General features: G+C 65.3%; 54 protein-coding genes. 32 read left to right on the top strand and 22 right to left on the bottom strand.

Going from position 1 to position 57275, the window contains the following annotated elements:
* From AZG88_RS00635 to AZG88_RS00685, 11 genes are all read left to right on the top strand, one after another.
* The coding region (locus AZG88_RS00635) for a TauD/TfdA family dioxygenase (RefSeq protein ID WP_197487754.1) at positions 1 to 490 on the top strand (490 nt) is incomplete at its 5' end.
* Positions 487 to 1497 carry an AurF N-oxygenase family protein gene (locus AZG88_RS00640; protein ID WP_005250473.1) on the top strand — a complete coding sequence of 337 codons (1011 nt, stop codon included), beginning with the start codon at positions 487 to 489 and terminating at the stop codon, positions 1495 to 1497. The genes AZG88_RS00635 and AZG88_RS00640, both read left to right, overlap by 4 nt.
* Positions 1494 to 2816 (top strand): KamA family radical SAM protein, encoded by a 1323-nt coding sequence (locus tag AZG88_RS00645; RefSeq protein ID WP_025433405.1) that lies wholly within the window; start codon positions 1494 to 1496, stop codon positions 2814 to 2816. The genes AZG88_RS00640 and AZG88_RS00645 overlap by 4 nt, the downstream gene beginning before the upstream one ends.
* Positions 2813 to 4303, top strand: a complete 1491-nt coding sequence (locus AZG88_RS00650) for a GNAT family N-acetyltransferase (RefSeq protein ID WP_061042108.1) — start codon at positions 2813 to 2815, stop codon at positions 4301 to 4303. Before AZG88_RS00645 ends, AZG88_RS00650 begins: the two co-directional genes overlap by 4 nt.
* Positions 4300 to 5376 carry an Ldh family oxidoreductase gene (locus tag AZG88_RS00655; protein ID WP_061042107.1) on the top strand — a complete coding sequence of 359 codons (1077 nt, stop codon included), beginning with the start codon at positions 4300 to 4302 and terminating at the stop codon, positions 5374 to 5376. Before AZG88_RS00650 ends, AZG88_RS00655 begins: the two co-directional genes overlap by 4 nt.
* Positions 5373 to 6599, top strand: coding sequence for an ATP-grasp domain-containing protein (locus AZG88_RS00660; protein WP_061042106.1), 1227 nt, complete (start codon positions 5373 to 5375; stop codon positions 6597 to 6599). Before AZG88_RS00655 ends, AZG88_RS00660 begins: the two co-directional genes overlap by 4 nt.
* A complete protein-coding gene (locus AZG88_RS00665) occupies positions 6596 to 7861 on the top strand; it encodes a GNAT family N-acetyltransferase (protein ID WP_061042105.1) in 1266 nt (421 codons plus the stop codon). Before AZG88_RS00660 ends, AZG88_RS00665 begins: the two co-directional genes overlap by 4 nt.
* Positions 7852 to 8772: a branched-chain amino acid transaminase gene (locus AZG88_RS00670; protein WP_061042104.1), complete on the top strand. Its 921-nt coding sequence runs from the start codon at positions 7852 to 7854 to the stop codon at positions 8770 to 8772. Before AZG88_RS00665 ends, AZG88_RS00670 begins: the two co-directional genes overlap by 10 nt.
* Positions 8769 to 9518 carry a hypothetical protein gene (locus AZG88_RS00675; RefSeq protein WP_061042103.1) on the top strand — a complete coding sequence of 250 codons (750 nt, stop codon included), beginning with the start codon at positions 8769 to 8771 and terminating at the stop codon, positions 9516 to 9518. Before AZG88_RS00670 ends, AZG88_RS00675 begins: the two co-directional genes overlap by 4 nt.
* Positions 9515 to 10831 carry an MFS transporter gene (locus AZG88_RS00680; RefSeq protein ID WP_061042102.1) on the top strand — a complete coding sequence of 439 codons (1317 nt, stop codon included), beginning with the start codon at positions 9515 to 9517 and terminating at the stop codon, positions 10829 to 10831. The genes AZG88_RS00675 and AZG88_RS00680 overlap by 4 nt, the downstream gene beginning before the upstream one ends.
* Positions 10828 to 12084 (top strand): ATP-grasp domain-containing protein, encoded by a 1257-nt coding sequence (locus AZG88_RS00685; RefSeq protein WP_061042101.1) that lies wholly within the window; start codon positions 10828 to 10830, stop codon positions 12082 to 12084. Before AZG88_RS00680 ends, AZG88_RS00685 begins: the two co-directional genes overlap by 4 nt.
* Positions 12085 to 12106: 22 nt before the next feature.
* Here the strand turns inward: AZG88_RS00685 and AZG88_RS00690 are convergent, their stop codons facing one another.
* The 4 genes from AZG88_RS00690 to AZG88_RS00705 form a co-directional block, all read right to left on the bottom strand.
* Positions 12107 to 13510 (bottom strand): WS/DGAT/MGAT family O-acyltransferase, encoded by a 1404-nt coding sequence (locus AZG88_RS00690; RefSeq protein WP_061696790.1) that lies wholly within the window; start codon positions 13508 to 13510, stop codon positions 12107 to 12109.
* 219 nt (positions 13511 to 13729) lie between these two features.
* On the bottom strand, positions 13730 to 14101 hold the full coding sequence (locus AZG88_RS00695) for a hypothetical protein (protein ID WP_061042100.1): 372 nt from the start codon (positions 14099 to 14101) through the stop codon (positions 13730 to 13732).
* An 85-nt stretch (positions 14102 to 14186) separates the two neighbouring features.
* Entirely contained in the window at positions 14187 to 15392 is a 1206-nt protein-coding gene (locus AZG88_RS00700) for a PrsW family intramembrane metalloprotease (RefSeq protein ID WP_061696791.1), read from the bottom strand.
* Positions 15389 to 16072, bottom strand: a complete 684-nt coding sequence (locus tag AZG88_RS00705; RefSeq protein ID WP_061045609.1) for a hypothetical protein — start codon at positions 16070 to 16072, stop codon at positions 15389 to 15391. Before AZG88_RS00705 ends, AZG88_RS00700 begins: the two co-directional genes overlap by 4 nt.
* Positions 16073 to 16269: 197 nt before the next feature.
* On the opposite strand from AZG88_RS00705, the gene AZG88_RS00710 reads away from it, so the two are divergent.
* Positions 16270 to 16746 carry an SRPBCC family protein gene (locus AZG88_RS00710; protein ID WP_061045608.1) on the top strand — a complete coding sequence of 159 codons (477 nt, stop codon included), beginning with the start codon at positions 16270 to 16272 and terminating at the stop codon, positions 16744 to 16746.
* A gap of 24 nt (positions 16747 to 16770) precedes the next feature.
* Here AZG88_RS00710 and AZG88_RS00715 read toward each other — a convergent pair whose 3' ends face one another.
* Positions 16771 to 17313 carry a hypothetical protein gene (locus AZG88_RS00715; RefSeq protein WP_011595636.1) on the bottom strand — a complete coding sequence of 181 codons (543 nt, stop codon included), beginning with the start codon at positions 17311 to 17313 and terminating at the stop codon, positions 16771 to 16773.
* Positions 17314 to 18428: 1115 nt separating this feature from the next.
* Here AZG88_RS00715 and AZG88_RS00725 point away from each other — a divergent pair.
* The 10 genes from AZG88_RS00725 (at position 18429) to AZG88_RS00765 (ending at position 26815) form a co-directional block, all read left to right on the top strand.
* Entirely contained in the window at positions 18429 to 18758 is a 330-nt protein-coding gene (locus AZG88_RS00725) for a hypothetical protein (protein WP_226955580.1), read from the top strand.
* A gap of 158 nt (positions 18759 to 18916) precedes the next feature.
* Positions 18917 to 19534, top strand: coding sequence for a hypothetical protein (locus tag AZG88_RS00730; protein ID WP_061045606.1), 618 nt, complete (start codon positions 18917 to 18919; stop codon positions 19532 to 19534).
* A gap of 128 nt (positions 19535 to 19662) precedes the next feature.
* Complete coding sequence (locus AZG88_RS00735; protein WP_061045605.1) at positions 19663 to 20052, top strand: hypothetical protein; 390 nt, start codon at positions 19663 to 19665, stop codon at positions 20050 to 20052.
* A gap of 48 nt (positions 20053 to 20100) precedes the next feature.
* Entirely contained in the window at positions 20101 to 20805 is a 705-nt protein-coding gene (locus AZG88_RS00740) for a TetR/AcrR family transcriptional regulator (RefSeq protein WP_061045604.1), read from the top strand.
* 11 nt (positions 20806 to 20816) lie between these two features.
* Positions 20817 to 21746 (top strand): ABC transporter ATP-binding protein, encoded by a 930-nt coding sequence (locus AZG88_RS00745; RefSeq protein ID WP_061045603.1) that lies wholly within the window; start codon positions 20817 to 20819, stop codon positions 21744 to 21746.
* Positions 21743 to 23380, top strand: coding sequence for an ABC transporter permease (locus tag AZG88_RS00750; protein ID WP_061045602.1), 1638 nt, complete (start codon positions 21743 to 21745; stop codon positions 23378 to 23380). Before AZG88_RS00745 ends, AZG88_RS00750 begins: the two co-directional genes overlap by 4 nt.
* 27 nt (positions 23381 to 23407) lie before the next feature.
* On the top strand, positions 23408 to 24160 hold the full coding sequence (locus tag AZG88_RS00755; RefSeq protein WP_061045601.1) for an IclR family transcriptional regulator: 753 nt from the start codon (positions 23408 to 23410) through the stop codon (positions 24158 to 24160).
* A gap of 155 nt (positions 24161 to 24315) precedes the next feature.
* Positions 24316 to 24468 (top strand): hypothetical protein, encoded by a 153-nt coding sequence (locus tag AZG88_RS52420; RefSeq protein WP_005256569.1) that lies wholly within the window; start codon positions 24316 to 24318, stop codon positions 24466 to 24468.
* Positions 24469 to 24610: 142 nt separating this feature from the next.
* Complete coding sequence (locus AZG88_RS00760; protein ID WP_061045600.1) at positions 24611 to 25582, top strand: PDR/VanB family oxidoreductase; 972 nt, start codon at positions 24611 to 24613, stop codon at positions 25580 to 25582.
* A gap of 30 nt (positions 25583 to 25612) precedes the next feature.
* On the top strand, positions 25613 to 26815 hold the full coding sequence (locus tag AZG88_RS00765; protein WP_061045624.1) for a cytochrome P450: 1203 nt from the start codon (positions 25613 to 25615) through the stop codon (positions 26813 to 26815).
* A gap of 121 nt (positions 26816 to 26936) precedes the next feature.
* Here AZG88_RS00765 and AZG88_RS00770 read toward each other — a convergent pair whose 3' ends face one another.
* Together AZG88_RS00770 and AZG88_RS00775 are read right to left on the bottom strand one after the other, a co-directional pair.
* A complete protein-coding gene (locus AZG88_RS00770; protein ID WP_082764911.1) occupies positions 26937 to 27587 on the bottom strand; it encodes a GntR family transcriptional regulator in 651 nt (216 codons plus the stop codon).
* 151 nt (positions 27588 to 27738) lie between these two features.
* Positions 27739 to 29100: a dicarboxylate/amino acid:cation symporter gene (locus AZG88_RS00775; protein WP_061045598.1), complete on the bottom strand. Its 1362-nt coding sequence runs from the start codon at positions 29098 to 29100 to the stop codon at positions 27739 to 27741.
* Positions 29101 to 29217: 117 nt separating this feature from the next.
* On the opposite strand from AZG88_RS00775, the gene AZG88_RS00780 reads away from it, so the two are divergent.
* Entirely contained in the window at positions 29218 to 30666 is a 1449-nt protein-coding gene (locus AZG88_RS00780; RefSeq protein ID WP_061045623.1) for an aspartate ammonia-lyase, read from the top strand.
* Positions 30667 to 30753: 87 nt separating this feature from the next.
* Positions 30754 to 31593 carry an HpcH/HpaI aldolase/citrate lyase family protein gene (locus AZG88_RS00785; protein ID WP_061045597.1) on the top strand — a complete coding sequence of 280 codons (840 nt, stop codon included), beginning with the start codon at positions 30754 to 30756 and terminating at the stop codon, positions 31591 to 31593.
* 546 nt (positions 31594 to 32139) lie between these two features.
* On the opposite strand, the gene AZG88_RS00790 is transcribed toward AZG88_RS00785, so the two are convergent.
* On the bottom strand, positions 32140 to 32928 hold the full coding sequence (locus tag AZG88_RS00790) for an SDR family NAD(P)-dependent oxidoreductase (RefSeq protein WP_061045596.1): 789 nt from the start codon (positions 32926 to 32928) through the stop codon (positions 32140 to 32142).
* Positions 32929 to 33361: 433 nt separating this feature from the next.
* Positions 33362 to 33973, bottom strand: coding sequence for a TetR/AcrR family transcriptional regulator (locus AZG88_RS00795; protein ID WP_063819698.1), 612 nt, complete (start codon positions 33971 to 33973; stop codon positions 33362 to 33364).
* Between the two features lie 322 nt (positions 33974 to 34295).
* Here AZG88_RS00795 and AZG88_RS00800 point away from each other — a divergent pair, with 322 nt between their 5' ends.
* From AZG88_RS00800 to proC, 3 genes are all read left to right on the top strand, one after another.
* Positions 34296 to 35096 carry a class II aldolase/adducin family protein gene (locus tag AZG88_RS00800; RefSeq protein WP_061045595.1) on the top strand — a complete coding sequence of 267 codons (801 nt, stop codon included), beginning with the start codon at positions 34296 to 34298 and terminating at the stop codon, positions 35094 to 35096.
* Between the two features lie 108 nt (positions 35097 to 35204).
* Entirely contained in the window at positions 35205 to 36803 is a 1599-nt protein-coding gene (locus AZG88_RS00805) for a class I adenylate-forming enzyme family protein (RefSeq protein WP_061045594.1), read from the top strand.
* A 73-nt stretch (positions 36804 to 36876) separates the two neighbouring features.
* On the top strand, positions 36877 to 37722 hold the full coding sequence (proC, locus tag AZG88_RS00810; protein WP_231913739.1) for a pyrroline-5-carboxylate reductase: 846 nt from the start codon (positions 36877 to 36879) through the stop codon (positions 37720 to 37722).
* Between the two features lie 76 nt (positions 37723 to 37798).
* On the opposite strand, the gene AZG88_RS00815 is transcribed toward proC, so the two are convergent.
* Positions 37799 to 38473 carry a TetR/AcrR family transcriptional regulator gene (locus AZG88_RS00815; protein ID WP_061045593.1) on the bottom strand — a complete coding sequence of 225 codons (675 nt, stop codon included), beginning with the start codon at positions 38471 to 38473 and terminating at the stop codon, positions 37799 to 37801.
* 146 nt (positions 38474 to 38619) lie between these two features.
* Positions 38620 to 40065, bottom strand: a complete 1446-nt coding sequence (locus AZG88_RS00820) for an MFS transporter (RefSeq protein ID WP_061045592.1) — start codon at positions 40063 to 40065, stop codon at positions 38620 to 38622.
* Positions 40066 to 40525: 460 nt separating this feature from the next.
* Between AZG88_RS00820 and AZG88_RS49365 the strand changes: the two genes are divergently transcribed.
* Complete coding sequence (locus AZG88_RS49365; RefSeq protein WP_082764908.1) at positions 40526 to 41050, top strand: flavin reductase family protein; 525 nt, start codon at positions 40526 to 40528, stop codon at positions 41048 to 41050.
* A gap of 334 nt (positions 41051 to 41384) precedes the next feature.
* Here the strand turns inward: AZG88_RS49365 and AZG88_RS00825 are convergent, their stop codons facing one another.
* The 4 genes from AZG88_RS00825 to AZG88_RS00840 form a co-directional block, all read right to left on the bottom strand.
* A complete protein-coding gene (locus AZG88_RS00825; protein ID WP_061045591.1) occupies positions 41385 to 42596 on the bottom strand; it encodes a CaiB/BaiF CoA transferase family protein in 1212 nt (403 codons plus the stop codon).
* 152 nt (positions 42597 to 42748) lie between these two features.
* A complete protein-coding gene (locus AZG88_RS00830) occupies positions 42749 to 43972 on the bottom strand; it encodes a CoA transferase (RefSeq protein WP_061045590.1) in 1224 nt (407 codons plus the stop codon).
* Positions 43969 to 44970, bottom strand: a complete 1002-nt coding sequence (locus tag AZG88_RS00835; RefSeq protein ID WP_061045589.1) for a MaoC family dehydratase — start codon at positions 44968 to 44970, stop codon at positions 43969 to 43971. The genes AZG88_RS00830 and AZG88_RS00835 overlap by 4 nt, the downstream gene beginning before the upstream one ends.
* Positions 44971 to 45054: 84 nt before the next feature.
* On the bottom strand, positions 45055 to 45948 hold the full coding sequence (locus AZG88_RS00840; protein WP_061045588.1) for an HpcH/HpaI aldolase/citrate lyase family protein: 894 nt from the start codon (positions 45946 to 45948) through the stop codon (positions 45055 to 45057).
* Between the two features lie 360 nt (positions 45949 to 46308).
* On the opposite strand from AZG88_RS00840, the gene AZG88_RS00845 reads away from it, so the two are divergent.
* The 4 genes from AZG88_RS00845 to AZG88_RS00860 all read left to right on the top strand — a co-directional run bounded on the left by AZG88_RS00845 (position 46309) and on the right by AZG88_RS00860 (position 50757).
* Complete coding sequence (locus tag AZG88_RS00845) at positions 46309 to 47250, top strand: HpcH/HpaI aldolase/citrate lyase family protein (RefSeq protein WP_082764907.1); 942 nt, start codon at positions 46309 to 46311, stop codon at positions 47248 to 47250.
* Positions 47247 to 48593, top strand: coding sequence for an LLM class flavin-dependent oxidoreductase (locus AZG88_RS00850; RefSeq protein WP_197436372.1), 1347 nt, complete (start codon positions 47247 to 47249; stop codon positions 48591 to 48593). The genes AZG88_RS00845 and AZG88_RS00850 overlap by 4 nt, the downstream gene beginning before the upstream one ends.
* Positions 48594 to 48953: 360 nt before the next feature.
* Complete coding sequence (locus AZG88_RS00855) at positions 48954 to 49697, top strand: GntR family transcriptional regulator (RefSeq protein WP_082764906.1); 744 nt, start codon at positions 48954 to 48956, stop codon at positions 49695 to 49697.
* A 343-nt stretch (positions 49698 to 50040) separates the two neighbouring features.
* Complete coding sequence (locus AZG88_RS00860) at positions 50041 to 50757, top strand: GntR family transcriptional regulator (protein ID WP_082764917.1); 717 nt, start codon at positions 50041 to 50043, stop codon at positions 50755 to 50757.
* A 35-nt stretch (positions 50758 to 50792) separates the two neighbouring features.
* On the opposite strand, the gene AZG88_RS00865 is transcribed toward AZG88_RS00860, so the two are convergent.
* From AZG88_RS00865 to AZG88_RS00900, 7 genes are all read right to left on the bottom strand, one after another.
* Positions 50793 to 51092 carry a hypothetical protein gene (locus tag AZG88_RS00865; protein ID WP_061045585.1) on the bottom strand — a complete coding sequence of 100 codons (300 nt, stop codon included), beginning with the start codon at positions 51090 to 51092 and terminating at the stop codon, positions 50793 to 50795.
* Positions 51093 to 51261: 169 nt separating this feature from the next.
* Positions 51262 to 52137: an alpha/beta fold hydrolase gene (locus tag AZG88_RS00870; protein ID WP_231913740.1), complete on the bottom strand. Its 876-nt coding sequence runs from the start codon at positions 52135 to 52137 to the stop codon at positions 51262 to 51264.
* Positions 52134 to 52619 carry a cupin domain-containing protein gene (locus tag AZG88_RS00875; protein WP_061045584.1) on the bottom strand — a complete coding sequence of 162 codons (486 nt, stop codon included), beginning with the start codon at positions 52617 to 52619 and terminating at the stop codon, positions 52134 to 52136. Before AZG88_RS00875 ends, AZG88_RS00870 begins: the two co-directional genes overlap by 4 nt.
* A gap of 133 nt (positions 52620 to 52752) precedes the next feature.
* The gene (locus tag AZG88_RS00880) at positions 52753 to 54174 is read right to left on the bottom strand and encodes a FadR/GntR family transcriptional regulator (RefSeq protein ID WP_063819697.1); all 1422 of its coding nucleotides are present in this window, start codon (positions 54172 to 54174) and stop codon (positions 52753 to 52755) included.
* Between the two features lie 160 nt (positions 54175 to 54334).
* The gene (locus tag AZG88_RS00890; RefSeq protein WP_061045581.1) at positions 54335 to 55189 is read right to left on the bottom strand and encodes a VOC family protein; all 855 of its coding nucleotides are present in this window, start codon (positions 55187 to 55189) and stop codon (positions 54335 to 54337) included.
* Between the two features lie 67 nt (positions 55190 to 55256).
* The gene (locus AZG88_RS00895; RefSeq protein WP_231913742.1) at positions 55257 to 56690 is read right to left on the bottom strand and encodes an aromatic ring-hydroxylating oxygenase subunit alpha; all 1434 of its coding nucleotides are present in this window, start codon (positions 56688 to 56690) and stop codon (positions 55257 to 55259) included.
* Positions 56691 to 56750: 60 nt separating this feature from the next.
* Positions 56751 to 57029, bottom strand: coding sequence for a ferredoxin (locus AZG88_RS00900; RefSeq protein ID WP_061045579.1), 279 nt, complete (start codon positions 57027 to 57029; stop codon positions 56751 to 56753).
* Between the last annotated feature and the right edge of the window lie 246 nt (positions 57030 to 57275).

Genomic DNA, 57275 nt, shown 5'->3' on the forward strand with positions numbered 1-57275 from the left:
GGGCTGGGATCCCAGCCCGGCGTACCTGGCGCTGTTCTGCCACCGGCAGGCGCGCTGCGGCGGCGGCCACACCGATCTGCTCGACATCCGGCGGCTCGTCGACGCACTGGAACCGGCCGAGCTCACCTTGATGACGGACGCCGAACTGACCTTCCCTGGCCCGGACGGGGGTGTACGCACCGCGATGCTGGGCGCGGACGACACCGGCCGCACCGCCCTGCGCTTCAGCTACAACCTGCTCACCGCGGCCGACTACGACCCACACCACGACTCCGACGTCGACGACTCTCGGCTGCCGCTCGGCCGGGCCGGTCGCAGGTTGGCGCATCGCGTCAGCGACCTGTTCCACGAACTGCGCACCCGCGTGCTGATCCCCGAGAATGCACTGCTCATCTGGGACAACCAGCGCATGCTGCATGCGCGCTCGGAGTACGCCGACCGCGCCCGTCACCTCACTCGTTTCTGGGCCGGCGACCGGACTCGCGCATGATCATCGACGACCTGCAGTGCTCCGACGCCGACGGGCTGGTCCACCTGCCCGGACTGCCGTCGTTCGACCCCGCCGACGAAGCCGAGAATGCCGTCATCAGCCGCCTCGCCGGCAATTGGCACCGACGGTCGACGGTGAAGCGCGACGAGCCCGACCTCGACGAGTTGTTCGACGCCGGCCGGGCCGACTACCCCGAGGCAATCGTGCCGTTCCGCGACCATCCGACGTGGCAGGCGATGCCCGACGCGCTGCGGTCGCGGCTGCTGAGCTGGGCCTGGATCGCGTACAACCGGCACACGGTGCTCGCCGAGCAGCGCGTCGCCAACCCGGCGTTCGCGCTCGTGATGGACGGGGAGTTCCCGGGTCTCGGCGGCCAGGACATGGATATCGCACTCGCCCAGGCCATGGTCGACGAGCAGTACCACACCCTGATGCACATCAACGCGAGCGCGCTGACCAGACGGAAACGGGGGAACCCGTTCCCCGACAGCGCCTTACCCGAATCGCACACCTCGCGGGCACACCGTCGGCTGCGCGCCCATGCCGCCGAACGCTGGCAGCGCAGCCTGACCACGCTGGCCTTCGCCACGGTGTCCGAGATCTCGATCAACGCGTACCTCGATCTGCTCGCCGACGATCACGACATCCAGGTGGTCAACTCCACCACCGCAAAGCTGCACAACCGGGACGAGTACTGCCACGCATCCATTTCCGACGAGATGGCGAAGCTGGTGTACGACGTGCTGGACCCCGTCAAACGCCGCTTCTTCCTGGACATGCTGGTCGCCGGACTGGACGCGTTCGTCGCCACGGACTACTCGACGTGGGAAGCGATCTTCCGGATCGAGAAGGTCACCGGATGGGAGAAGATGCTCGCCGACGTGCGGGCCGAGAAATCCGGTTCGCGACTCGTGCGCGACTACAGCGGTCTGTATTCGCTGATGTCGGACATGAATGTTCTGGGCGATGTCGACTTCGACTGGGGTCTGGCGGTGACGGACAAATGACACTGCTCGATCTCGACACCCGCACAGCCCTCGCTCCGCGATCGATCAGCGGCGACCGGCTCCGCAAGCTCGTCGCCGAGCGCACCGGCGACCCGATCCTGGGGCACGAGGCACACGTGGTGTCCCAGGTGCTGCCGTTCAAGGTCAGCAGCTACGTCGTCGACGAACTGATCGACTGGGACCGTGCGCCGGACGACCCGATGTACCGCCTGACCTTCCCGCACCGCGACATGCTCGAGCCCGAGCACTTCGCGCTGATCGAGCAGGCCGTGGCGCAGGGAGATCGGGGCACCGTCCGGCAGGCGGTCGACACGGTCCGGGCCGCGCTGAACCCGCATCCCGGCGACCAGCTGAGCATGAACGTTCCGCAGCACGACGACATCGACGGTTCGGGCATGCAGCACAAGTACGCCGAGACCCTGCTGGTGTTTCCCCGCCAGGGGCAGACGTGCCACAGCTATTGCGGCTACTGCTTCCGCTGGGCCCAGTTCGTGGACACCCCCGACCTGAAGATGGCCATGTCCGGGCCGGAGGCGATGACCCGGTACCTCGACCTGCACCCGGGCATCACCGACGTGCTGTTGACCGGCGGCGACCCGCTGGTCATGCGGACCGAGTTGCTGGCATCGTATCTGGAGCCGCTGCTCGAACCGGGGCGGGAACACGTCGAGACGATCCGGATCGGCACGAAGGCCGTCTCGTTCTGGCCGTACCGGCTGTTGGCCGGGCCGGAAGCCGACGACCTGCTGCGGTTGCTCGAGCGGCTGACCGCCGCCGGCAAGCACGTCGCGATGATGCTGCACCTGTCGCACGTCGCGGAACTGCAGACCGATGCCGCCCGGACGGCGCTGGCCCGGTTGGCATCGACCGGCGCGGTGCTCCGCGCTCAGGCCCCGGTGGTGCGTCACGTCAACGACGACCCGCGCACGTGGGCGGACCTCTGGCAGGCGCAGGTCCGCAACCGGGTCGTGCCGTACTACATGTTCGTCGAGCGGGACACCGGTGCGCGACCGTATTTCGGTCTGCCACTGGCGCGAGCGGTCGACATCTACCGCGAAGCGCTGCAACGGGTCTCCGGACTCGGGCGGACCGCGCGGGGTCCGGTGATGTCGGCGTCGCCGGGGAAGGTCGTGATCGACGGCGTCGTCGATCTCGACGGCGGACGTGCGTTTGCGCTGCGGTTCCTGCAGGCACGCCGGCCGGATCTGGTCGGCAAGCCGTTCTTCGCGAAGTTCGACGAGCACGCGCAGTGGTGGGACGACCTCCGCCCGCACGGCCCGCGCGACCGCGAATTCTTCGGTGTCGGAGGCACCGCGTGAAGGTTACCGCGCACGAGATCAGCTTGACGCAACGGCATCTGTGGCGCTCTGCCAGAGAAGCGATTCCGGTGCAGCGGGGACTGGTGGTGGAGGTGGAGCAGGACGGTGTCGCCGGGTTCGGCGAGGCATCCGCGTTCATGACCGACCACTACAATTCGGGCCTGGACCGGATGCACGCGGATCTGCGACGGATTGCGCCGTTGCTGATCGACCTCGGTCCCGACGACCCGTTCGCGGTGTGGCGAGCGTTGTCCGCGGAGCTGCCCGATTCGCCGTTCGTCCTCGCCGCCCTCGACACCGCGGTGCACGACCTGCGGGCACGGCTGCTCGGTGTGCCGCTGTGGCAGTCTCTCGGGCTGGAACGCCCGCGGGAGTTGCGCTCCAGCTTCAGTATCGGGCTCGACGAGACCGAGGTGATGGTCCGCAAACTCCGCGAGCGGCCCGGGTGGTCGGCGTACAAGATCAAGCTGGCCGACCCGGGCGACCTCACCGTCGTCAAGGAACTCCGCTGCCACACGACCGCACCGTTCTACGTGGACGGCAACTGCGGCTGGGAGCTGTCCCGACTGCTCCCCGTTCTGCACGCCCTGCAGGAACTCGGCGTGCAGCTGATCGAGCAGCCGTTTCCGCGCTCGGCGTGGCGCGACGCCCGGATCCTGAAGGAGCGCAGCCCGATCCCGGTGATCGCGGACGAGAGCATCGCGTCGCCGCAGGACCTGGACGCCTGCACCGACGCGTTCGACGGCATCAACGTCAAGCTGATGAAGGCCGGAGGTATCACCCCGTCCCTGGCGCTGCTGCACCGAGCCCGAGAACGCGGTCTGATCACCATGCTCGGCTGCATGCCGGAATCCGCGGCCGGGGTGTCGGCCACGGCCCACCTCGGGGGATTGGCCGACCACCTGGATGTGGACGCAGTCGACCTTCTCGCGGTGAACACGGGCCGCGGACTGACGCTCGACGGCGCCGGCCGCGTCACCCTGCCGGATCGTCCCGGTTCCGGCTACCTTCCCGATCCGGCCGCCCACGGCTGGCGGGTTCGGCCGGTGTCCGCCGCCGACGTGCGACCGATCCGGCATACCGTGCTCCGGCCCGGTCAACCGGCCGAGACCTGCGTCTACCCCGAGGACGCGCACGTCGGCACCCGGCACTTCGCCACACTCGTCGCGGGGCGCCCGATCGGCGTGGCCTCGCTGTATCACGAGGATCCACCCGAAGCGCACGCCGTGCCGGGTCTTCTCCCGGGCCGGGGTTGGCGCCTCCGCGGTATGGCCACCCTCGAGGAGGTTCGCGGTACCGGTGCGGGGACCACACTCCTGCGCACCGTACTCACGAACGCCGCGCTGGCCGGCGCCGACGCGGTGTGGTGTAACGCCCGCACTACCGCAGCCGGCTTCTACGTCAAGCAGGGCTTCCGGATTCTGGGCCCGGAGTTCGACATCCCGGGCATCGGGCCCCACGTCTTCATGCATTGGAGTACTTCATGATCCACCAGACACCGAACCCTGGTTCGCTGATCGACGAGCAGGAGGCCCGCTGGCTCGCCTCGATCGCACTCGTCGAGGCCGGAGTGCCCGAGGACGACGCCGATCAGGTGGCTGCCGCGCTCGTCGACACCTCCCTGCGCGGCATCGACACCCACGGTCTGCGGTTGCTGCCGCAATACCTGGACGAACTCGCGACCGGCGTCGCGAATGCAGCGGCGTGCCCGACCGTGGTCCGGGACCGTGGCGCCGGACTGCTGCTGGATGCGGACGGCGCACTCGGCGTGCTCGCCGGACTCGCCGCCGCCCGCCTGGCAGCCGACCGGGCCAAGGCTTTCGGCGTCGCGGCGGTGGGCGTGCGCAATTCCAACCACTTCGGCGCGGCGTCGGTCTACACCCGGCACCTGGCCGGGCAAGGGATGATCGGTATCGCGGTCACGTCCGCCGCGTCCCGGGTGGCTCCGTACGGCGGGGTCGAGCCGCTGTTCGGCACCAACCCGATCAGCGTGGCCGCGGGCACGGGGGACGACGGGCTCGCCCTCGACATGGCCACCAGCCAGGTGTGCTTCGGTGAGGTGAAGCACCGCCGGGCCGAGGAACGACCGCTGAACAGCGGCTGGGCCACCGATCGCGACGGGCGGCCCACCGCGGAGCCCGACGAGGCGTACGCCCTGTCGCCACTCGGCGGATACAAGGGGCAGGGCCTGGCAATGGCGGTCACTCTGCTGGGGGCCGTGTTGACCGGGTCGCCGCCCGACTGGCAGCTCGAGCAAGTCGGTGAGGGAACCCCCGGTCGAAGCCGAGGGGTCGGACACTTCGTCCTCGCCCTGGACCCCGGAGCGTTCAGTGGGCATGCGCAATTCACGGCCGGGCTGGCGGACCTCCTCGGCACCGTCCGCGGGGCGACGCCCGCCGCGGGGACGCCGGTGGTGGCCCCGGGCGATCCGCAACGCGCCCACGAGCGCGAACGACGGGTGCGGGGAATACCGCTCGACGCCCGGACCGCGGAGGCCTTCGCCACGCTGGAAACAACTTTCGATGGATTTGCCGTGACGAGGAAGGACGCTTCTCGATGATTCTCGTACTGATCAGCCCGCGTGCCGCCGGGTTGCCCTTCGCCCAGTGGCTGCCGGAGAAGCGCGGACGGCTGGTGGCGGTCTGCGCCGAGGGAACGGATCCGGGTGAGGGATTCGCCGAGATCGTCACGGTCACCGACTATCACGACGACGACGCGGTGCTGGGCGCCGCTCGGGAACTCGCCGGACGGCACCGGCCGAAAGCGGTCGTCGCCCTGGCCGAGGTCGATGTGGAACGGGCCGCCACAGTGCGCGGCGAACTCGGCCTCCCGGGCCTGGACACCGCCACGGCAGGCGGCTACCGCGACAAGATTCTGATGAAGGAATTGGCGCAGGCCGCAGGGCTTCTCGTTCCGGCTTTCGCGCCGGTGCGCCAACCGGCGGACATCGTCGACTTCATGGCCGCGAACCCGGGCCGAGTCGTCGTCAAACCGCGCAGTGGTTCCGGCTCCACCGGCGTGTACGTGCTCGATTCGCCGGCGCAGGCAACCGGACTCGCCGACACCGTCACGGCGACACCGTACGAAGTCGAGGAATTCGTCGACGGCGCGGTGCACCATGTGGACGCGTTCCGCGTCGCCGGAGACCCGGTGGCCGCCATCGCGTCCCGCTACACCGGCCAGGGGTGCCTCGAGCACTGGACCGACGCCCCGTTCGGCTCCCGCTCGGTCGACACCACCGACCCGGTGTGCGCACGACTGGTGGACGAGACCTGGCGGCTCGTCGATGCACTGGGCTCGCCGCCCACAATCTGCGTGCACGCCGAGTTCTTCGTCACCGCGGACGGCGACATCGTGCTCTGCGAAGTGGCCGCACGGATCGGCGGCGGACCGATACCGACGATGCTCCGCCATGTCCTGGGCATCGACCCTCGGCATCTCTGGGCGCGGGTGGAATGCGGGCTCCCGACCGACCTGGACGCTGTCCGAGAGCGGGTGGCGGCCGCCCCGCACGCAGCGTTCTACGGCGTGCCGCCGCGCCGGGGCCGGGTGCTGCGACTGCCGGACGCACCGCCGGGCGTGCACGACTTCACGCTGAACACCCACATCGGGGACGACTGGACCCCTGCCCGGTACAACGAGCGCAAGTCGGCGGACTTCCTCGCCTACTGGGTGGTGACCGACCCCGATTTCACGGCGCTGGGAAACCGGCTGATCGCCACCGCCGAACAGGTGAGCGCCGGATTCGCATGGGACCGTGCCGAAAGCGAGGACGCAGCATGACCGCCACCGATGTCGACGGGATCACCGGCCACGTCCTGCCCCGCGGCGCCCGCCCCACCGCCGCCGACTTCGCGGGCATCGCCGACCCGGACATCATCTGGGAGGACGCGCGGTGGTGGCGGTTCACCGAACGCACCGACCTGCACGAGGTGCGTTACCTCGAGGTGCGCGCGGACGGCCGCACCGTCGCGGTCGCGCCGCTGCTGGTCACGGCGCGGCCCGGGGGCCTGCTCTTCTACGACCCGCCCCGGCTGGCGGGAACCGCGGGCCCGATGGCCGAACCGGAGTTGCTCGATCACCCCGATCGGCTGCGCTGGGCCGAGCTCACCGAGGCGCTGCCCGATGCCCGCGAGGATCAGTACCCGTCGGTGGCGCTCGCCACGTTCGGAAACCACCACGGTGTCGCGCACGCGCCCGGCCATTCGCACGATCAGCGCCGCGCGGTCATGGCGGCCCTGCCCGAACTGCTCCATCAGGCCGGCGACGAACTCGGCTGCCGCAGTGAAGCATTGCTGTACGTCGGAGAGGCGGAGGCCGAGGACGTCGACGGTTCCGCGACCCGCGCCGGGTACACGGCGGCCCTGCTGGGCGCCGAGGGTGTGCAGGACCTGAGCGGACACAGCTGGGCGGAATACGTCGCGAGCCTGAGCAAGCGCCGGCGCGTCCGGCTCCGCAAGGAGGTCGCGGACTACACCGCCGCCGGCCTGCGCACAGTGGTCCGCTGGGGTCCCGCGGCGATCGACGACGAGGTCGTCGCCCTCCAGGTCGCGCACCGGGCCAAGTACGGGCTGCCCGGCGGCGAGGACCGGGTCCGACGCGATTTCGACGCCGTCCGTGAGGAATTGGGCGATTCCTGTGTGCTGCTCGGTGCCGAACTCGGCGGTCGGCTCGTGGGTTTCGTGCTCTACCTCCGCACCCCCGACACGTTGTTCGCCAGGACCGCCGGATTCGCCCCGGGGATTCGTGGCTGCTACCTGACGCTGACCTACCACGAGACGGCGCGGTGGGCGGTGGAGCACGGCATCCGTCGCGTCCACTACGGCCTCGCCGCCTACGAGGCCAAGATCGCCCGCGGATGCCGACTGCGACCCCGCTGGGGCTGGTTCGCCTTCCGCGGCGAAGGCGCCGACAAGTATCGCGAGGCTCTGACGCTGCAGTCGCGCAGCATCGAGCGGCGGCTGAACCTGGTCGGTGCACCGGCAGCCCCTGTCCCGTCCCGGCGGCCCGCCGCCACCGAACCGAAAGCAGAACAATGGAACTGATCCCGACCAGCACCGTCTGGATGGACGGTGAATTCGTCGCCTGGGACCAGGCACAGGTCCACGTGCTGACACCGAGTCTGCACTACGGATGGGGTGTCTACGAGGGCATCCGGGCCTACGCGACAGACCGCGGTCCGGCCGTGTTCCGGCTGCGCGACCACCTGCGACGGCTGCACGACTCGGCACGGGTGTACCTGATGGACCCCGGGTGGTCGGTGGACGAGCTCACCGAGATCTCGCTCGAACTGCTCCGCCGCACCGGCCTGGACTCCGGCTATCTGCGACCGATCGTCTACCTCGGCTACGGCTCGATGGGGGTCGCGCCCGCACTGGACACCGCCCGGGTGGCGATCGCGGCGTGGCCGTGGGGTTCGTACCTCGGTGAAACCGCGGACCAGGAGGGCTGCCGACTCGTCGTCAGCAGCTGGCAACGCAACGGGGTCCACTCGGTCCCTCCGCTCGCCAAAGCGACCGGAGCCTACGTCAATTCGGCTCTGGCGAAGGTCGGCGCGCTGCGCGCCGGTTACGACGACGCACTGATGCTCACCTCCACCGGGCACGTGGCCGAAGCGTCCGCCGCGAACATCTTCGCCGTCCGCGACGGTGAACTGATCACCCCTCCGGTCGGCGACAACATCCTGCCCGGTCTCACCCGCGACACCGTGATCACGCTCGCCCGCGACCTGGGGATCACGGTGAGGGAGCAGAGTCTGACCCGTAGCGAGCTCTACGTCGCCGACGAGGCGTTTCTCACCGGCACGGCCGCCGAGGTGGTCCCGGTGGCGTCGGTCGACGACCGCCCGGTGGCGGCGGGCGGGTGCGGCCCGATCACGAAGCAACTGCGCGACGTCTTCCACGACGTGGTCCGCGGGCGTGAGCCCACCTACCGTCACTGGCTGGAGTTCGCATGAGCACACGTTCACTGCCCTCGGCCGTACCCGATCGGGTCGCGGCGATCTGGGACGCCGAAGGCCTCGGAATCCTGGAGGGTGCCGTCACCGGATTCGCGAGCGCGGCAGACCTGCTCGACGGCAGCGCGTGGGCGAATGCGCGTCGCGAGGAGATCGCCGACCGGGTGGTCGACGTGATGGCCGTCCGGGCCTGGCACGCCCTTCCTCAGCTGTCGCACGGTCGCGCCCGGAGGGTGTCCCGGCGCTGCATCGCCTACTCGCTTGCAGCGGACACCGTCCGCGCCGACGGGAGCGGTACCGCCCGGTCGGACTGCTGGACCCTGACCACCCATGCGTTGGAACTGCTGACGATTCGCGAACACTTCGACGCGGCGGCCCACCGGCCCAGAGAGCTTCTCGGAGTCCCTCCCCGGGGAAGGTTGCTCACTGCCTGGCAGATGGTGGACGACGCGCTCGGAGCCCTCGGCACCACCCGCCACGAATGGGTGGGTGCAGACCCCGCGACCGTCGCCGCCGCCGGGTGGGTGCTGGTCGACCGGATGAGCCGACTCCTTCTCGCGGCGGCGCTGGTCGCGCAGTCCGCGGCAGCCGAGTCGGCTCAGGATGCCGAACTACTCGTCAACGCGGCCCGTCGGTACGCGTGGAACCACCTGCGGCGTCCGGCGCCCGAGGCGGCGACACCCACCCATGTGCAGCGGTCGGCCGATCTCGTGCACGCCTTCCTGACGCCGGGGAGCATCCCGTGACCGCCCGCCTGCGGCGGCTGGGTGATGCGGTGCTTCCCGACAGCCCGGCCGGTCGCACGCTCGCCGTCGGCGCCGGCGTCGACTCGCTGGGTACCGGGATGTTCTTCGCGTCGTTCGCCCTGTACTTCATCGGCGTGGTCGGTCTCACCGCGAACCAGATCGCCCTGGCCACCACGATCGCGGGTGCGCTCGCGCTTCTCGCCCCGGTGCCCCTGGGCAGGCTGGCCGACCGGGTGGGGCCCGGCCGGTTCTACGTGGCCCTCCTGCTGTTGCGCGGCATCGGCTACGGATGCTTCGCGCTCGTATCCGATTTCACCGCCTACCTCGTGCTCACCGTGCTGCTCACCGCGGCCGACCGGGCGAGCAGCCCGATCCAGCAGGCCGTCGTGACGGCGGTGATCGGCGGCCACGACCGGACCCGGACGATGGCGACCATCCGCGCCATCCGGAACGTGGGTCTCACCGCGGGGTTCCTGCTGGCGGGCGTCGTCTTCGTGACCGGCACCTCCGCCGCGTTCACGGCGCTGTTCCTGGGCAACGGAATCTCCTTCGTGGTCATCGCGTTCGCAGTCCGGCTCGTACTCCGGACGGGAACGGTCGTGCAACGCACGCCTCTCCCCGCTGGTCCCGGGCCGACCGAAACCGCGGTGCGCTCGCCGTTCCGCGACCGGTGGTTCATGGTCTTCACGGTCGGCAACGGTGTCCTGTCGCTGTACGACACCGTGCTGATCGTTCTGCTCCCGATCTGGGTCATCGAGTACACGTCGGTGCCGCTCGCGTGGGTGCCGGTGCTCATGGCGGTCAACACCGTGCTGACGGTGGTCCTGCAGGTCTACGTCGCCCGGTTCGCCGAGGGCACGTCCGCGGCGGCGCGACTCCTGACGTGGACCGGGGCGCTGATGGCCTTCTGCTGCGGTGCACTCGCCGTCGGCCAGATGGCCGACACCGGTCCGGCGATCGCCGCCGTTGTCGTTGCGGTGGTGGCACTGTCGATCGCCGAGAACATCCATTCCGTGGCCGCCTGGGAACTGTCAGCCGAACTGTCCCCGCAGCCGGCTGTGGCCCGCTATCTGGGCGCATTCAGCCTCGGCATGACGGGCCAGAAGGTGCTCGGCCCCACCATTCTGGTCGTCGTCCTGTTGCCGACCGGTCTCCTGGCGTGGCCCGTCCTGGCCGGGACGTTCGGGGCCGCGGCACTGGTCTCCCGGACGGCGGCGCATCGCAGTCTCGCGGAACGCGCACGGACGAAGGAACGCCCGGCCGGCGACCTTCCTGCACTGTCTCCCTTCTCGATACTCGAGGTGAAGAAATGACCGAACACGTCCTCGTCGTCGGCAGCGGCCGCGACCTCCCGGGCCGGGTCCGTGACGCCCTTCCCGGCACACAGACCTCGGTGATCTGCCGACTGGAATTCGTCGCCAAGCTTCGCCGTCTGACCGAGCACTCGCGGGTCGTCGCCGTGCGGCACGACGCGCCGGACGAGGAGTGGATCGCGTTGGCCGCGGCCGCGCATGCACAGCACCCGTTCACCCGGATCGCCACGTTCGGCGAACGCGACCAGGACCGCTGCGCCGCGATCGGGGAGGCCCTCGGCCTTTCCACCCACTCGCGCCGCACGGTGACGTCGGTCCACGACAAGAACGCCATGCGCGCCGAGCTTCGCGAATCCTGCGTCGACGCCACCGCCTCCGCCGTCGTCGCCGACGTGGATGCGTTGCGTGCCTTCGCGTTCGAACACGGCTTTCCCTGCGTGGTGAAACCGGTGTGTGGCGCGGGCAGCGCCGGGGTGGCCGTGGTTCGGGAGGAGAGCGCACTGGCCGCGGCGTTTGCACGCGCCGGGGGCGACTTCGACGGCCTGACCACCAGCGGGGTGCTCGTCGAGCAGTTCCACGAGGGCCCGCAATTCAGCGTGGAGGCCTTCTCGGAATGCGGCGAACACCAGATCGTCGCCGTCACCCGCAAGTTCTCCGACCCGGCGAACTTCGTCGAACTCGGGCACGTCGCGCCGGCAGCCCTCTCGGCGGAGCACGACGAACGGATCCACACGTACGTGACGAGTGTGCTCGACGCCGTCGGTGTGGAGTTCGGGGCAACCCACACCGAGATCGTGCTCACCCCGACCGGTCCCCGGGCGATCGAAACCCACGTGCGGATGGGCGGCGACGAGATTCCGTCCCTGGCCCTCGACGCCACCGGCGTGGACCTCGCCGAATGCGTCGTGCGGCAGACCGTCGGGGAGAAGGTTCTACCCGGGATCCGGGCCGTCCTCGCCGAGGAGCGGCCGGCCCGCTGTTCCGCGATCTGGTTCGCCGCCGCACCGGTCGCGGGTGTCCTCACCGACGTCAGCGGCATCGACGACGCCCGGAAGGTCGACGGCGTGACCGACGTGCAACTCCTGGTCCGCCCGGGGGGCGCGGTCACCGTCCTGGAATCGTCCGATTCACGTGTCGCGTACGCACGAGCGGTCGGGGACACCGCCGAACAGGCGCTCGACGCCGCCCGGGAGGCCATGGCGCGCCTCGAATTTCAGGTGCGCGTGGCCGCCGCGAACACGGTGACGGTCTGATCCCGCAGATGTTGTCTCGAGTTCACAGTCCGACAGCGGTTTCGAGGAGATCGAGTTCGGCGTCGAGCTGATCGAGCATGGGGTGCAGGTCCGGGACGGTGCGGCGGCAGCCGGTGAGGCCGAAGACGATCTGGTCGTCGCTGCTGGTGCAGGTGATGTTGAGTGCCTGCCCGGTGGTGGGGATGGACAGCGGGTAGAGGGATTCGAGTCGGGCCCCGTTCCAGTACAACGGAGTTCGGGGGCCGGCGACGTTGGAGATGACGACGTTGAACGGTGGCCGCAGCGGACCCCGGCGGCCGAGAAACATCTCGACTCCGAGCGGGGCGGCGCCGAGTGCGCTCATCGCGAGCACCTGGGCCGGACTCATCGCCTGAAGCGCCGCCTTGCCCTCGTTCATGCAGTTGCGCACGGTCTCGAGGCGGTGCGCGGGGTCGGAGAGGTGGGTGGCCAGGTTGCACATGAGCACTCCCACCCGATTGCCTCCGGCCCCGGTATTCGGCGCGCGGAGGGAGACGGGGACCATCGCGATCAGGGGATTGTCCGGCAACGCGTCGCGGGTGTGCAGGTAGGCCCGGAGGGTGCCCGCGCACATCGTCAGCACGATGTCGTTGATGGTGGCGTCGGCGTGCTTGGCCAGCAGACGGATCCGTTCGAGGGGGAAGGACCGGGCTGCGACGTGCCGGGCTCCGCTGATCGGCACGTTGAACAGGGTGTGCGGTGCGGTCAGCGACACCGCACCCCCCTTGCCGTGCAGGGCGCGATCCACGGTGCCGACCGCTGCGGGCAGGAGTCCGGCCACCTCGCCGACCGCTGCGCGCGCGGCGTCCCACGCCATCGCGGGCAGTGTCGAGCCGAGCCCTCCCGAAACCGCGACGCCCGCGTCCGGCACGGCCGTCAGCGGGTTGCGGGGTTGCCAGGGCGTGGGCATGTTCCGACGATGCGGGTCCTCGCTCATGCTGTCGCGGAGCAGCCTCATCGCGGACGCACCGTCGGCCAGGGCGTGGTGGATCTTGGTGTAGATCGCGTAGCGGCCGTCGGCGAGGCCCTCGATCAGGTGCATCTCCCACAGGGGGCGGCTGCGGTCGAGCAGGGTGCCGTGCAGCCTCGACACCAGAGTCATCAGTTCGGCCATTCCGCCCGGCTGGGGCAGAGCGTCCCGGCGCACGTGGTGCTCCAGATCGACCTCGTGGTGCGGGAGGGTGTCCCAGCCCCACTGGCCGAGCGACGTCACCGAACGGCGGGCCCGCTTGCGGAACGGCGCCGCCACCTGGTCACCGATCAGCGCGGCATCGAACATCGCGCGCACATCGGCCGCGGACGCCCCCTCGGGTGGCGTGAACACTGCCAGGCCGCCGACGTGCATCGGATGCTCGCGGGACTCGCCGAGCAGAAACAGTGAATCGGTCGGTGCCATCGGCAACAGCATGTGGTGTCCTTACCGTTCCCGAATCCGGATCCACCTGCGCGGATCCGCTCCCCCCGGAACTGTTGTTCATGTCTGTGTAGTGGTGTCGCAAAGTAACGTTTAGATGTGGTTCATGTCACAAACCGGTCTAGCTGTTTGTAGTTCTACAGCACAACCACGCTTTCCGCCACATGCACGAACGTCCAACAGGACGATTGGGTACCCCGGGGTTGCCGGCCGTCAGAGTTCGATGTACAGGAAGTTGTCGGCCCAATTCGTTTCGCCGCTCGTCGTCGCGAAGTAGAAGATGCGCTCCGAGAATCCGCAATCGAAGTATTCGGCGATCTTCGATTCGCCGGGGGCGAGCGTGCCGAGGTTCCTGCTCTCGTAAACGAGCGGAGTGTGGACCGTGACTCCGGTGGCGGTCCCGTCGCCCTCGTTCGTGACACGCACGGCGCACGCGTTGACACCCTCGGCGTTCGCCTGCGTGATCACGAGGTCGGGTCCGTCGCCGAGAGAGCCGAACGGAGCGGCGGACGCCGTTGCCGCCCCGGCAGTCATCAGTCCCGCGATCATGGCTCCCGCCACTGCCGTACGTCGAAAATTGCGCATGGTTGTGCCCTTTCCTCGGTTGTCCGGATTGCCCCGATCGGTACGCTACAGTCGCCCACCCGCACGAGGCGTGCACCGGGTGCGCTCACATCGTCGGGGCGGCGTCCCTCGAAGGGGGCGGGGCGCCGTCACGGATGCGGGCGAGTTCGGACCGGGCAAACGCGACACGGTCGGTGTCCGCGCCGCGGGCGGCGGCAAGTTCGTCGGCAAGTTCGTCGGCAGCGTCGAGGACATGTACGGCGCGGGTCCGCTCCTGTCGTCCGACTCCGGCCTTGCGGAACGCCTTTCGCGCCTTGCGGTCGCCGCACATCGCCTCGAGTTCGGTGGCGGTCAGCACGCCCCGGGCGACCTCGGGCGCCATGATCGCGCGCAAGAACTGTCGTTCTGCCGGGACCGTCATCGCGAAGACTTTGATCGCGACTACCAGGGCGATGACGATGACCGCGAACATCAGCACGAAGAGCAGCGCCGTGTGCCCCCGCACGAGAGCACCCATGGAGTCCCACACCCCGTGCAACAGCATCGCCGTCGCCATCAGTGCGAGTCCCCGCCCGGCCTTGCGGGGTTCGGCCGGCCGGCCGAGGAGGTAGACGAGCCCGGCGCAGAAGACGGCGCTGTAGAGAATGTGTGCGCTGACTCCGGTGGCCATCCGCATCCACACCGTCGACATCGCCGACTCGACCTGACTGGCGCCGAACTGCGAGCCCGCGGATCCCAGCGCGTACGCGACGTCTTCGACGATTTGGAATCCCAGGCCGATGAACGCGCCCAGGATGAACCCGTCGAAGGCGGTACGGACCAGGCGAGGGGCCAACGAGATCAGCAGGAGCAGCCCGACGCCTTTGGCGATCTCCTCGTCGAACGGCGCCGCCAGTCCCGCGCCCCAGTCCAGTGCCCAGGCCTGGCCGAATGCCTTGGCGTACAGAGCGCGAACCGCATCGTTGGCGTGCGCCGCCATGGTCCAGGTGGCGGCGAGGCCACCCCACAGGAACGCCACGACGACCAGCGCGGCGGGCTGCCGGGCGTAGCGGTCGATGTGGTGGGTGAACCACCAGAAGATCGCACCGTAGACGGCGAACAGAACCAACGCCACCACGATCGCCTGCCGGTACGCGGCGTACTGACCGGCCAGCATCGAGGCGAAGGAGAACAGGCCCGTGACGACGAGCATCAGATACGCCCAGAAAGCGAGGTTGCGGGGCTGGAAGAAGGTGAACGACCTTCCCCACCCGGAGTTGTCGATCGCTGCGACCCGGTCGGCGTCGAGATCGTCGAGTTGCGGTGTGGTCACGAGCCCTCCCCGGTGCGGTGGCCGATGCTGGTGATCATGCGGGCAATGGTGACGGTGCTGTCGCCGGAGACCTCGGCGGGGCCGGTGGCCACCACTTCGACACCACGGCCGTCGAGGACGAAGGCCGCGATAACGCCGTCGGAGTGGGTGCCGGAGTACCCGGCGATCACTCCCCGGTCACCGGTGTCGGTGACGATCGTTTCGGGGCTGCCGGTGACGTGCAATCCCTGCGCGCCGTGCAGGGCGTCGGTGGTGTCGGCGATCTGGGCGAGCAAGGCTTCGGCGTTGCCGTCGAACTCGCCGGTGTGGACGGTGAACGCCACGTCGCCGTCGACGACGGTGGCGGTGTCGGGGTATTCGCCCGAGACCGGTCTGTCGCCGACCCGCACTCCCGATGTGATGCCCCACCCGGTGGCCGGGGTGAAGGTGACATCGCCCTTGACCTCGAGCACGTCGCCGGCGGCGACCGTGTCGTCGTAGGGCACCGCGCGATCGATTGCCGGCAGAATCAGTGCCATCACCGACGCGACGGCGATGACGATCAGCGCTGGGGCGATCGTCGCGCGGTCCAGGCCGAACCATCTCCGATCGACCGGAACCCAACGGTCGTCAGGCTCGAACGGGCGTGGGGGAGCATCGCGTGGGTCGTCGATCTTTGTTCCAGTTGTCACGGTCACCATCCCTCGCTGGACATTTGTTCAGAACATACGGGCTCGATTCCGGATCCGCGATTCAGACACCGGCCGGTTCGCGAACTCGATACACGTTGATCTCCGTGTCGCTGGGAAGTCGATCACCCCTCCACTGACCGACTTGCCGAGCGTGCGAAGAGACATGGTGCTCCGGATCTGCGGACGTCTCATGGTTTGATCGAGTTATGACCGAGGAGAACGGAATTCCCACCGTCGTGACCGCCGGCCGCATTATCGCAGCCCCGGCACGGACGGTCTTCGAACTGATTGCCGACCCGGCGCAACAGCCGCGTTGGGACGGCAACGACAACCTGGCCGAGGCCGCCGCCGGGCAGCGGGTGCGCGCCGTCGGTGACGTGTTCACCATGACGCTCACCAACGGCGGCATCCGCGACAACCACGTGGTGGAATTCGAGGAGGGGCGCCTGATCGCCTGGCTGCCCTCGGTGCAAGGCGATCAGCCGCCGGGTCATCTGTGGCGCTGGGAACTCGACCGAGTCGACGAGGCGAGCGTCCGCGTCACGCATACCTACGATTGGTCGCGATTGACCGACGAGAAGCGCCTCGAGCGCGCCCGGGCCACCACGTCGGACAGCCTTCTGGCCTCCGTCGACAGGCTTGCCGAACTCGCCGAGGCGAACGACCGACGGCCTCCCGCCTGACCTGTAGCCGGGTGATGTCCGACGTCACCGACCGGGCACGACGGAAATCGTCCCCTGGCAGACGGCGTTCTGAGAATTGACGAACCACCATCCCGCGCCGGTCTGGACGGTCACGGTGAACGACACCGTCCCGGTTCCCGTCCAGGTTCGGTTGATCGGGATGCCGGGCTTCTGCTGCCAGGCTGCCTCATCGCTGACGCTGTGTCCGGTCGCGCCGGTTGTCGTGTTGTGCCAGTCGACCGACACCCGCGTGCCGTACCAGTTGACGCCGATGCTCGGGATGAGACCGCCGGGCGGCGTCGGCAGTTCGTTGCCGCCGCTCAGCAGAATCGCCGGCTCCAGTGCGGACCCACCCGGTCGCAGCGACTCCCCGGACGCGGCGTTGATGGTCCACGTGAACGGCGGTGCCCAGACGAGGGGATTCGCGCTCGAGCACGTCATTGTCGTCGATGTCGGTGGCGCGGGCTGAGCACTCGCAACGGCGCCTCCTCCGGTCGCCACCGCGGTTCCCAGTCCGACAGCAGTGAGTGCCGCAGCACAGACCCGTCGTCCCAGCTGCTTGTTCATGAGCGCTCCATTCCTTCGTTACCGCGAGAATTGAGACGTCCGTCGCCCCCCATTCCATTTCGGCAGCGGGACAGGATCTGTTACAGATCGCGCGAACTGGACCGCCACTCACGCAGCTGTATTCGGCAACCAGCGCTGCCCGGAGGGACCTCGAATGGCGGGCTCGTAGTTGCCTGTTGCCGGTACTCGTCGATTTCACCGCGGCGTATGGATGGCTCGCACACTGACATCTTTCCTTTCGACAGCAGTGGCGGGGGAGTAGGCGGCGGGCTGTTCCTTCTCGTCTACACCGCCATCCCCGGCAGCGAAAGCCACGAAAAACTAGAGCTTCTCTCCGTCATCGGACCCCGACACGTCGTCCCGCAGACGCCCCCGAACGCGTGACCAACCTGACGATCACCGTCGTCCGAGCCCGATTCAAGGGGTGGAACTGCCCGCCAACTCGCCGGCAGTAACGGCCCACGGCGGCTCTCGATGTACATGGCAGTTGCCCGATGCAGAGCGCGGGGTGTCAGGAGGTCGGCAGTGGAGATCTGGTGTCGAAGACGGCGTGCACCTCTCGCACAAGTAATTGTTCTGGCGGTGTTGATGTTCGGGCTTGTTGCGTTCAACGCGTCTGCAGCATCTGCGGCGCCAACCGACACGACGGACGAGACCACAGTGCCGTTCCAGGTGTCGTCGCCCTATCTGTCTCGGTGTGGCGGGCTCGCCACGTGCATGCTCCCGTGGGTGGTCGCGATGACTCCCACAGCGACTTCGGGCGGGGAATCCGGAATGGTCGTATTCGAAGCGCGAGAACCGCTTCCCGCGGGCGCGTACTGCGAGAGCGCATGGGTTCATTGGCTCAACCTCGAGACCGGCGCTCGCGGGTCCGTCCTACTGGAACCGGTCGCCCTCTATTCGTGCGAACGTCGATCGGCCGCGGTACGAACGGGAGACGGTCAGGTTGTAGCGGTGGCAACGCTGAACTCTCCATGGCCCGTTCTCCATCCGGCCGGTGGGACGTTCGTCGTCCCCTGACGCGCGCGGCGGAGGCCCTCGAGCAGGCAGTGATTCAGCCAAGGCAGCGATCGCGTCCCAACGTGAACGGAGTGCAAGTGAAAAGGTGTATCGCAGTGGCGATCCTATCCCTGATCCCGCTGGGCATCTGTGTGCCGGCGGCATTCGCCGACCCCGTCGATCCCGACCCGTTCGGTTACAAGGACCGGACATCCGACTTCGTCATGCCTCTGGATCCCGGGGTGTTCGGAGTGAACGCAGGCAAACCGATCATCCTGAGTCCGTACGGGACGAGCCGAACCATCGAGTGTGCGTCCTTTCACGGGCAGAGTTGGTGTCGCCAGTTCGATCACGTCGGGAATGAACACGAGCTGTACCAGGTGAAGATTCCGACGGGGTCGACCGAGTGGGATTACCGCGGTGTCTGGATCTACAACCCGTTCTGACACCGACCCCGGTGAGCCTGCGGAACGGCCGAACGTAGCGAAGTGAGTGTCCACGGCGTCCGGATCGGCGAGAATTGGTGCCGTGCGAGTTCCGGTCGGTCAGCTCCCGAGTCGGCCACACGATGAGGCATTGTCCCGCGCAACAGGGGGTATCGAGCATGGTGCAACCAGCGAAGCGATTCCGCGTGCGACGGATCGGCAGTAGCACCCCTCTCGCCATCCTCGCGATCATCCTGGCCGGAGTCCTGTTCGCAGGTGCGTGTGGGCAGCAGGACACGCAGTCTGATGCCGAATCGCAGCCGGAGGCGACGACATCCGAGGCGATCCTGTTGCCTCAGGAGGCTCTGGTGGGATTGGACGTTGTACAGACGTACTTTCCGGAGATAGAACAGCAGACGGCGACGAGCGAGAACTCCACTGCGTCCGGTACCCCCGACGCGACGAGAATGGTGATCTACGAAGGGGGCGACGGCAGAAGGGTAACCGTCTCCGTCGATCGATATCCCAGCCCCGACGCAGCCGCGACCGCATTCGAGCAGGCGATCGACAACAGCGAAGTCGTCCCGGGATTCGCGGCGCTACCGGCGCCGGCCGACGTCGGCGACAAGGCATTCGCCGGTTCCGTGACGCAGGGAGACGACACGCACATCGGGTACGGCGCGCTCGCCGGCGAGTACATCATCGGGGTGACTTCGGCCGGCTATCCGGCTACCACCGAGAATGTCGAGAAACTGGCCGGCCTCACGCGCGACGCGGTCGAGAAGGCAACGGCATAGCCACGGCGACCCCCGCGGCGCCAACACCGCGTCAGGATCGCGGCCCGCGGAGTCATAGTGCCGTCAAGAACGGCCGCGGCCTCGCGTGTCGGGGGTAGATCTGGAACTGAATCCCCGAGGAGGTTCCGATGACGCTTCATCTTCCCCACCGGTTCGTGCACGAGCGGCCACGGCAGAACACGGTGCTCGACCTCTCGGCACTCGGCACGGACAGCTCGAGCATCGAGGACGCGCTGCGTGCGGTGATGGAGCAGCCGCAACTGCGGCTGATCGGTTTCCGCTGCTCTGCCGGTTCCGGGGCCATCGACGACGCGATCGGGCTGATGGAACAGGTCCGGCGCGACTACGGGGTGATCCTGACGGAACTGGTCCTGCAGGACGACGACCGGGTGGATCTGAGGGAGGTCGTCGACGAGGCGCTGGACGAGGCCTGTGCCCGCAACCGGTATCCCCGCCCGAGCGTCGCGTTCACCGGGCACCCGGCCGAGCCGGGTCCTCCCGCCTTGACGAAATCTTGACGCCCTCACCCCTTGCGCCCGGTTGAACGCGCGTTTAGTGTATTAAACATGCGTTCAACCAGTGCCGGTTCCGAGATTCCGCAACCCGATATGACCACGCGTGCCCGAGTGCGTGACGCGGCCATCACGGTGTTCGGCAATCACGGCTTCAGTACCGGAGTGCGGGCGATCGCCACCGCAGCCGGAGTGTCACCTGGTCTCGTGATTCACCATTTCGGTTCGAAGGACGGCCTGCGCGCCGAATGCGACGAGCACGTCCTGCGGATCATCCGGGAGCAGAAGGCGGAGGCGATTTCGACCCCCGGGCCGGCGGGTGCAATGCGCGCCCTCGCCGAGATCGAGCAGTACGCCCCGCTCGTCGCCTACATAGTGCGGAGTTTTCAGGCAGGGGGAGGTCTCGGCGAATCCCTCTTCGAGCACATGGTGGAAGACACCGAGCAGTATCTCGCGTTGGGCGTGGCGGCCGGAAGTGTCCGGCCCAGCCGCAACCCGAAGGCGCGGGCGCGCTACCTCACCCTCTACAACGTGGGCGCCATGCTGCTCTACCTGCAGATGCGCGCCGACAAGGAAACTCCGCTCGATTACGCCACGGCCATCCGCGACCTCGCCACCGACGTCACGCTGCCCGCCCTCGAGATGTACACCGAGGGGCTGCTGCCGGATTCGTCGACGCTCGAGGCATATCTGGCCACCGAAGACGGCGCCGCGCAGGCGGGCGCGGCTCCCGCAGAACATACCGACTCCCCGAACTAGGAGCAGCAGCTATGAGTGCGATCATCGAAGTGCGCAACCTGGTGAAGACGTTCGGACGAACCCGGGCGTTGGACGGACTCGACCTCGAGGTCGGCGAAGGGGAGGTGCACGGGTTCCTCGGGCCGAACGGCGCCGGTAAATCCACCACCATCCGCGTCCTCCTCGGCAGCCTGCACTCCGACAGCGGTGAGGCCACCGTGTTCGGTCGCGATCCGTGGCGCGACGCCGTCGCCCTGCACCTCGACATGGCGTACGTCCCCGGGGACGTGACCCTGTGGCCGTCGTTGTCCGGCGGCGAGACCATCGACCTCCTCGCGCGGATGCGCGGCGGACTGGACGAGACCCGCAAGCAGGATCTGATCGAACGCTTCGACCTCGACCCGCGGAAGAAGGGGCGGGCGTATTCGAAGGGCAATCGTCAGAAGGTGGCATTGGTGTCGGCGTTCTCGTCCGATGCGCGCCTGCTGCTGCTCGACGAACCGACGTCGGGTCTGGATCCGTTGATGGAACAGGTTTTCCGTGAGTGTGTCGCCGAGGCCCGCGACCGCGGTGTGACGGTGCTGCTATCCAGTCACATCCTGTCCGAGGTGGAGGCGCTGTGCGAGCGGGTCACCATCATCCGGGCGGGTCGGACGGTCGAATCCGGGACACTGGCGTCGATGCGGCATCTCAGCCGTACGTCGATCACCGCCGAACTTCTCGGTGACCCCGGCGATCTGAGCCGCATCGACGGCGTGGCGGACATCGAGTTCGACGGGTCGACGCTGCACTGCCAGGTCGACAGCGAACATCTCGGCGAACTCATCCGGGTGCTCGGCGACACTGGGGTACGCAGCCTCGTCAGTCAGCCGCCGACCCTCGAAGAACTCTTCCTGCGGCACTACGAGATCGACGACGGCAAGACGCCGTCGTCCGACACGGTGGAGAAGGTGCGGGCATGAGTACCGCAACGGTGTCCCGGTACCGGTCGGTGGAGCCGGCGCCGGTGTCTTCCTCGGATTTCAAGGGGACACTGCACTTTCTGCGGTTGTTCCTGCGCCGGGATCGGATCGCGCTCCCGCTGTGGATCCTGATCTTCGCGTTCGCACCCGCGCTGTACGTCGCGAGCATCGCCGACATCTACACCTCCGACGCTCAGCTGGCGGAGTTCGCGGCCACCACGGCGGCCAGCCCCGCGCAGATCGCCATGTACGGGCCGATCTTCAACTCCAGCCTCGGCTCGGTGGGGGTCTGGAAGGCTGGTATCTACTACACGCTGATCGGGCTGGTGGTGATCCTGACGGTCATCCGGCACACCCGCGCGGAGGAGGAGACCGGCCGGGCGGAGCTTCTCGACTCGACCTCCGTCGGACGGTATTCGGGCCTGACCGCGGCGCTGCTCCTCGCCGGCGGCGCCTCCGTCGTGACCGGGATCCTGTGTGCGGCAGCGTTGCTCGCCCGGGACCTTCCGGTGGGCGGTTCGGTCGCGTTCGGGACGTCGCTGGCCTGCTCCGGTCTGGTGTTCACGGCGGTCGCAGCCGTTGCGGCGCAGGTGAGTACCGGCGCCCGCGTCGCGCGCGGCGTCGCGTTGACGGTGCTCGGGGTCGCGTTCGCGTTGCGCGCGGTCGGTGACGCCGGGTCCGGCACCCTGTCGTGGTTCTCACCGCTCGGCTGGGACCTGCAGATTCGTCCGTACGCCGACGAACGCTGGTGGGTGGTCGTCCCCAGCCTCGTCACGGCAGTCGTACTCACTTGGGCGGCATACGCTCTCCTGCGCCGCCGCGATGTCGGCGCCGGTCTGATCGCCGAACGCCCCGGTCCCACCGACGCGTCGCCGGCGCTCGCCGGAACTCTGGGGCTGGCGTGGCGGATGCACCGCGGCACGCTCGCGGCCTGGACCGCCGGGCTCGGACTGTACGGCCTGCTCATCGGCAGCGCCGCGAAGGGGATCGGTGGCCAGGTCGGCGACAGCCAGACGATCCGGGACATCATCACGCGGATGGGCGGTTCGCAGTCGCTGGAGGAATCGTTCATCGGCTACGCGTTCACGATGCTCGCGGTCGCCGCCGCGGCCTACGCGATCTCCGCGTCGTTGCGGCTGTACTCCGAGGAGAACGCCCAGCGCCTCGAACCCGTGACGGCCGGTTCCGTCGGCCGCGTCCGGTGGGCGTCGAGCCACATCCTGTTCGCGTTGCTCGGACCTGCGGTCGCGATGATCGTGGCCGGAGTGGCCGCCGGACTCACGTACGGCGCATCCATCGGCGACGTGGGGGGAGCCCTGCCCGACGTGATCGGGGCGGCGCTCGTGCAACTTCCCGCGATCTGGATGCTCGCCGGAGTGACGGTCCTCCTGTTCGGTGTGGTCCCGCGGTTCACGCCGGTGGCGTGGGGTGTGCTCGTCGCGTTCCTCCTGATCTTCATGGTCGGGTCGATCGCGCAGTTCCCGCAGACGGTGCTGAATCTGGAGCCGTTCAGCCACGCCCCGAAGCTGCCGGGCGGGCAGTTCGAGGCGACGCCGATCGTGTGGCTGTTCCTGATCACGGTCGTGCTGATCGTGGTGGGCGTGGCGGCGTTCCGGCGGCGCGACCTGCGGTGAGCGCCGGCCGGTGTGCACACTGAAGGCATGGCACGTGTGCACACCGGCGAGTCCGTCCTGGCCCGGACGGTGCGGATAGTCGAATCGTTCCGTTCGGACGATTCGCTGCTCACGGTGTCCGAGATCGCGCGACGGTCCGGTCTCCACATCTCCACGACGTCCCGGTTGATCGACGAACTGGTGGGGTGCGGCTGGCTCGAGCGTGAGGATCGGAAGGTGCGGATCGGGGTCCGCCTGTGGGAGGTGGCGTCGCGGGCGTCCCCGACACTCGGGCTCAGGGAAGCGGCGATGCCGTTCATGGAGGACCTGCACGCCGTCGTCGGGCAGCACACTCAGCTCGGTGTCCTCGAAGGTGACGAGGTGTTGTTCATCGAGCGGCTCACGGCACCGGGTTCCGTGGTCAACTACACGCGCATCGCGGGCCGGATGCCGCTCCACGTGTCTTCGTCCGGGCTGGTCCTGCTCGCGCACGGACCGTCGGAGCTTCAGGAGCGCATCCTGAGCGAGCCGTTGAAGGTATACACCGACAACACGATTCGCACCGCACGACAGCTGCGAGGAGTCCTGGCCGACGTGCGTCGGCACGGCTACATCCTCTGCGCCGGCCACCTCTACCCGGACACCACGGGCGTCGCGGTCCCGGTGCGGGACGGCAGCGGCAAGGTGGCCGCCGCGCTGTCGGTCATCGTGCCGAACGACGAGAAGGCGTACGCGCAGATCCCCGCGCTGCAGGCCGCGGCGAAGGGCATCACCCGCGTGATGGCGGCGGCGCCGAAATGAGGCAAGCCCCGGTGGCAGACGCTCACGGATCTGCCGGAATCCGGCGCAATTGCGCGGGCGGCCGACCAATGTCTGTGACGCTGTGCGCGGTGGACTATCCGCCTCGCCCGTGCCACGGTGGAATCGGAACCACTTCTCCCAGAAAGCGCAGCATCATGGAAAGCACCTCGCAACCCAGCCCCCGGGAATGCCCGGACTGCCACGCGCTCACCGCGGACCTCGAAGCACACAAACTCTGGCACTCCCGGCTCGTCCACGACATCGCCACCGCCGTCGACAAAGACATCAGCCGGAGGGCGCACACCTGATAACTCAGCCTCGGCGGCGTCCGGGCGGGCAGCCTAGTCGAGTGACCCCGGTAACATCTCGACTTTCAACTATTGAAAATGATCTGGCGGCTCACCCCCGGCTCGGAAGATCCTCGAACAAACGCGAGATCGAGGAGTCGAGATGCCACAGAACCCGGTTTGTTCCGGTGCGCCAGCGGACGCGGCGCTGCGAGTTGTCGCCAAAGAGCTTGTCGCGGACGGTGTTGTCGCACTGACCCTGCGTCACCCCGACGGGCGGCGCCTCCCGGACTGGGCCCCGGGGGCCCACATCGACCTGCTGCTCCCGAACGGGCTGACGCGGCAGTACTCGCTGTGCGGCGACCGGTGGGACGCGTACAGCTACCGCGTCGGAGTGCTGCGGGAACCGGCGGGCCGGGGCGGGTCGGCGTACGTCCACGACGCACTCGCGGAGGGTGACCTCGTCGGGATCGGCGGTCCGTGCAACAACTTCCCGCTCGTCCCCGCACCGAAGTACTTGTTCATCGCGGGTGGTATCGGGATCACCCCGCTGCTCCCGATGGTCCGCCAGGCGGAACTGATGGGCATCGACTGGCAGCTTCTGTACGGCGGCCGCACCCGCACGTCCATGGCGTTCCGGGACGAACTCGCCGCCTACGGCGATCGGGTGTCCGTCGTGCCGCGGGACGAGCGGGGCCACCTCGACCTGTCGGCGCATCTCGCCGCCGCCGACGACGACGCGAAGGTCTACGTGTGCGGGCCCGGGCCACTGCTCTCCGCCGTCGAAAAGTGTTGCGCGGACCGGCCCGTCGGCACGCTGAGGACGGAACGCTTCGTCCCGGAGGACCGCGGCGCGCCGCTGCGCGACGAACCGTTCGAGGTCGAACTCGCGCGCTCCGGCCTCGCGGTCACGGTGACACCCGGCGCCAGCGTCCTCGACGCCGTGCAGGCGGCCGGGGTCAACGTCCTGTCCTCGTGCCGCGAGGGCACGTGCGGGACCTGTGAGACCACCGTCCTCGCCGGCGCCCCCGACCACCGCGATTCCGTCCTCGACGACGAGGAGCGGTCCGCCGGCGACTGCATGCTCATCTGCGTCTCCCGGTCCTGCTCCGACCGCCTCGTGCTCGACCTCTGACACCCCCACCCGAAGGGACTCACCGTGACGATGTTCGCCCCCGCTCCCGCGTTGCCCGTCAGCGACGCCGACCCGTTCGCCCTCGACGTCCTGCAGGACCCGTTACCGTTCCAGGCCGAACTGCGGGACGCCGGCCCCGTCGTGTACCTGCGGCGATACGACGTCTTCGCGCTGGGCCGCTACGAGCAGGTCCATGCCGCGCTGACCGACTGGCAGTCGTTCCAATCCGCCGCCGGGGTCGGCCTGAGCAACTTCCGGGACGAGACCCCGTGGCGTCCCCCGAGTGTCCTGCTCGAGGCCGACCCGCCGCACCACGACGCTCCACGGGCGGTGCTGAGCAAGATTCTCGGCCCCCGCGCGCTGCAGAAGCTCAGGGTGTCGTGGATCCAGGACGCGGAGGTTCTCGTCGACCAGTTGCTCGCGAACACAACCGAATTCGACGCGGTCACCGACCTCGCCGCCGCCTTCCCGCTGCGGGTCTTCCCGGATGCCGTCGGCATTTCCGACGCCGGACGCGAGAACCTGCTGCCCTACGGGGACCACGCATTCAACGCGTTCGGTCCCGTCAACAGTCTGGTGGAGAAGGGGGCGCCGCGGGTGGCCGAACTGGTGGGTTGGGTCAACGCGCAATGCGCCCGCGACGCGCTCACCGGCGACGGCTTCGGTGCACAGATCTGGGCGGCGGCGGACCGCGGTGACATCATGTACGAGCAGGCGCCGCTCGTCGTGCGCTCGCTGCTGACGGCCGGGGTGGACACCACGGTCAACGGACTCGCGGCCGTGCTCTACGCGTTCGCGACGCATCCGGAGCAGTGGGCGAGGCTGCGGGAGAACCGCACGCTGGCCCGGACCGCATTCGACGAGGCGGTCCGGTGGGAGTCGCCGGTCCAGACGTTCTTCCGCACCGCCACCCGCGACACCGAGATCGGCGGCACGACCATCCCGGACGGCAGGAAGATCCTGATGTTGCTCGGCGCCGCGAATCGGGATCCCCGCAGGTGGGAGAACCCGGACGCGTTCGACCTGGGCCGCAACCCGTCCGGGCACGTGGGGTACGGGATGGGAATTCACCAGTGCGTCGGCCAGCACGTCGCCCGGCTCGAATCGGAGGCACTGCTGACGGCACTGGCATCCCGAGTGGACTCATTGGAGATCGCCGGGCCGGTGCACCGGCACCTCAACAACACGCTGCGGTCGTGGGAATCCGTGCCGGTCAAGGTGCGGTTGTCGTAGGCGAGAAAACCATACGTACGTATGTATTGACCGTCGAACCGACGGTCCCGCCGACACGATGTTCCCCCCGGCCGCCGCGGTGATCACCGAGCAAGCCGCGGCGGCCGGGGGTAGCAGCTGGTTACGACGTGGCGGAGGTCGACTCGTCGATGTCGAAGAGTTCGCCGATCAGGCCGCCGAGGAATCGTCGGTGTTGTGACGATATTTCGGCGGCCGCTGCTTCGTCCCGGGCCGCACACAGTGTGATCAGGTTGTCGTGGTGCTCGATGGCGTCCTGCCAGCCGCGGAGGCTGGAGAACTTGCGGTAGTAGATCCGGTGGATCTGCGGGTGCACCTGGTGCATGAGGCGCTTGAGCAGTGGGTTGCCGGCAGCGTCGACGATGACGCCGTGGAAGGTGTCGTCCGCAGCGAGGGCGGCACCGATGTTGTCGGTCCTGATCGCCTGCGCGAGGTCGTCGTTGGCGGTGCGCATCACGTCGATCATGTCGTCGGTGAGGTTGGGCACGCCCGTTTTCACGGCCAGTTGATCCAAGACCTCCATCACCGCCAGCGTCGCCTCGACATCGGCCCGGTTCAGCGGGGTGATCCGGGTGAAGGCGGCGGGTTTGGCCTCGACGAGTCCGGTGTCGATCAGCCGTGTCAGAGCCTCGCGCACCGGGGTGCGGCTCAGGCCCAGATGTTCGGCCAGCTCGCTGTCCTTGACCTTGGATCCGGGCGCGAGCTCACCGGTGACGATCGCGTCGCAGATCCGCTCGAACGCGACGTCGCTCATGCGGGGGCGCTCCACCGGATTATCACGCAACATACTGGATACTGTACTCTGCACGCCGCACGCTCCTGGGGCCCGCGTGGGTGAGTGCCGGGTGCCTTGTCGCGACGATACCGAGTGTGTCTTCGTCGACTGTTCATGGTCCGGGCCCCGACTACCCATCCGCGCTGCGTCGCCCGGCGAGAACCTTGTCGCCGAGTTCGTCGGCAGGTGTTGCGGCGGACCGAGCGGCCTTCGCCTCGGCCTTCTCCTCGGACTTGTCGATCACCGACGCGGCGAGGGAGTTTCCGACGACGTTGACCGCGGTGCGGGCCATGTCGGCGATGAAGTCCACCCCCAGCAGGAGTGCGACGGCTTCTGCCGGAAGGCCGATGGTGTTACCTGCGGCGATGAGCACCACGATCGAAGCGGAGGCAACGCCGGCCATGCCCTTGGACAAGATGACCAGCACGCCGACCATCAGCAGCAGGGTGGGGATCGAGGTGTCGACGCCGTAGGCGTTGGCGAGGAAGACCAGGGCGACTGCCTGGTAGAGGACGGAGCCGTCGGTGTTGAACGAGTAGCCGAGCGGCACGACGAACGAGGTCGTCGAGCGGCTGACGCCGAGCCCCTCGAGCTTGAGCAGCAGGGGCGCGAGCACTGCCTCGGAGCTGCGGGTGACGAACGCAAGTCCGACCAGATTTCCGATGGCCTTGAGCATGGTGACGTACTCGACGCGGAAGATCGCGGCGATGATCGGAAAGATGATGCCGAGGATGATCGCCATCCCGACGTAGACGACGGCGAGGAAGCCGAGCAGGCTCGACAGGTTCCCGAACCCGTAGTGCGCGACGTCGTAGCTGATGAAGCCCAGCACCCCGAGGGGCGCGAGGCGAATGACGTAGCCGACCACCTTGAACATCGCGTTGGCGAGCGAGTCGAGCACGGCCGTCATCGGCTTCGACTGCTCACCGATCGCGGCGAGTGCCACGCCGACGAATCCGGCGAACACGATCACTGCCAGCAGGTTCCCCTCCGCGAAGGCGGCGAAGACATTCTTCGGGACAGCGTGCAGGAGTAGTTCGTGGAAGTCGATGCCCTGCTCGAGGGTCTCGACGGAGGCTTCGTCGGCGCCGGCGACGGGGGCGCCGGAACCGATGTCGAGCAGCTTCGCCAGCGCGACGGCCATCAAGAGGATGATCGTGGTGACGATCTCGAAGTACAGGATCGCCTTGGCGGCCATGCGACCGACCTTCTTCGCCGAATCCATGCGCGCGATCCCGAGCACGATGAGCGGGAAGACCAGGGGGACGACGATCATCTGAACCAGGTTGAGGAACACGTCGCCGGCCAGTTTGAGCTGCTCGCCGACGGCGGGGGCGAACGTGCCGATGAGTGCGCCGACGCCGACGGCGATCAGTGACTGCACACCGATCGGCAGCTTCCAGAACTTCCACCACCTGCGTGGTGTGCGAGACGTATCGGCGCCCTCGGGTGCTGTCGCCGAGTCGGCAGGGATGGCGGGGGATGTCGTCATTCAGCAGCTCCGATATATTGGATGTGGTGTACTGTGCGACAACAGTGATCGACGTCATAGGCCCTGTCAAGTAGAACGGCGAAATAGGTGTTGGTGGAAAAGTTGAGCGACAGCGATGTGCGGATCGAGCACGACTCGATCGGAGATCTGGCGGTACCGGCGGCGGCGTACTACGGCGTCCACACCGCCCGGGCGATGGAGAATTTTGCGATCACCGGGTCCACCATCGGTCAGTACCCGGCACTGGTCGCGGCGTTGGCGACGGTGAAACAGGCTGCCTGCCTGGCCAACCGGGACCTGGGTCTCCTCGATGACCGGCGGGCCGACGCGATTGTGGCCGCGTGCACGGAGATTCGCAATGGGGCACTTCTCGACCAGTTTCCGATCGATCCGATCCAGGGTGGCGCGGGCACCTCGTCGAACATGAACGTCAACGAGGTCATCGCGAACCGCGCACTCGAGATCCTGGGGTTCGGACGCGGTGCCTACACCGAGCTCGACCCCCTCACTCACGTGAACCTGGGGCAGTCCACCAACGATGTGTATCCGACCGCGATCAAACTCGCGCTGGTCGAGCATCTCCGACTGTTGATCGCCTCGCTCGGTCGGCTCACGGAGTCATTCGAGCGCAAGTCGATCGAATTCGACGACATCGTCAAAATGGGTCGTACCCAGCTGCAGGACGCGGTTCCGATGACCCTGGGGCAGGAGTTCGCCGCCTACTCGATCATGCTGAACGAGGACTGCGCCCGGCTCTCCGAGGGGGCGCTTCTGCTGTTGGAATCGAACCTCGGCGGCACCGCCATCGGCACCGGGATCAACGGCCATCCCGAGTACTCCGCGCTCGCCTGCAACTACCTGCGCGAGCTGACCGGTGAACCGGTCGTCCCGGCGGGCAATCTGATCGAGGCAACCCAGGACTGCGGAGCATTCGTGCAGGTCTCCGGCATCCTCAAACGCGTCGCCGTGAAGTTGTCCAAGACGTGCAACGATCTGCGGCTCACTTCCTCCGGGCCGACCGCCGGGCTCGGTGAGATCAATCTGCCTCCGGCCCAAGCGGGTTCGTCGATCATGCCCGGCAAGGTCAACCCGGTCATCCCCGAAATGGTCAATCAGGTCGCGTTCGAGGTGATCGGCAACGATCTGACGGTCACGATGGCCGCCGAGGGTGGGCAACTCCAGCTCAACGCGTTCGAACCCGTCATCGTCTACAGTTTGCTGCGCTCGACGACGCACCTGGCCGCGGCATCGGACGCCCTGGCTGTGAAGTGCGTCGACGGGATCACCGCCAACCGCGACCGCCTCGAGCAGGGTGTTCGGCGCTCGATCGGCATCGTCACCGCGCTCTCGCCGTTCATCGGATATGCCGCCAGCGCGGATATCGCCAAGAGGGCCCTGGCGACCGGCGCCTACGTCGGCGACCTCGCCGTCGACGACGGTCTGCTCACGCGCGCGCAGGTCGACGACATCCTGTCCCCCCGTAGACTCGCCGGCCTGCTCACCGCACCCACGGTGGACCGCGAATTCTCCGCACTCGACCATCTCACCGGTGTCGCCGCGCACTGATCGACGCTTCACACCCAGCACCTCGAATGCAGGACAGCGCAGTCCTCGCCCGAGGAGAAATACACATCGAGAGGAAACGAGAATCGGATGACCCTCACATCGTCGGCACAAGCCGCCATGGTCCCCGCGACACATGCGCGCTCCTGGCTCCTGGTCGCGGGCTCACGTCCGGACGAGTTCGCCGCAGCCGCGAACTCGGCGGCAGACGCGGTGATCTTCGACCTCGAGGACGGTGTCGTTCCGTCCTCGAAAACACAAGCCCGCGAAGCCGTCAGGCGTTTCCTCGCCGGTGGGGGCACCGGGTGGGTGCGCATCAACGACGTCACCACCGCGGACTGGACCGCTGATCTGGACGCGATCCGGGGGCTCCCGGGACTGAGTGGCGTGATGCTCGCCAAGACCGAATCCGCGGACCACATCGATCGCACGGCTGCGGAGCTGCCCCACATCCCGATCCTCGCCCTGGTCGAATCGGCGCGTGGCGTCGAATTCGCCTTCGACATCGCCTCTGCCGACGCCACGACCCGAATTGCATTCGGCACCGGCGACTTCCGTCGGGACACCGATGCGGGCGCCGAACCCGACGCCTTGGCCTACGCGCGGGGACGGCTCGTCGTCGCCAGTCGTGCGGCCGGCCTCCCCGGTCCCGTCGACGGCCCGTGCCTGACCGGCGAACCCGATCTGTCCGAGGCCTTGGCCGTCACCAGGTCGATGGGCATGACCGGCAAGCTCTGCATGCACGTCGGCCACACACCGATCGTCAATCGCGAACTGTCCCCGCTACAGAGCGATGTGGCCTGGGCTGCCGAGGTCATCGCACATCTCGGCGCGCAGGGTGAGAACATCGCCGACGGCAGCGATCGCCCGAAGCTTGCGCGTGCCCTGCGAATCACCCACCTGGCCGACGTCTTCTCGGTGTCGGCCTGAGATTGTCAGCGGTGGGCGCCTTCTCGGTCGGACGATCCCTCGACCTTGCGGATGCGATACATGAGGGTCTGACAACGCCACCACGGCGTCGCTGATCGTCGGATCCACCTACCCCGGTGCCGAGAAACCATAGCTACCCGGTAGCACGGTCGCGCACCTGGATCTAGCGAAGCGGCGGTCCGACGTCGTCGAGTTGGCTCCGACCTACGATCGTTCCGAGATCGCCTGTGTTGCAGCGTCTACCGTGGTGTTCGAACTCGTCTCGCCCATGGTCGCGGGTGTGCGACGGTATGAAACTACTCCGCGCTGTCACTGGACGGCTCGGAGCCTGCCTCCACCCGCGGAGGCAGGCTCCTCGAGGTCGTCGTTCTCGAACCGGATGAGTGGGGACTGTCACGAGGGCGGCTCTCAGCCTGTCTCGCCGGACGGGTCACGAATAGCCTTCGACGTCAGCGGATACATTGTCGAGAGGCCGGCTACGGGTGGAGGATCGAAGGTACTTCTGCGGGCCAGTTCTGGAGTCACGATCACGTCGAAGGTCATGTCTCACGCACTGGACTGGCCGGTCTTCTCTGCGCCCATACCTGAGAACCCCACCGAGTAGCCGCCGTCCACTGGCATCACAACGCCGGTCATGTAGGAGGATTCATCGCTTGCCAAGAACAATGCTGCAGAGGCGATCTCATCAGATAGACCCCAACGATCCATAGGGATTCCGGCGACTCGGGATGTGCCTGGCGGCGGAGTTGGGAACAGTCGGGCGTGCGGCACAAGGCCCGTCCAGATCGTGCCGGGGCACACTGCATTCACCCGGATGTTGTCGTCGGCGTAGTCGAGTGCGGCGGCCTTCGTGAGCTGGTTGACGCCCGCCTTCGCCGCGCTGTACACGCCGTGATGCTTCCAGCCGACGACCGCCGTTGCCGATGAAATATTGACAATGGATCCGCCGCCGGACTCACGCATGGAGAGGATGCCGTACTTCATACAGAAGAAGACCCCTCTGAGGTTTACTCCATGAACACGGTCCCAATTCTCGGTGGTCTGCTCGTGCAGTGGCATCAGCCCGCCGCCAAATCCCGCGTTGTTCACAAGGATGTCGATCCGGCCGAATTCTTCCTCGGCCGTCGCGATGAAGCGCCGAACATCCGCTTCCTCGCTGACATCTGCTTGAACTCCGACCGCCGCGGCACCGATCTCGTCGGCGACGTCGATGCCATTGCGGCTGATGCTTACGCAGACGACCTTCGCCCCTTCACTGGCGAATCGATGTGCCATGGCCTTTCCGATGCCCGAACCCGCGCCGGTGATGACTGCGACCCTGTCCTCTAGACGCATTAGCGTTTCCCTCCTTCGCTGCGGACTCAGCCGGCGCGCATGTTGACTTCATCGGTCATATCCATAGCGGCGTCCGCATCTCATCGCTCATTTTTCGACAGAGGCTCTTTCCGACCTGGGAGGTGGCGAACCACACGCTATCGGGCTTGCACGTCACCTCTTCCGTGCTCGGGCTCATGGATTTCAGGACAGCGCCTCCGCGATGTGCTTCGCTCGGTAGGTTTAATGTACCGTCCGGTCGAAACTTCCGCTAGAGCGGCCGTGGGGAATCTGGAAGGGTCCGACGTGTCAGTGAGCGGAGGCATCTCGCTTCGCTCCGGCCGGGGGCACCGCTCCGGCAGTGGGGATTTGCCGGTCGGTGCCTGGGTCTGCCGGCAGGACCTGGATCGCACAGGGCGTTCGCGGGCAGATGCGGAAGTGCTGCCTATTCTCTTCACCCAGGTTCGAGGCCCGCCAACACGAGGCGGACGTGTTCACGGACGGCATCGTCATCGAGCGGCCTGTGGCCGACGACAAGGCGGAAATAGAGGGGTGCATAGAGCAAGTCGAGTACGACGTCAGGGTCGGCAGGTCGGATCTGTCCGGCGGCGATGGCTGCGCGCACAATATCCAACCCGTGGCGTCGTCGTTCGTTGATGTAGCCCTCGCGGAAGGCTTGGGCAATCTCTGGATCGAACTGTCCCGCGGCGATGAGGGCGGCCATGGCGGTGCCTGTGGCGCCGCGGAAGGACTCGGCCATCTGCAGCAGCCGGTCCTCGAGCTGATCGAGCTGGAAGTCGTCCGGGTACGGCAACATGTCACCCGATTCGCGAAGAAACGCCGACATTATGACCGCGGCTCGGTTCGGCCACCACTTGTAGACGGTTACCTTGCTGACGCCGGCTTTCGCGGCGATGGCCTCGACTGTCGCGGCCTCCAGGCCCTGCTCCAGTAGCAGCTCATAGGCCGCGTCGAGGATCGCTGATTCGGCACGCGGACCGTTCTGGGTTCGCCGTGGGCGCTTGGTCCCAGGTTTGGTCGACTCGGCTTCTGTCGGAGTTGGCATTGAGGCACCTCACTGCATTGTCTGAACGTACAGTTCAGTTCAATTGTCCGCCCGTCACCGGTAGACGGCCAGTCGTAGATTGCCTATTTTGCTCGCGCAGCCCTGAGCGGCCGTCTGCATACACGGCGGTCCACGGCCGGCTCTGGTGCAGAGGAACTGCGTCGAAGCCGTCTGTCCGCGTGCTCCTGCGCGCCTCGATCGCTGTTCTCCTTCTGTCGGGTGTTGACATCGAGCCATCCGCCTCCGACAATAAGAGCACTTATATGAACTGTACGTTCAGTTCTATTCCAAGCGGGCAGACCTCCCGAAAAGAAGAGAGCCAATGTCTACTGTCACCAATCCGGAGTACTCCACCTTCGAATTGCCAGTCACTCGAAGGGAAGACGCCGGCCCGATCTCGGATGCAGAGCTCGCCGTCCGCCGTGACTTGGCCGCCGCTTATCGACTCTGTGCACTATTCGGCTGGGACGACCTGATCTACACCCACATCTCAGCGCGCGTCCCGGGGCCGGAACATCATTTCCTTGTGAATCCTCTCGGCCTCGGCTTCGACGAGGTCACCGCCTCGAGCCTGGTCAAGATCGACCTCGACGGCAACGTCATCGGTGACAGCCCGCACCGGCCAAACGCCGCTGGCTTCGTCATCCACGGTGCGATCCACGGCGCGCGGGAAGATGCCGAGTGCGTGATGCATCTACACACCGAAGCGGGCATGGCCCTGTCCACCTTGGAGGACGGACTGCTGCCGCTGACCCAGCACGCGATGCGCTTCCACGGTCGTCTCGGATATCACGACTACGAAGGCATTGCCCTCAGCGCGGACGAGCAGCAGCGATTCATCACCGACCTCGGTGACAATATTGGTCTGATCCTGCGCAACCACGGCACCCTCACGGTTGGCCGCAGTGTGGGGCATGCGTTCACCGAAACCTATTACCTGGACAAGTCCGCTCGGACCCAGCTACTCGCACTGTCCGCCGGCCGGCCCCTGATCATTCCTCCAACGGAGGTAGTCGAACTGACCGTCCGGCAGTGGCTAAACGATCTCGGCACTTCCAACGATCGCGAGTGGCCGTCTCTGCTACGCAAGCTCGACCGCTCCGATCCGTCGTACCTGGACTGAGGCGGGTGTTGTGGATCTCGATGGCAAACTGCTGAATTCGCCGACGGGCATCGCCGGCGCCGGGCCTTCTATGCCGCTTGCGAGTAACCGGCTGACCGGAGCCAAATCATGAGGGGCCAAAGCTACCGCAGAACGTTCAACGAGCACTGGGATACTGCCGTCGCCGCGCACGGCGACCAACCGTTCCTGGTGTTTCACGACGACACCGGCACAACGACGTATACCTACCGAGACTTCGACCAGATCATTGCTGGGACCGCGGGCACGCTCTTCCGGCACGGGGTCCGGCGGGGGGCCGCGGTACACGTCGCCCTGCGAAACAGTCCCGCGTTCGTGGCGCTCTGGCTCGCAACAGCCCGACTCGGTGCCTTCCTGGTGCCGGTTGACCCCGCCTCTGCGGCGCGCGATATCGCCAGCCAGATTCGACGGACCCAACCCACGGTAGGGGTCTGCGCCCAATCCCGGGCGGAGACGTACTGGGGCGGGGCACAGGGAATGGTCCCAGCAATTCTCGCGATGACCGAAACGACCGCCGACGTAGCCCCTGGCGGGCCACTTGTCGCTGACTCACCCGTCACCGTGGCGGCCGGTGACGTAGCACTGTCCGATCGGCTCGCGGTGATGTTTACGTCAGGCACGACTTCTGAGCCGAAGGGCGTAGTCCTCAGCCAGGAGAACTACAGCACGGTTGGAGAAACCATGGCAGCTGCCGTCGGTCTCCGTCCTGAGCACCGCTGGCTGGTGGCACTGCCGCTCTTCCATGCCAACGCTCAGTACTACTGCTTCGCCCCTGCCATCGTGACCGGAGCGAGTGTTGCCCTGACCCAAACCTTCTCGGCCTCGCGGTGGGTTCACCAAGCACACGAACTGAGTGCCACCCACGCCAGTCTGTTCGCCGCACCCATTCGCATGATTCTCGCTCGATGCGACATCGATCGTCCGCCGCTGCATCTCGAACATGTATGGTTCGCCCAGAGCCTCGGCCGTGGGCACTACGAGCAATTCGGCGAGCTTGTGGGTTGCCGTCCTCGCCAGCTCTACGGCATGACGGAGACGGTTGCCGCGGTGACGAGCGACACCAGCGTCCCGTTGCGTCATGACGTCATCGGACAACCGATAGGCAGTCGTGTGGTGGACGTTGTCGATGCCCGAGATGGCCTACCGACTCCACCCGGCACGCAGGGAAAGCTGCGCGTACGGGGAATCCGAGGTTCTGATCTCTTTCAGTGCTATCTGGACGACCCGGAGACGACGAACCGAGCCTTCACCGATCTTCCGGACGGCACGAGCTGGTTCGACACCGGCGACCTCGTCGTCGCCGATCCGGAGAGTGGCATGTACCGTTTCGTGGGACGTGCCGACGACGTCATCAAGGTATCTGGCGAAAATGTCAGTCTGACCGAGGTGGAGTCAGTGCTCGCGCAAGCGCCGGGAGTGTTGGAGGCCGCCGTGATCGCGCAACCGGACCCCATCCGCGATCATGTTCCTGTGGCCTACGTGGTGCCGCGGGACAGCACACAACCACCAGAGGTCGATGTCCTGGCGCAATGGGCGGCCAACAACTTGGCCCCCGCAGCGAGGCCGCGATCGTGGCACGTCATTGATGAACTCCCACGTACCAGCGTTGGCAAGGTTCGGCGTTTCCGAATTACCGCGGGCACTGCGAGTGCTCACCCCGGTTGTCGACCTGGTGGGGCGGGTACCTGACCGTTGACGAACGTCTATACAGTCGCGCCCGAGACATTTTGTGGGACAGCCCATGTCGTGGGAGCATTGGTGGGTGAGAGTTACCGTGATAGGTGTCGGCCGGTTGGGAGAGGCGCTCGTAGCAGGACTGTGTCGAGCGGGGATGCCCGCCGATTCGATCACCGTCATCGGCCGCAGCGTGGAGAGAACTTTCGAGGTCGCGCATCGGCACGGGGTACGTGTGGCCGATCTGCGCGATCTTCCCGACGAATGCGACGTTCTGGTCGTGGCGGTGAAACCGCAGCAGATCGAAGGTGTGTTGACCGGACTCGGATCGGCGTTGCACGGATCGACTATTCGCCCAATTGTGCTGTCGGTGGTGGCCGGGGTGGCCACCGATCGGATCGAGCAATTTCTTCCCTCCGTGGTGCCGGTGATACGCGCGATGCCGAACACGCCGATGACAGTGGGTGCGGCGATCACAGCGATCGCGCCTGGCGCCGCGGCAACCGAACACGATCTGCGGCTTGTCGAGTCCGTGCTGGGATCGGTCGGTGAAGTACTGCGCGTTTCCGAGGATCAACTCGACGCTGTCACCGCAGTCTCCGGATCGGGTCCTGCATACGTGTTCCTCGTTGCGGAGATGATGATCGACGCCGCGATGTCACTGGGGCTGGACCGGGTGACGGCGGACCGGTTGGTTATCGGAACTTTGGCCGGCTCATCCGCGATGCTCGGTGTCGGTGACGTCGACCCGGTCGAACTACGGGCAGCTGTGACATCGCCCGCAGGGACGACTGCCGCGGCGTTGGAGGTCTTCGAACGATCCGCGATTCGACGGACGTTCCAGCAAGCGCTGACGGTTGCACGTGACCGTTCCCTGGAATTGTCCGGCATGATGCGACCGCCCCTGGAGCGGATCTCTGCTGATCAGAACTGAGTGAAGGGCGCGGCCACATCGTCGTGGGAGCCGTCAGATGAGTTCGCCTGGGTCGGGGTGTGGAGGGTGGCGCACCTTACGGTGTAGGTACAGCAGTTTTCCTCTGGGAGAGGTAATCCCGCATACGATCCTCGAGGTCGTCCACCAGATATTCGGGAGTGCGGAATCCGGAGACGAGGGTGGCGCAGTATTCGCGGGAGAGGGTCTCTGCGTCCCACTCGCCGCCCGGTTCCACCCACTGATAGGTGTGGTTGTGCATGTTGAGGAACTGCAGCATCGCCAGGCGTGGGTCGAGCAAGCGGAACGAACCATCCTCCATCGCGGCGCTGAGCAGGTCCTCGACGATTGCCTCGAACTCCCGACGCTGGCGAAGCAGACGTGAGAGGTTTGCACCGCGCAGGCTCTTGTAATCGTGCTCGTAGACCCAGACGTGATCCAGCCTGGCCATGATGTTCTCGAGAAGAGTTTGTGACAACATCCGGAGGCGCAACACCGGATCCACGTCCAGAGCAGCGATCCGGCGAACCGAGACGAGGAGGGGGCGCATGACTCGGTTCTGAATCTCGATCAGAAGGTTCTCCTTCGATCCTATGTAGTAATACAACGCACCCCTCGCCATCCCGGTGGCTTCACCGATCTCCGCGATGCCGGTAGCGGCATACCCTTTCTTGGCGAACAGTGCGGCCGACTTGTCGATGATCTCTTGGTGTTTGATCTCGTAACCCGGTCCGTGCCCCTGTGGTCTCGGCATGAGTCAGCAGCCTGTTCTGCATGGTGTGGACGGGAAAAAGCGCGCGACCCCGGGCCGATACTGTTGTGTGGTCCGCTCGGATCTGAGTTTGTGATTCGCCTGATTCGGCGCGCATTTCACACTAATGCGGAACGTCATCGTCCCCTTCAGTTCAGTCGGGCCAAGGAAGTCGGTCTCTCCGCGACAACTTTGCGGGCGGGCGTACGAATGAGCAGCGCGAGAAGTAGAGCGGCAAGACTGCATACGCCGATGAGAGCGAAAACCTGCAGAAAGGCGCTTTCCGTGCTGAAGTTTGTTCCCGGAACAACGGACATGCTCAGAATCATCGTGGAGATCGAGGTTCCTACTCCGGCGAAGGCCTGGCGGACAACCGCGTTGACGCCGGTGGCTTCGCTGGTGTTCTCTGCCGGAACGGCTTCGACGACGAGGTTTGGCAACGACGAGAGGATGAATGATGTGGCCATCGTCAGGAACAACGCGGCGACGATAATGCCTGCGACGGTCGTGTGAAGCACCGAGAGGGCGACCGCCCCGAGCATGGCGAAAACGGTGCCGATGATCAACGCTCGTCGAGACCCAGCACGTGCAGACACCCAGCCGCTGACAGGTGAGAACAGGAATCCCAAGATTGCCGTGCAGAAGGCCAGCGCACCTGCAGCGGTAGGGCTGAGACCCAGACCCACGGGCGCCGTTGTCGGATTCTGCATGATGAGCGGAAGAAGGAAACCCGTCGAACCCATCGTGCCGACCGCAAGGAAGGCGGTCGCAAACATCGTCAGCATGAGATTGCGATGGAAGAACAGACGTAAGTTGATCATCGGATAGTCGATATGAAGTTCCCACCAAGCCCACAGCCCGAACAATGCGATTCCGGCGAGGATCGCACCGATCGTCCGGCTGTCCATCCAGGTCCACGACTTGGAGTTGGTGATGCCGAATAGCACCAAGGCAATTGCCGGTGCGAACAGTACGGCGCCGATCCAGTCGATGCGCGCGACCTGTGCGACGACCGTCGAGCGGGGGAGTGCTGTACAAGCCGCTGCCGCGAGGAGGGCGACCCCTGTGGCGGCGATGAAGATGTAGTGCCAATCCAATGTGTCGATCAGCGCGCCGGCGATGATGTTTCCGGATGCACCGGCGAGCATTGCGCTCCCCGCTATTACGGCCACTGCTACTGGAACGCGTTCCTTCGGGAGGTACTCGCGTGCGAGCCCAAAGCACAACGGCAGGATCCCTCCGGCCACGCCTTGAACCGCCCGACCGACGATAACCCCGATGAGCGTGCCTGTTGACACGCTGATGATCGACCCAATTGCCGAGATCAGCAGCAAGATGATCAGCATTCGGCGGCGCCCGTAGATGTCACCGAGTCTGCCGCATACGGCCGCTGAGGCGGCGGCGGTGAGCAGAAACGCGGTCAACACCCAGCTGACATCAGCGGGAGAGGCGTCGAACGCCGTCATCAACCGCGGAAGTGCGGTGAACATCATCGTCGATTCGAATCCGCTGACGATGTCTGCGAAGAGAAGGATTCCGATGATGACCGAAAGTGGTCGTAGCGGTCGAACGCTGTCGCTGACTTCTGAAGACATCGATACTGACTCTCTCGGACAGGCCGGTCACTCTCTTGGATAGACCGGTCGACGACCATGCGGGGATGAAGTGGGTCGAGCAACAACGAATAGCAATTGAACGTGTGTGACGGAGGCAACATTAGACCAATCGGTCGAAATATGCAATCGGTGTCTGACCTCGGAAGGTGCAGGGATCCGTGACCGGGGCGCGGGTGGCAGCTGAGGTTGCGTGGCTCGTTGCGCCAGTGTGCGATGTGTGGCCCAAGTGGGTCCGGCCGAGCTCGGTGGCGGCCGGGGTTCAGATCCATGCCTGGGTTTGGCTGCATCCCGTAGGCCGTGAGAGCCGTTGATTCGACCGATTCTGAATTAGTCTCCAATATATCAGATCATTCTGATATATTGGAGATTCTTCGACACTTCTGTGATGTACCTGCGGATCGAACGCGTACATCAAAGTCCCAAAGCTGGAAGGACTCTCATGAACTCGCGAGCATTGTCTGATCTCGGCTCAGATCCGAGTATTGCCGACGTCAAGCTCTTCAAGGATGCAATGGCTTCCTTTCCGAGTGGCGTGACGATCGTGACGACGGTGGACGACCGAGGAGAATGGTGGGGATTCACGGCGTCGTCGTTTTGCTCGGTATCAATGGATCCGCCCCTCGTCCTCTCCTGCCTTGCCAAGACCGCGCAATGTCACACCGCCTTCGAGAAAGCATCGCGCTGGAACGTTCACATCATCCATGATCAACAGCAGGATATTGCGGGTCGGTTTGCAACCCGAGGTGCGGACAAATTTGCAGGAGGCGCATTCCAGGCCGACCGACACGGAATACCGGTCCTGCCTGACGCGAGCGTTCTCCTCAGATGCGTGGCTCATGCAAAGTCCGACGGCGGTGACCACACCATTTTGATTGGAAGAGTGGAAGATACTCAACTCGGCCCCCGGGTTCCGACAGTTTACTTCCGCCGGGCGTTCCATGGATTTTCTGACACCTTCGTGTGAGATAGTCGAGTAGATCGACCCCGGCTGGCCGCCGACCGGATGGACGTCACGGCATCCGGTCGATCGTCACGCTCCTTCGGAGGACCTCGGCCCAATGGCATCCAGCTTCGTGACTTCGTCTCGTCGTAGACGGATCTGCGACGGCGTGCCGGGTTCGTCCAAATTTCCATCGAATCGCAACTCGCCGAACCGATTACACTACCAAGTGGCGAAACCGTGCCGCGCACGATCGCGAACGCACTACCGATCGATGCGCTGCTACGCATGTCAACGACTCCGAGTGATGTCGGTAGCCGGCCAGCGGCGACCCGAACTCATGCTGTGTCGACGAACACTAGATCGTTCCCGCCGCCTTGAGTTTGGCGATCTCGTCGCCATCAAAGCCCAGCCATGATGTGTAGATCACCTCGGTGTCGGCTCCCAGCTCGCGCCCTAGGTGCTCCACCCTGCCCGGCGTCGCCGACAATCGAGGTACTGGTCCTTGCACCTGCATGCTGCCCAGGTCGGAATCTGATACGCGGACAAACGTCCCACGGGCCGCGTGATGCTCATCGTCGAGCAACTGCTGCGCGTTATACACCGGTGCTACAGCAACCTGCTCGCGACTGAAGGTCTCCATGACCTCACCGAATGTCCGGGCCTCTACCCAGTTCGCGACCATTTCATCGATCTCGTCAGCATGTTCGAGACGCATCTGCGGGTCCGCGAACTCCGGTACGTCGACCAGTTCGGGACGCCCGATCGCCTTGTAGACGCGCAGTGCGATCGAGGGTGCACTGCCCGACATGACGATCCATCGGTCATCTTTGGTTCGATAGGTATTGCGCGGGACGGTGATCGCCCACCGATTGCCTTGGCGGGTGGTATCGACTCCGAGTTGATCGTAAGTGAGAACGGACTGCTCGAGCAGCCGCGCGAGGGGCTCGACGAGGTTTACGTCTACCTTCTGCCCACCTCCACCTCGAAGGTCGCGGTGATAGAGCGCAATCATGGTGGCATAGACAGCGTTGAGAGAGGCGACACCGTCTGCGAGCATGAAGGAGGGGAGAGTCGGCGGGCCTCCTGCTTCACCGGTGGTGTACGCGAAACCGCTCATTGCTTCGCCGAGGGTTCCGAAGCCAGGACGGTCGCTGTCGGGGCCACCCTCGCCGAACGCCGTGATGTGTAGATAGATTAGATGTGGGTGAGTTTGGCGCATCGACTCGTAGTCGAGTCCCCACTTCTCGAGTGTGCTCGGTCTTGTATTGAAGATGATTACGTCGGCCTCGGCGGCCAGGTCTCGTATCAGCTGTTGCCCTTCGGCGGTACGCAGGTTGGCGGTGGCAGTCTTCTTGTTGCGTGCGACGCTCTTCCACATGAGGCCGATACCGTCCTTGCGGACGCCCCATGCGCGAAGTGCGTCCCCACCGTGGGGTTCTTCAATTTTGACCACTTCCGCGCCGAACTCTGCCAGGTAGGTCGCCACCAATGGCGCTGCGGCGAGCGACGCTGCGTCGATCACACGGAGGCCCTCGAGCGCCTTCGTGCTGTTCGAGTTCTCAACCATGATTCTCCTCTACATGCGAACGGTGCCCGAGTGCCGGTCGGTTGGTCTGGAACGACTTGACGCGCACCGTCTGTAACGTGGTCAGTCAACGTTGTTGACGCTATTGAATTCGATCGGAGATCAGAGAAGGGCACATCCCGTGCTCTCGGAGATCACGTCGTCAGCCCTGCGACGACGCCGCGATCGTGGAGTTTTCCGATCTCATGGTCGGCCAAACCGAGTATGTCGGTAAGGATTTCGTCCGTGTGCTCGCCCAGTTGGGGCGCACGCCGTGCAGCGAGCCGTCCCGATTCGGCGAAGTGGAGCGGAGAGGCCGGCATCGGGTACGTTCCGACGCCGGGGTGCTCGACCGGAGAAAACATCGAATTCGCCGACGACAAACGACGATCGTCGAGGAGTTCGGTGAAGGTTTGATAGGGCCCCCAGGCCACCTGTCGCCGGTCCAGGATCCTGGCGACCTCGGGCAGTGTTCGCCGCGCGAACCACGCCCGGAGGCATTCGGCGATTCGTTCGCGAGCGACATAGCGACCCGTCTCCGTTTCGAGGTCGACACCGCACTCGCGCTCGATTTCATCGCAGCGATCCGTGAGTCCGGTGGCATCGCGCAAGGCTGACCACTGTCGGCGGGTAAGCCCGACAACCATCAGATAGCGTCCGTCGGCCGTGCGGAACGGTGCTCCGAACGCGCCGTACAGGTAATTGCCGTCCTTGTCTGTACCGCTGTTTCCACCTAGTGCGGCTTGCCCGAGCCGGCCGAGATTGCCGACCATGGCGAAGGCGACATCGGAGAGTGAGGCATTGATGAGTTGGCCTTCGCCTGTGCGCGTGCGATGACGTTCCCCTGCGAGCAGGCCGACCGCCGAGAGAGTGCCGAGCGCGATGTCCCAAGCGGGTAAGACACTGTTGACGGGGGCGTCGTAGTCTTTGGCGCCCGTGACGGACGGGAATCCTGTGGCGGGATTGACGGTGTAGTCCACTTCGCTGCTGCCATCGCAGTTGCCGGTCAATACCACCATGATCAGGTCGGCGCGCTCTGCGCGGAGTCGGTCATAGTCGAGCCAGCCGCGGGCTGGGAAGTTTGTCAGGAAGATCCCGCCGTTATCGCCAGGCGCAGTGACGAGTGCCTTGACGAGTTCGCGGCCTGCGTCTGAGCGTAGATCGATCTGGATTGACCGCTTGCCTTTGTTGAGACCGGCCCAGAACAGGCTATGGCCACCCTCGGTGATCGGCCAGCGGTGGTAGTCCAAGCCGCCACCGATTTGGTCGAATCGGATGACGTCCGCACCCATCTGCGCCAGTGTCATACCACCGAGAGGTGCGGCTACGAAGGCCGAACCTTCGACGATGCGCATTCCGGCGAGGACGCCTGTGGTCATGTCATCACTCCCACGACGCGCCAGTCGAGAACGTCCACTGCCGCGTTCCCATCAGGCTGTGCCTTGTGTACGACCGAACGCAGGTCCACCAAGCGACCGACATCGCCGAGTGGTTCGACGTCCTCGACCTCGATTGTGCTGAAAACTGTGTCGTTTTCGTAGACCGGAGCAAGGTGATCGCAGCTCTGCCATCCAACGATGGCGGCCAAACCAGGCAGTGTTTTCGACAACTGCGCCGAGGCCAGACCGATCGTGTGGCCACCGTAGACCAGTCGCTGAGACCCCGCGGCACGGTAGTCGTGGTGGACGGACGCGAGATTGAGAGTCAAGCGCGCCAGCTCCGGGGCGGAGGTGACGACGTCTCCGTAATTCATTGTCCATTGATCACGGACCGACACCGGTGTAGTCGCCGGGAGGAGCGACAGGCGCCAGTCTGCGGTCAGGTCTCGCAGCACCTGCCGATCCAGGCCCGAAGTGATGGCTGACAAATCATCTTGGTGGTTGGTCGTGATGTGTGCTGCACTCATCGGGATCATCGCGCAGCGTGAAAAGTCGAGAACAACACGGTTTTCCTGATCGACTGTCTTGATGCGTAGCGCCATCATCCCGGTGGGATGACGGTCTGCACGGCGCTTGTTTTCACGAAGTGCAATGACCTCGGTCTCTGTGTAGAGGGTGTCGCCAATTTCGGGCAGTCTGTGCAGGGCCAGCCCGCGATAGAACAGATTTGCCTTGGCGCGTTGACTGAAGTGCGTCGACTGTCCGATTGCGACGTCCCACACGAGGGCGGGGTTGGCTATCTGTCCTCTTGCTCCGGTCACTCTGCCGGCGAGGTGCGCGTCGAGGGCGAGCGGCACCCGGTCACCGAGTATCGCTTGGTGGGTGGCCGCAAGTCCCGTAGTCAACGTCAGTCCGGGCGACGTGACACGTTGCCCGATCGCGAGGTCGTCAAAGTATGGGCCTTCCCGCCGCCGGTGACTCTCGGGTGTGGCGTGCACGATTGATTCAGTTGATGACACAGTTCTCCCTCACGGCATGCGATCGATCGGTGATGGCCAGGTTCCTGGTACAGAGCGGGTCGGTCAGACGCTCGATGGGGTGGCGCAGTCGATCTCGGTGGCGAGTTCGTGTAGTCGGAGAATGCGATGGGCATCGCGAACGTGCAGACCCTCGACCATGCGACCGTCAACGACCAAGACGCTCTCACCTGCCTCACGGGCCTTGTCGTAGGCGGTGATGATCGCTCGTGCGTGGTCGACTTCAGGCCGGCTCGGTGCAAAAGCTGCGTTGGCTGGTGCGAGCTGAGACGGATGAATGACCGTCTTTCCGTCGAAGCCCATCGCTCGGCCCTGGCGTGCCTCGTTCGCGAATCCTGCGTCGTCTTCGATGCTGTTGAAGACCCCGTCGAGGATGGTTTTACCCGCAGACTTCGCCGCCAACACCGACAGAGACAGGGCGGCCATGATTGGGGAACGCCCTGGCAAGTGCAGTGCGTGGATGTCGTTGATCAGATCATTGGTGCCGATCACGAGCACCTCGAGTTGCTCGCTGGCAGCTGCGATCTCCTCGGCGTGCAGGAACGCGGCCGGCGTCTCCACCATTACCCAGAGTTGCAGGTGTTCTGTCGCTCCGGCGGCGTCGAGTGCCTCCACGAGTAGACGAACTTCCGCAGCTGAATTCACTTTGGGGATGAGAATGCCGTGGGCACGTGATGACGCAACCGCGCGGAGGTCATCGCCATGCCAGTCCGTGCCCAGGCCGTTGATACGGACGACGAGTTCTCTGGGGTGGTAGGCGCCGGAGTCGATCAGCTCGCATACACGTTTCCGTGCTGATGCCTTGGCCTCGGGGCCTACGGCGTCTTCGAGATCGAATATGAGCACGTCAGCCGGAAGTTTCTTGGCTTTGTCGAGGACCCGTGGATTGTCCCCGGGAACGTAGAGGGCTGACCGTCGGGGACGTGAGCGGGTAGTCACAGGTTGCTCCTGTCGTACGGAATCGAGAGTAGGGATACCGCCGTGTCATGCCGTGGCTCACGCTTCGTGGTTGACGTGACGCGGCAGACTCGAATATATTCGATTGTATCCAAAACGTCCGGTGAAGCAAGCAGTTGCCCTCAGCGAGCAGAAACCGCTGTGAACCCCATCTTCAGGGGCACCGGGGCCACTCCTCACGTCGGCAATCAAGGCCGGATTCGTTGCCCACCGTCTGGCTGACACCTTCCTACAGAAACCAGAGAGACAGATGACTGAAGCAAACTTCGCAGCCTCCCTACGGCAGCGGCTGGTCTAGATGAAGAGCACCGCCGAAAGCAAACGAGAAGGGCGCCATCTGACATGACAGAACCACGGGCAATGCGGCCGCGCCGCTCCGAACTGGCCACGCCTGCCAGCAACGACTGGATGTTCGCGAAATCGGCGGCTTCGGGCGCCGACCTCGTGTTCCTCGACCTGGAGGACGCTTGTGCACCCGCCGAGCGGGAGAAGGCACGGGGCAAAGCCGCTGTCGCGTTACGCGACCTCGATTGGGGACATACGGCCCGCGCGATCAGAATGAACGGGATCGACACGAGGTGGGCGTACGACGACGTCATCGAGGTCGTCACCATTGCTCGCGACTCGCTCGACGTGATCATCGTGCCCAAGGTCCGCCGTGCGCGGGACGTGTGGTGGGTCGACACCCTGCTCACCCAACTCGAGGAGACCATTGGCCTGGAGAAGAGGATCGCGCTCGAGGTACTGATCGAAGAGACCGAGGGCCTGCAGAATGTCGATGAGATCGCTCACGCCAGCGACCGGCTGGAAGCGATCATCTTTGGCGCGGGCGACTTCTCGGCATCGCAGGGCGCGCGCGTCGATACGAACTTCGACCCGGTGGTCGACTTCCCCGGCGACATGTGGCACTACGCCCGGTCCCGGGTCATTGTCGCTGCACGCAGCGCGGGAATCGATGCCATCGATGCGCCGTTCCCGAACTACAAGAATCCCGATGCCTACCGCACGGCGTGCGACCGGGCGGGGGCTATGGGGTACACGGGAAAGTGGGCCATCCACCCCAGCCAGGTAGAGATCGCCAACGACGCCTTCGCTCCCACGCCGGAGGAGATCGCGCACGCCGAGCGGGTGGTTGCCGCCTACCGCGACGCCGAGAGTCTGGGCAAGGGAGCTTCTGCGCTCGACGGAATGCTCGTCGATGCCGCCCACCTGCGCCACGCCGCCACCATTGCCCACAGGGCCGAACTGCTCGGTCTCGCCGGGCAGAACAGGAGAAACCTATGACCCGCCAGATGACCCTCGTCGGCTTCATGCAGGCCGGCAACGTGACCGTGTACTCGGGCTCGTGGCGCTACCCCTCGGCCCAACACTCCTTCCTGACGATGGAGTACTACCAGCACATCGCTCGCACCTTGGAAGAGGGCAAGTTCGACTTGGTCTTCTTCGACGATCGCCTCGCCATGCCCGGTGTGTACGGCGATTCGGTTGCCGGTGCCGTCCGCCACGGCGCGCGTCCGATCAAGCTCGACCTCACTGCGGTCCTTGGTGGGATCATCGGCGCCACGAGCCGAATCGGCGTCGGTGCGACGTACTCCACTACCTATTACGAACCGTTCCACGTCGCTCGCACGTTCGCCACGCTGGATCACCTGTCGGGCGGCCGCGCGGCGTGGAACATCGTCACGTCGGTGAACGACTCGGAGGCGCAGAACTTCAGCTTGGAGAACCACCTCGATCACGACGAGCGGTACGACAGAGCTCAAGAGTTTCTCGAGGCGGTCGTCGCATTGTGGAACTCGTGGGAACCCGACGCGATGGTGCTGGATCGGGAGAGCGGCGAATTCGCCGATCCGGACAAGGTCCACGAGATCAACCACGAGGGCAAGTGGTTCAAGGTGCGCGGTCCGCTCACCGTGCCGCGCACCCCACAAGGCCGCCCCGCGCTGCTACAGGCCGGCTCGTCCGGTCGTGGCAGGGAGTTCGCCTCCGAATGGGCCGACATGATCTTCACCGCTGACCCCGGTCTGCCCGTAGCGCAGCAGCACTACCGGGAGCAAAAGGAGCAGATTGCCGCATCAGGCCGCAATCCCGATGACGTCAAGTTGCTACCCATGGCCTACGCCGTGGTCGGCGAAACACAGATGATCGCAGAGGAGAAGGAACGGCTGTTCCTCGACGCCTACGTGCACCCGATCGCCTCGCTCGCCCTGCTCTCCGAGGCCCTGAACTACGACTTCTCCCAGCACGACCTCGACGATGTGGTGACCGACGAGATGATGGCGGCCAGCGGAGGAATCCGCGGGTTGGCTCAGGGCGTCCGGCGCCACCTCGACCGTGACGTCACCGTCCGCGACCTGGCGGCGCACCGTGCAACATTGCTGCAGGGCCCCCGATTCGTAGGTACCCCCGAACGTGTCGCGGACCAGATGCAGGAGTGGTTCGAGAGCGGTGGTTGTGACGGGTTCGTCCTCGCCGCCACCCACCTGCCGGGCGCATTCGAGGAGTTCGTGCGGATGGTCGTCCCGATCCTGCAGGAACGTGGCATCTTCCGCCGCGACTATGAGGGCCCGACGCTTCGCGATCATCTTGGAATCTCGACGCCTCCTCATCCATCCACCGGATCCTGACCCATGGCGGTATCCGGCAGGACCTTCACACTGTCGGGTTACCGATCCTTGTTGCAGTGTTCGCGCTCGGCACGGTGAGGCGCGCGGGCGGGTCGCGCTGATCCCGTTGCGGGGACCGGGGCAAGAATTGGACGCAACGAACGCAAAGAGGAGTGATACTGAACGCCAGCCTATTGCGCGAGGTGATGGCAACCAGGTACTGGTGTCGTCGTGGCGACGGCAAGGACCGGTGTCACATCCGCACCGCCGGTCCCTCCTCGCGGAAATGCTCAGGACACTCGCCGATCCATTTACGTACACCGCCGCCACGGTATATTGGCAGCATCACATCCAATCGATTGGATTCAGAATGGAGGGACGATGGCGGCATCAATGCACCTCGATGCACGATCACTCGTCTCACGGATCGCGGATTCTCTGCGTGAGCAAATCATCACCGGCAAGTTGGAACCCGGTATGCGGATTCGTCAGGACGAATATGCCGAAGCCTTTGGGGTAAGTCGCACCCCACTGCGAGAAGCCTTCCGACTGCTCGAGTCCGAAGGGTGGATCGACATGCGCCCGCGGTCCGGGGTGGAGGTAAGCAGGTTCTCGTCGGCCGAAGTCCAGGAGATCTCCGCCATGCGTCTCCTGCTCGAACCGCTCGCCATCCGCGTGGCGACGGTCAGCCATACGGACGCGGATGAGCGATCAATTCAGGACATTGCTCGACGTCTGATCGTGGAACAGCCCTCCGACGGAGTGGCCAGATTCGACGCCATCGCCGAAGCGAATCGCAAATTCCACTACGCTCTTTACGGATTCAACGATGAAGTGGTACTCGACCCTATCCAGAGCGGGCTTCGTGGATACTGGGAGCGCTATTCGAGGTACCGACGCGTGTATTGGAACGTCGACGACCATCTCATGCATTCGAATGAGGGTCATCAGCGAATTCTCGACGCGTGGTTAGCGCGCGACGCGGACCGGGCAGAGGGAGAGCTGGCGCGGCATATCTTGGGCGCGGTGCGATCCCTCGTGTACGAACTGGACGAGCACCGTGCGTCGTCGTTCTCTCTCACTCTCCATGAACTTGCGAAGCGCTACGACTTCGATCTGTCCTGATCCGGCGGCGCGAATCGTATGCGACCTGCTCGAGCATGGGCTGAGGGTGATTCGCGCCGGCGGGGCGGCCCGGTCGACCTGCGTCGGTCAACGCCGAGCCACGGCCGTCGCACATCACGAAATAGGGGCCCAGCAGGTGCGATGGGCCAGGTTCGAGGCTGGTCCGACGCGCTCGGCGGCCAGCCCCCCTTGACGTGGAGTAGAAGAAGGTATAGCGGCACACCCGCAAGTTTCTGATATATCATGACGGCATGAGTTGTGCGAATGTCCGCCCCTTCGGTATCTCGACGGGGGCGGCGGGAGATGCTGCGTTCGGCCTGCTCGGGACGCTGTGGATTCGATGATGCAAACGTCCGATAAAAGTTCTCGCGGCCGCGGCGGCACTAGGCGAAATCCGAAGCTTGGCGCGACGGTCCGGGACCGTATCGCGGAAGTTTTGCGTGACGAGATCATTAGCGGAAAGCTATCCAAGGGAATGCGGATCGATCTGGATGAGACCGCTGCTGAACTGGGAACCAGCCGCACTCCGGTTCGCGAGGCCTGCTTGGTGCTTGTACACGAAGGCCTGGTGGAGGTAGCGCCAAGGACTGGCGTATCAGTAGTCGGCCTGACCCCGCGCGATGTCGAAGATAACTTCGCCCTCATGGCGGTCCTGTCCGGTACAGCTGCAGCATGGGCTGCGGAACGCGGAACACCCGACCAGCACAAGGAAATCCGTCTCCTGTCGGACGAGGTTCGGGCTGCAGCGGATGCGGGCGGGGATATACGGACAGCGAATTTCTTGTTTCATCGAGCAATCAATCGGGCGAGTAATTCAGCGAGATTGCTGATTCTGCTTCGGCAGACTGGACGCCTCATCCCCACGTCATACTTCGACATGATCCCCGAACAGGCGAGCTGCGCGTTGCGCGAGCACGACGATATCGTCGCGGCTGTCACCGCCCGCGATCCAGAGAAAGCACGCCGCTTGTCAGAAGAACATCTCGTTCGAGCGGGACGAGCCTTCGTTTTGCGTATGTTCGGCGAAAGGGAGTCATCGGTCGTCGAGAAGTCCGGGTGATTGTCTCAGCGGCCCTAGTGGGACCTGTCGGACCCTCAGCCGACTGGGCCGCCGACTCGGCGGGGGTGCGGGTATGCGCTCGCTAGAACGAGTATCTCGTTTTCGACACAGTTCGATTCAGGGATGACCTGCCACAATCGCTCGATGAACCGGTGCAGTGTCATTCCGAAGTGCACGAGGAGTTCCTCCTCGGTAGCGCCCCCGAATGGTGCCCACTTGCTGGCGAACTCGATGAGGCGCTCCGCCTCGGCGTCTGGATGGTTGTGTTTGCGGTTGGCTCCGATCGAAGCGGCGCGACGCCTTTGGCGCCACTTGCGGTACTCGCGAGAGTTCATGGGAATTCACATCCAATTAGTCGGGACAGCCGAAGCCTTGGAAGTTTGGGGACCCTCGCTGCACGAGGGAAATACCTAGAGTGCCAGTCACTCTCGACCGGAAACTGCTGATGCCACGCCGCACCAGCTCCGTGAGACCGCCGGGTACATCATCGAAAGAACTGCACAATCAGCACTCGATGTCGCGGAGAAGATATGCGAGCACAATGTTTTCGAACTCGGCTTTGCGCTCGATCATCGCCCAATGGCCGCAGTTGTGGAAGACGTGCAGCTCGCAGTTCGGGATCAGGCGCATCGGCATGAGGGAACTGTCGAGTGGGGTGACTCGGTCGTCACGCCCGAAGGTGATCAGAGTGGGCGCCTCGATCTTGGTGAGGGTCTCGACCTGGTTTACAGCGGCTGCTCCGTTCCGCCCACGCATTCCGGCGAGAGTTGCCGAATTGAACAGCTTTCTGACGTCGCTCAGCGCTGTGGGATCCGATGCTGCCTTCCACCGGCTTTCGACGAACTCGTCGGTCAAGATGGCGGTGTCGTACACCATGGATTCCATCCATGCCACGAGGCGTTCGCGCGTGGGGTCCTCGACGAACTGAACCAGGAGCTTGATTCCCTCGGACGGTGCCGGGCTGTACACCGGGGTTCCGACGCCGCCGATCGTGACCAGCCGCTTCACACGTTCGGGATGGCCGGCAGCGAGTCGTGCTGCAATGCTGCCACCCATGGAGTTGCCGACCACCGGAACCGCGCCGAGCTCCATACCTTCGAGGAAGTCGAGTACCGCCGGGAGGGCCGCCAGCATCGGGTTGTCGTCACACGAGTAGCTCTTGCCGAATCCCGGAAAGTCGAGAATCAGAGTGCGGAAATGTTTCGCGAAGATCGGCAGGTTGCCCTGGTAGTTGCTCCACCCACTGACACCGGGACCGGAGCCGTGCAGAAGAAGCAGAGGGGGGCCGTCTCCCGCCTCGTGATAGTGGAGCACGCCCTTCTTCGTCTCGAGGGTGCCGCTGGTGTTGTCGTGAGTGATTTCCTGCAATGTCGCGGTCACTGATTCTCCCCCTTGGCTGCGACCCAGCCGTAGTTGTGCCAGTAGGTCTCGAGTTCCGTCACCGGCGTCGGCCACGTCTCGATGTATGTTGCGCCTTCGCTTCCCGCGGTCATCGTGTACGCCGTCCCGGCACGGCTCACGAAGATATCGCCGGGACGCACCGTGACCGTTTCGGGTTCCTCGTTGTCGTAGTGCTCGATGTTGTACTCACCCGCAAGCATGAACAGCATCTCGTCCATGTTGTGATGGTGGCGCGGAACCGTGAATCCCGGAGTCACCCGCAGCGGATTGCGATTGAAACGAGGCCTGTCGATCGGCTTGCTGGTGACAAACATGTTCCCCTCGAAGGTCGCGCCGAAGTCGACCGGTGCGTCCTTGAGGAGCCCGCCTTCGTTCCAGAAGTAGCTGGGGCTGGCCTGTTGATCGAGACCCATTGGTACCCAATCGAAACCGTCGACAAGGTTTCCGAATACGAGTGTCATTGCTTCATCGTAGTTGCGGGTCGATCGACCCGTCTCGCGTCGATTCCGCTCGATGGAATGGCCGAGTGGGCGCTGATCGGGTGAGGTTGGGTTCAATGCGGTGCTGGGATGAGATAGGGGTTGAACGCCGAGGTCACCAGCCTGGGTGTTCCCGGAGATGTCGCCTCATTCGGAACTGGGCGAGCCCTTCGTCGCCGGCAACCATGGCGTCGACGATCGCATCGAGCTCAGCTTGGTCGGCCGGTCCCTGATCTGTCGAGCGGCAGGGATCGCTTGGTCGACGCCCGCTGCCGTACTCGTCCCAGAGAGTGGCCAGAACGGAGCGGAACAGTATCAACACCGGGTCACCGCTCAGTGTTGCGACTCGATCCCGGAGGCAGGCACTGCAACGGCCGGCCTTCGAATCGCCTCGCTGTTGATCCTCCCGGAGTTCCGCTTTTCCAAGCATCCCGGACCTCATCGCGGCTGTGAGGCAGCCTAATTCGACTTCGTCGCGCACTGTGCGCAGGTGCTCGACCGTCACTCCGCGGAAGTCCAGGTACAGGGCAATCGTCCGGATGCTGGATGTCGGATCGGGCTCGAGAACGACCAGCCCTCCCCCTGGTCCTTGGCGCATACGAGCCACGCTGTAGTGCTCGAGAATTCGAATCGATTCGCGGAATACCGAGCGGCTCACCCCGTATCGTGAAACGAAATCGGCTTCCGACCCCAGGACTTCGCCGACGTACCTGCCTTCTCTGACGATGTCGTCACGAATGCGACCGGCCACGGACCCAGCCAACTTCCTCTCCCGTGGCCATTCGTCGGGAGCCAGGTCCATCGGCCCGATCGCCGTACTCTCTCCGGGCTGGGGGTGGACGAGGCCACTCAACCATGTGGCAGCTCTGTCGAGGTGGGCAACCAGGTCGCTTTGTGCTCGACTGCTGGCGCCCGCCACTATCGATTCGGCAATCGCCAGATGTTGCCTGGCGGCCGCGCAACCCTCTTCCTCGGTGTTTCCGGCGATCCCCCGTGCGCGATGGGTGTATGCCGCCGTCAAGCTGACCAGGATATCTATGTACAGCTCGAGTACCGGGTTCCCGGAGAGACGACCCAACGCTATGTGGAAGTCCTCCGGGAGACGGCCGTCCTCACCGGATGCGCTCGACCTGAGCTCTTGCACTCCGCGCTCGGTCAACGATTCCGAGACGGCCGCGATCGCCATTCGTTCGAAGACGAAACGGGCATGCACAACCTGTTCCACAGTCGCCCCGGCGTACTCGAGATAGATGACAACTCCGCGAATGGCCGGAGTCGGATCAGGGGTACCGACGACAAGCCCGCCGCCCGGTCCTTGCCGCATTTGCACCACCCGAGAATGCTCGAGTACCCGGATCGCTTCACGCAGGATCGACCGGGACACCCCGAATTGCTCACGCAGCGCAGTTTCCGAGCCGAGAACTTCGCCGATCGGCCACTGTCGTTCGGTGATCTCGTCTACGATCCGTCGAGCAACTTGGACGGCGAGCTTTTCGGGTGCAACTGCTGCCGGCTCTTTTCCCTCCGGAAGTCGCATCTACCAGGAACTCCTATCCCCTCGATCCGAGCATGGACGCTCGCGATGTGATGCACAAGCCCATACCCAGGCACGTAGCCTACGTCATCGCTGGAAGTGCGTGTCTCGCGCTCAGAACGTCATCGGCCCCCGACAACACAGTTGCGGGGGCCGACAGCGGTCATTGCGGAGGCGGTGAGAATCGATGGCCCCACAGTGCGCCCTCGGTGATCGCATAGGTCGGTTCCTCTTCGGTGACCTGCAATCCGTCCCATCCGAACTCGAAGGCGTAGTTGTCCGGCGAGTAGACGTAGAACGACACCATCTGATCATTGGTGTGCTTGCCGAGGGTGTTCATCATCGGCAGGTTCATGTCGTATGCGCGGTCGAGAGCCAGGCCGACGTCGTCGAGGGTCTCTGCCTCGACCATGATGTGGACGACCTTGCCCGCGGTGCCCGGCCTCGGCGTGATACCGAAGCTGTGGTGCCTCGGGTTGCATCCCATGAAGTAGACCGGTCCAGCGGTGTTCCGCTCGACGAATCCAAGGATTCGGTTGTAGAAGTCGAACGTCTTCTCGACGTCCTCAGCCGTCACGATCACGTGACCGAGCCCCATGTTTCCGGTGACGAACTTCGACACCAGCGGAGTGTTCACCGGCACATGATCGAGCACCGGCCCGTAGAACAGCTCGACCTGGTTGCCGCCGGGATCCGCGAATCGGGCGAAACCGGTCACTCGGCGTTCCGCGCATTCCTCCTTCGACCCGGAGGACACCTCGATACCCTCCGCACTGATCGCGCGGACCAGCTCGTCCAGCTCTCGCCGGTTCATCACCTCGAACCCGATCGCCGTGCAGGACGACTCTTCGGCGGGGGTTACCACCAGTCGGGCGGGATAGTGATCCATGCGGAAGTACAAGGAACTCGGGTCGGCGCCGTCGACGCGCATGAAGCCGACGAAGTCCTCTCCAAACCGTTTCCATGCGTCGATATCAGACGAGTTCAGTCTGATGTAGCCCAGGGAACGAACCCCCATGCTCAACTCCAATCGGGTGGCGGTGCACGATGTACGCAGTTACGCAGTTGCGTATGCGAAATTCATTTCAGTCGTTAAAGATGAACCTGTCGGCGACCCGGTGGTGGTTCCAGATCGTCATTTCCTGCTCTTCGCTCAGCCGGTGGCCGTCGAAACTGGGGGAGTGCATACCGACGGTGACGTCCTTCATGTTCGCGAAGTCCTGGGAGAAGACCTGCCCCAGGTCGGCGTCGCGGTAGTCGTCGAAGTACTGCGGTTCGAACTCGCGCTTCTTGTCATAGTCGGCCACCGGAATCTGGTCGAGACTGAAGATCTCGAACAGGCACTTGTTGGGATCGTCATCGATCGGCCGCGCCCGGTACCAGAACGCCGAGCCCTGCCCCGGAAGGATGATGCTGTTCGGGAACACGTTCCAGGAGCTGCCTGCCTCGGACCACTGATCGGGGGTGATCACCGGCCAGTCGTAGCCTTCCTCGATCGACAGCTCCCGGTAGAGCTGGAGGAAGTACTTGCCCGCAGTCATCCCTTCGGGCAGCTGGGCCGTCTTCAGCGTTTCCGCGACACGCCAGCTGCGTTCGTTCTCGAGACCGCGCATATCCTCATGGAGGTACTGGATCGAGGCTGCGATGCTCAGGCGCTCGTCGGATTTGCCGTCGCCGGTCTTCTTCGACGGATCCTTACCGTCGTTCCTCGACGACGACGCCTTGGGGCCGAGTGCCGAGTAGTGGGCATGTCGCTCGTACACGGTCGTCGGGGCCCACGACCGATTGTCGAGTTCCTTCAGCGAGGCGAGCTTGTCATCGGACTTGTCGAGGCGGAAGAGCTGGGGGTGGGTTCCCGCCACGTGGTAGGCCTCGAGGAACGCGTCCATCGCCGTCTTCCAGTTGCACGGTGCGATGATGCCCTTGCCCCACCGGTACCGGAAATTCTCGAGCTGGAACGGCGCGAAGATCCTCGCCACGGGGTCGAGGTACTCGAGCAGAGGCATGGCCTCGGGATCGAGGTTGATGAAGACGAAGCCCGCCCACTGCTCGGCCCGAACGCGGACCAGGCCGAGGTCGTCATCGGAGCGGGGAACGAACTCCTCACGGTCGAGCACCAGTCGGATGGAGCCGTCCAGGTTCCAGCGCCAGCCGTGGAACGGACAGATCAGCGAGCCGACTCGTCCGCGACCCCGGGCCAGGCGGGTTCCCCGGTGGCGGCATGCGTTGTGGTACGCCCGGATCTCGGTCTTCGACTCACGCACGAGCAGGACCGAGAACTTGCCGATCTCGTATTCGACGAAGCACCCGACGTCCCGCAGCTCTTCGACGCGGCAGGCGATCTGCCATGTGTGGGTGAACATCTTGTCGAGTTCGAGCTTCAGGAACTCCTCGTCCAGGTAGCGAGCTTTCGGAATGAAAGCCCGGTCCAGGCGGTACTTCTCGGGCACCTTCTCCGGCGGAACGTCACCTTCGAACCAGATGGGCCGATTCATCCGAAGCTCATCTACGACTGTCATCGCAACCACACTTCCTGTAACTGGCGTTCAATCGTGCGTATGTGCACGTGGGCAACTTGGCTAGGCGTTCGGGCCGGCGATCTCGACACCGTCGGCGATCCGGGCGACGTGGATGCAGTTCCCCGGGCATCCGTCGGCAGCATCGATGACGTCGAGGCGAAGGCTGTCCGGCACGTTTGCGGATGCCCCCTCTTCGGTCAGTAGTGGGCCTGCTGGTTCGCTCTTGACATGGGCGACCCCGGCGTCGTCGAACTCGAAGACGTCGGGGGCGTACTGGACGCACAGACCATCTCCGGTGCACAGGTTGTGTTCGATCCACACCCGGACTTCGTCACTCATGTGATATGCCTTCCTCATCCACTAACTGCTTTGGGGCCTCGTGATCGGCCGGTGCCTCGACAGCGAAACGCGACCGGTGCGGCCGGCGGTGTCCGAGCGCTGTCGGCGATGCACGGACCACCGCCTGAACCACATCTGGTCTGCACAACCGGGCGAGTCGCCTGGCCGCCAGCCGTCGAACGTTGCCTCTATCAGGCTTGAAAATCACTCTCCAGCAGTGGTTTCGTATTGTCCATTTGTCATTCC

The organism is Rhodococcus sp. LB1, from assembly GCF_001583455.1.
GTDB lineage: Bacteria > Actinomycetota > Actinomycetes > Mycobacteriales > Mycobacteriaceae > Rhodococcus_F > Rhodococcus_F opacus.

Bases quoted from the DNA above. Each gene is read 5' to 3' on its own strand.
- AZG88_RS00640 (WP_005250473.1), top strand. From the start codon at position 487: ATGATCATCGACGACCTGCAGTGCTCCGACGCCGACGGGCTGGTCCAC.
- AZG88_RS00845 (WP_082764907.1), top strand. From the start codon at position 46,309: ATGACAGAACCACGGGCAATGCGGCCGCGCCGCTCCGAACTGGCCACG.
- AZG88_RS00900 (WP_061045579.1), bottom strand. From the start codon at position 57,029: ATGAGTGACGAAGTCCGGGTGTGGATCGAACACAACCTGTGCACCGGA.
- AZG88_RS00665 (WP_061042105.1), top strand. From the start codon at position 6,596: ATGACCGCCACCGATGTCGACGGGATCACCGGCCACGTCCTGCCCCGC.
- AZG88_RS00735 (WP_061045605.1), top strand. From the start codon at position 19,663: ATGACGCTTCATCTTCCCCACCGGTTCGTGCACGAGCGGCCACGGCAG.
- AZG88_RS00685 (WP_061042101.1), top strand. From the start codon at position 10,828: ATGACCGAACACGTCCTCGTCGTCGGCAGCGGCCGCGACCTCCCGGGC.
- AZG88_RS00695 (WP_061042100.1), bottom strand. From the start codon at position 14,101: ATGCGCAATTTTCGACGTACGGCAGTGGCGGGAGCCATGATCGCGGGA.
- AZG88_RS00750 (WP_061045602.1), top strand. From the start codon at position 21,743: ATGAGTACCGCAACGGTGTCCCGGTACCGGTCGGTGGAGCCGGCGCCG.
- AZG88_RS00880 (WP_063819697.1), bottom strand. From the start codon at position 54,174: ATGCGACTTCCGGAGGGAAAAGAGCCGGCAGCAGTTGCACCCGAAAAG.
- AZG88_RS00795 (WP_063819698.1), bottom strand. From the start codon at position 33,973: ATGCCAACTCCGACAGAAGCCGAGTCGACCAAACCTGGGACCAAGCGC.
- AZG88_RS00820 (WP_061045592.1), bottom strand. From the start codon at position 40,065: ATGTCTTCAGAAGTCAGCGACAGCGTTCGACCGCTACGACCACTTTCG.
- AZG88_RS00730 (WP_061045606.1), top strand. From the start codon at position 18,917: ATGGTGCAACCAGCGAAGCGATTCCGCGTGCGACGGATCGGCAGTAGC.
- AZG88_RS00760 (WP_061045600.1), top strand. From the start codon at position 24,611: ATGCCACAGAACCCGGTTTGTTCCGGTGCGCCAGCGGACGCGGCGCTG.
- AZG88_RS00770 (WP_082764911.1), bottom strand. From the start codon at position 27,587: ATGAGCGACGTCGCGTTCGAGCGGATCTGCGACGCGATCGTCACCGGT.
- AZG88_RS00705 (WP_061045609.1), bottom strand. From the start codon at position 16,072: ATGGTGACCGTGACAACTGGAACAAAGATCGACGACCCACGCGATGCT.
- AZG88_RS00745 (WP_061045603.1), top strand. From the start codon at position 20,817: ATGAGTGCGATCATCGAAGTGCGCAACCTGGTGAAGACGTTCGGACGA.
- AZG88_RS00655 (WP_061042107.1), top strand. From the start codon at position 4,300: ATGATCCACCAGACACCGAACCCTGGTTCGCTGATCGACGAGCAGGAG.
- AZG88_RS00830 (WP_061045590.1), bottom strand. From the start codon at position 43,972: ATGACCACAGGCGTCCTCGCCGGAATGCGCATCGTCGAAGGTTCGGCC.
- AZG88_RS00675 (WP_061042103.1), top strand. From the start codon at position 8,769: ATGAGCACACGTTCACTGCCCTCGGCCGTACCCGATCGGGTCGCGGCG.
- AZG88_RS00890 (WP_061045581.1), bottom strand. From the start codon at position 55,189: ATGGGGGTTCGTTCCCTGGGCTACATCAGACTGAACTCGTCTGATATC.
- AZG88_RS00850 (WP_197436372.1), top strand. From the start codon at position 47,247: ATGACCCGCCAGATGACCCTCGTCGGCTTCATGCAGGCCGGCAACGTG.
- AZG88_RS00660 (WP_061042106.1), top strand. From the start codon at position 5,373: ATGATTCTCGTACTGATCAGCCCGCGTGCCGCCGGGTTGCCCTTCGCC.
- AZG88_RS00765 (WP_061045624.1), top strand. From the start codon at position 25,613: ATGTTCGCCCCCGCTCCCGCGTTGCCCGTCAGCGACGCCGACCCGTTC.
- AZG88_RS00740 (WP_061045604.1), top strand. From the start codon at position 20,101: ATGCGTTCAACCAGTGCCGGTTCCGAGATTCCGCAACCCGATATGACC.
- AZG88_RS00715 (WP_011595636.1), bottom strand. From the start codon at position 17,313: ATGAACAAGCAGCTGGGACGACGGGTCTGTGCTGCGGCACTCACTGCT.
- AZG88_RS00670 (WP_061042104.1), top strand. From the start codon at position 7,852: ATGGAACTGATCCCGACCAGCACCGTCTGGATGGACGGTGAATTCGTC.
- AZG88_RS00855 (WP_082764906.1), top strand. From the start codon at position 48,954: ATGGCGGCATCAATGCACCTCGATGCACGATCACTCGTCTCACGGATC.
- AZG88_RS00710 (WP_061045608.1), top strand. From the start codon at position 16,270: ATGACCGAGGAGAACGGAATTCCCACCGTCGTGACCGCCGGCCGCATT.
- AZG88_RS00790 (WP_061045596.1), bottom strand. From the start codon at position 32,928: ATGCGTCTAGAGGACAGGGTCGCAGTCATCACCGGCGCGGGTTCGGGC.
- AZG88_RS00805 (WP_061045594.1), top strand. From the start codon at position 35,205: ATGAGGGGCCAAAGCTACCGCAGAACGTTCAACGAGCACTGGGATACT.
- AZG88_RS00875 (WP_061045584.1), bottom strand. From the start codon at position 52,619: ATGACACTCGTATTCGGAAACCTTGTCGACGGTTTCGATTGGGTACCA.
- AZG88_RS49365 (WP_082764908.1), top strand. From the start codon at position 40,526: ATGAACTCGCGAGCATTGTCTGATCTCGGCTCAGATCCGAGTATTGCC.
- AZG88_RS00895 (WP_231913742.1), bottom strand. From the start codon at position 56,690: ATGACAGTCGTAGATGAGCTTCGGATGAATCGGCCCATCTGGTTCGAA.
- AZG88_RS52420 (WP_005256569.1), top strand. From the start codon at position 24,316: ATGGAAAGCACCTCGCAACCCAGCCCCCGGGAATGCCCGGACTGCCAC.
- AZG88_RS00755 (WP_061045601.1), top strand. From the start codon at position 23,408: ATGGCACGTGTGCACACCGGCGAGTCCGTCCTGGCCCGGACGGTGCGG.
- AZG88_RS00690 (WP_061696790.1), bottom strand. From the start codon at position 13,510: ATGCTGTTGCCGATGGCACCGACCGATTCACTGTTTCTGCTCGGCGAG.
- AZG88_RS00785 (WP_061045597.1), top strand. From the start codon at position 30,754: ATGACCCTCACATCGTCGGCACAAGCCGCCATGGTCCCCGCGACACAT.
- AZG88_RS00825 (WP_061045591.1), bottom strand. From the start codon at position 42,596: ATGGTTGAGAACTCGAACAGCACGAAGGCGCTCGAGGGCCTCCGTGTG.
- AZG88_RS00815 (WP_061045593.1), bottom strand. From the start codon at position 38,473: ATGCCGAGACCACAGGGGCACGGACCGGGTTACGAGATCAAACACCAA.
- AZG88_RS00800 (WP_061045595.1), top strand. From the start codon at position 34,296: ATGTCTACTGTCACCAATCCGGAGTACTCCACCTTCGAATTGCCAGTC.
- AZG88_RS00775 (WP_061045598.1), bottom strand. From the start codon at position 29,100: ATGACGACATCCCCCGCCATCCCTGCCGACTCGGCGACAGCACCCGAG.
- AZG88_RS00860 (WP_082764917.1), top strand. From the start codon at position 50,041: ATGCAAACGTCCGATAAAAGTTCTCGCGGCCGCGGCGGCACTAGGCGA.
- AZG88_RS00645 (WP_025433405.1), top strand. From the start codon at position 1,494: ATGACACTGCTCGATCTCGACACCCGCACAGCCCTCGCTCCGCGATCG.
- AZG88_RS00865 (WP_061045585.1), bottom strand. From the start codon at position 51,092: ATGAACTCTCGCGAGTACCGCAAGTGGCGCCAAAGGCGTCGCGCCGCT.